Origin of the sequence: Streptomyces sp. NPDC057002, assembly GCF_042673825.1 — a bacterium.
Classification (GTDB): Bacteria; Actinomycetota; Actinomycetes; order Streptomycetales; family Streptomycetaceae; genus Streptomyces.
Window position 1 is genome coordinate 676,233 of record NZ_JBHURZ010000004.1, and the last position, 56,590, is coordinate 732,822.

Genomic DNA, 56,590 nt, shown 5'->3' on the forward strand with positions numbered 1-56,590 from the left:
GCGATCGTGATCACCAGCGCCACGGATCGGCCGTCCGGAGGCAGTATCAGGGCCGCCACGGCGGCGGCGCCGACGAAGAAGACGTTGAAGAGGACGTCGTAGACAGAGAAGATCCGGCCGCGGAAGCCGTCCTCCACGGACGACTGGACGATGGTGTCGGTGGCGATCTTCGCGCCCTGGGTGGTCAGCCCCAGAACGAAGGCCGCGACCAGCAGCGGGGTGGTGGCGAACGGCAGTCCGAGAGCGGGCTCCAGCAAGGCGGCGGCCCCCGCGCACACGACGATCCAGCCGCCCGGCCCCAGCCGCCCCGCGGCCCAGGGTGTCACCACGGCCGCCGCGAAGAATCCCGCGCCGGAGACGCCCAACGCCAGCCCCAGCAGAGCGAGTCCGTCGTCCGTGGTCGAGGTGAGCGCGTACCGGCAGAGCATCAGCAGCATGACCAGCAGGGCGCCGTAGCAGAACCGCATCAGTGCCATCGCCGCCAGCGCCCAGGCGGCCTCCCTGCGCTGCGGCGCGGCCAGGTGACGTACGCCGGCCACCAGGTCGCGGACGGTGCCCGTGAGAGCGGGCCCGAGCTGCTCGCGCCCCAAGGTCCGGTCGGGGCCGAGGAGCTCCCGCGCCATGCTCAGCGAAGCCACAGCCGCGCACAGGTACAGCCCGGCTGCCACGAGCACCACGGCGGCGTCGGAGTCCGCCACCACCAGGCGGACGACGAAGGCCAGGCCGCCGCCCGCGGTCGCCGCCAGGGTTCCGGCGGTCGGGGAGAGGGAGTTGGCGATGACCAAGCGCTCGGCGTCGACCACGCGCGGCAGGGCGGCGGAGAGTCCGGCGAGAACGAAGCGGTTGACCGCGGTGACGCACAGGGCGGAGACGTAGAAGAGCCAGTCGGGAGCCGGGCTGAGCATCAGCAATGCCGTGGCCGAGGCCAGCACGGCGCGCAGCAGGCTGCCGTACAGCAGGACCTGGCGGCGCCGCCAACGGTCCAGCAGGACACCGGCGAAGGGGCCGACGAGGGAATACGGGAGCAGCAGCACCGCCATCGCGGAGGCGACCGCCGCGGCCGAGGTCTGCCGCTCCGGAGAGAAGACGACGTACGCGGCGAGCGCGACCTGGTACACGCCGTCGGCGCCCTGGGAGAGCAGGCGCATGGCGAGCAGACGCCGGAAGCCCTGGAAGCGCAACAGGACGCGCAGGTCACGGACGACGGCCATGGGGCACAGCCTCACATACGGGGAGGGTCCCCGGGTCGTACGACCCGGGGACCCTCACAGCCCTGGCAGGAGCGACTCGTTGCGGCGCGTCAGCGCTCGACCTCACCCTTGATGAACTTCTCGACGTTCACACGGGCCTCGTCGTCGAAGTACTGCACGGGCGGGGACTTCATGAAGTAGCTCGACGCGGAGAGGATCGGGCCGCCGATGCCGCGGTCCTTGGCGATCTTCGCGGCGCGCAGGGCGTCGATGATGACGCCGGCGGAGTTCGGGGAGTCCCAGACCTCCAGCTTGTACTCCAGGTTCAGCGGGACGTCACCGAAGGCGCGGCCCTCGAGGCGGACATAGGCCCACTTGCGGTCGTCCAGCCAGGCGACGTAGTCGGACGGGCCGATGTGGACGTTGCCCTCGCCCAGTTCGCGGTCGCGGATCTGGGAGGTGACGGCCTGCGTCTTGGAGATCTTCTTCGACTCGAGGCGGTCGCGCTCGAGCATGTTCTTGAAGTCCATGTTGCCGCCGACGTTCAGCTGCATCGTGCGGTCCAGGACGACGCCCCGGTCCTCGAACAGCTTCGCCATGACGCGGTGCGTGATGGTGGCGCCGACCTGGGACTTGATGTCGTCGCCGACGATCGGGACGCCCGCCTCGGTGAACTTGTCCGCCCACTCCTTGGTGCCGGCGATGAAGACCGGAAGGGCGTTGACGAAGGCGACCTTGGCGTCGATGGCGCACTGGGCGTAGAACTTCGCCGCGTCCTCGGAGCCGACGGGCAGGTAGCAGACGAGGACGTCGATCTGCTTGTCCTTGAGGATCTGAACGACGTCGACCGGCTCCTCGGCGGACTCCTCGATCGTCTCGCGGTAGTACCGGCCCAGGCCGTCGAGGGTGTGGCCGCGCTGGACCGTCACGCCGGTGCTGGGCACGTCGCAGATCTTGATGGTGTTGTTCTCGGAGGCGCCGATGGCGTCCGCGAGGTCGAGACCGACCTTCTTGGCGTCCACGTCGAACGCGGCGACGAACTCGACGTCGCGGACGTGGTAGTCGCCGAACTGGACGTGCATCAGGCCCGGCACCTTGGACGCCGGGTCGGCGTCCTTGTAGTACTCGACTCCCTGCACCAGCGATGCGGCGCAGTTGCCCACGCCGACGATGGCTACGCGAACCGAACCCATTCCGGTTGCTCCCTGTGTGTATGAGTGAGGCCCTTGAGGGGGCTCTCACGTGGCGGTGTCGTCGGGCGTATCCGGACGGGGGTCGTCCCCCGGCCGGGGCAGGCCGCCCGACGCTCCAGATGTGGTGTCACGCGAAGCGGGCTCCCCGGAGGAGGAACCGTTGAGGTCCCGCCCCGCCCGCTCGCTCTCGATGAGCTCGTTCAGCCAGCGCACCTCGCGCTCCACGGACTCCATCCCGTGGCGCTGAAGCTCGAGCGTGTAGTCGTCGAGTCGTTCCCGGGTCCGGGCCAGGGAGACGCGCATCTTCTCCAGGCGCTCCTCCAGCCGGCTGCGGCGGCCTTCCAGCACGCGCATGCGCACATCGCGTGAGGTTTGCCCGAAGAAAGCGAAACGGGCGGCGAAGTGCTCGTCCTCGTACGCGTCGGGCCCGGTCTGCGAGAGCAACTGTTCGAAGTGCTCCTTGCCCTCCGCCGTCAACCGGTAGACGATCTTGGCGCGCCGTCCCGTGAGAGGGGCGGCGAGGGCGTCCTCGGTGGTGTTCCCCGGCTCCTCGATCAACCAGCCGTTGGCGACCAGCGTCTTGAGGCAGGGGTAAAGCGTCCCGTAGCTGAACGCACGGAACACACCCAGTGATGTGTTGAGTCGTTTGCGCAGCTCATAGCCGTGCATCGGAGATTCGCGGAGCAGGCCGAGTACGGCGAACTCGAGGATCCCGGAACGCCGGCTCATCGTCGCCTCCTCTCTCCCGCGGTACCCATGTCTCGGTCCGATGTGTCGGGCTGATGTATCGACTCGATACATCACGACGATAGAACGGCCTTGCGGATGCGACAAGAGGGGGTGTGGTGAACGGGGTCACATCACCGATTCGTCAGACGCGAGTTGCCTGATTTGAGGTGAACTTCGGTCCTCGGCAGGTTTTGGCGGTGCGTAGTCTGTGCGCCATGCACATCACCGGGAACCGTGGGACGCGTGAGCGCGTCCTCGTCTTCGGTGTAGTACGGGTGCATGCGGGACCGATGAATGCGGAGCCGACCGCATCCGTACTTCGGGGGGACCGGAAACAAGCTGCCGTTTCCAGGCGCGCAGGGGTGCGCCTGCCCGAGGAGTAGTCGTTCGATGAGCGAGCACCGTCGCAAACCGCCGCAGCCGCAGGGAGGCGGACGTGCCGCGACCCGACGCGGCCAGTCCGGCTCGTCCTCCGGCCGCCGCGCGGCACCGCGAGGCGCCACCGGGTCTCCGTCCGACTCCTATGGGTCGGACTCCTACGACTCGGGGGGTGAGGAGCGCCAGTACGGCGGCCGTGCAGAGGCCCGGCGTGCGGCGCAGAGAAGTGGAGGCGGCCGCCGCAGAGCGGCCGAACCGACACGTGGCGGCCGGCGCGCGGCTCCCGGAGGGCCGAGCGGGCCCGGACGGGGCAAAGAGCGCCCGGTCATGTACGACAAGAAGCGTCTGATCGACTATCCGCGGGCCGGCAAGTACGGCTGGCGCCGCTGGATGCCGTCCTGGAGGCTCGTCTCCGGCCTGTGTATCGGCTTCATCGGGAGCCTGGTGGCCGTGGCGGGCATCGGGTACGCCATGGTGGGCGTCCCTAATGAGGAGAACGCGGCCGCCCGGTCGCAGAACAACGTCTACTACTGGGCCAACGGCCAGCAGATGATCGCGACCGGCAGTGGCCAGAACCGGCAGAACGTCACGATCGACAAGATCCCGAAGGCCATGCAGCAGGCGGTGATCTCGGCCGAGAACAAGAGCTTCTACCAGGACTCGGGCGTCGACCCCATGGGCATCGCACGGGCTCTGGCGAACATGGCCCGGGGCGGCGACACGCAGGGTGGTTCGACGATCACCCAGCAGTTCGTCAAGAACACCTACCTGAGCCAGGACCAGACGGTCACCCGTAAGTTCAAGGAGATGTTCATCTCGATCAAGGTGGGCACCAAGCTCTCCAAGGACGAGATCCTCCAGGGGTACCTCAACACCTCGTACTACGGCCGCGGCGCCTACGGCATCCAGGCCGCCGCCCAGACGTACTACGGCGAGGACGCGGTCGACCTCAAGCCGAGCGAGTGCGCCTTCCTCGCCGCCCTGCTCAAGGGGCCGACGTACTACGACCCCGCGGGTAACGAGAGCCTCGACCCTTCGGCGAGCAAGGATGCCAACCTCAAGCGCTCCAAGGACCGCTGGGGCTGGATCCTCCAGCAGATGCACAACGACAGGAAGCTCTCGGACGCCGATTACCAGACGGCGATCAGCAAGTACCCCATGCCCGATGACCGCAAGGCGGCCAAGGGTATGAGCGGCCAGATCGGCTACCTGGCGGACACGGCCAAGAAGTACGTCCTGAACCACTCCAACATCACGGAGAAGCAGTTCGATCAGGGCGGGTACCAGATCAAGACGACCTTCGAGAAGTCCAAGGTCGAAGCGCTGACCAAGGCTGTCAAGAAGGTCGAGAAGGAGAAGCTCGACCCGGACAAGCGCGAGCTGGACAAGCACGTTCAGTTCGGTGCGGCGTCGGTGAAGCCCAAGGACGGCGCGATCGTCGCGCTCTACGGTGGCGCGGGGTACGAGAACGGCCACTTCAACAACAACGCGGACACCTCGGGTGTCCCCGTCGGTTCGACGTGGAAGCCGTTCGTGCTCGCCGCCGCCATGGAGCACGGCACCTACCGGAGCGACGGCCCTCTCTCGCCGCTCAGCAAGTACAACGGCAACGACCATCTCAAGATCAGGAACAACGACGGCTCCTATGTCATGAAGAAGGACAACACGCCCTTCTTCCAGGAGAACGAGAGCGATCGCCCGTGGGGTTACATCTCCCTGCGCAAGGCGATGGAGCAGTCCGTCAACACCCCGTTCGTGCAGCTCGGCATGGACGTGGGGATGAAGAACGTGGCCGACCTGGCCGAGAAGGCCGGAATCCTGGACAGCAGCTTTGCCGGTCTCAACGCGTCGTTCGCGCTCGGTACGTCGACTCCCAGCGCGATCCGCATGGCCGACTCCTATGCGACGTTCGCCGCCGCCGGGAAGCAGGCCGCTCCGTACTCGGTGACGAGCGTCAAGTTCAACGGGCAGGAGACTCCGGGCTTCGAGAAGCCGAGGATCACGCAGGCGATGCCCGAGAACGTGGCGAACAACGTCACGAACGTTCTGGAGAACGTCATCCAGAACGGTACGGGTAAGAACGCGCTGTCCCTGGGCCGTACGGCGGCCGGCAAGACCGGTACGACGGACGAGAACAAGTCGGCCTGGTTCGTCGGCTACACACAGCAGCTCTCGACCTCGGTCGCGATGTTCCGTGAGGACCCCAAGAGCGCCAAGCTGCTCTCCATGAACGGCACGGCGGGCGAGGTGTCCATCCACGGTGGTGACGTCCCCACGCTGGTGTGGACCGAGTACATGAAGGCCGCGCTGAGGGGCCAGACCGACCTCGGATTCCCGGAGCCCGAGAAGATCGGCGACATCCAGGATGCGGTGGGCGCCCCGACGCCGACGCCGACTCCCAGTGTGGAGCCCAGCGAGACCGCGACCGAGTCCCCGAGCTCCTCGCCCAGCGAGACGCCGTCGCTGCCGTCGCCCTCTCCCACCGACACCTGCGGCTTCTTCGGCTGCGATGAGGAAGACGGTGGCACGGAGAACGGCGGCACGGGCGGAGAGCCGAGTACCTCGCCCTCGCCAACGGATACGAGCGAGAACGGCGGCAACACCAGAGGAAACGGCAACGGAGGCATCTTCGGAGGCCCTGAGGGATAGCCGACCGAACGCCCGGCTTGGGTGTTTCACGTGAAACGCGAAGCTGTTTCACGTGAAACATGGGCCGCCGTACCCACTCGGGTACGGCGGCCCTCGGCGTATTGATAGACACGTACGGCAGGATGTGCGGCATGCCCAGTGCAGAATCGACGCAATCGAGCGTCCACGAGCCGGACCCGGTGCGGCCGACCAAGGAGGACGAGGTCGCCGCGGCCGGCAGCGAGCTGATCGGCGGCCCGCTGGGGCGGCGTGCCCTGATCGGGGCGTCCCGGTGGACTCCCGTGCGGGTGATCGCGCTGGTGGCGATCGGCATGTTCGCTCTCGGCCTGGTCCAGAAGGCGCCCTGCTTCAACGGAGCCTGGTTCTTCGGTGCCAGCTCCCAGTACACGCACGCGTGCTACTCGGACATCCCGCACCTCTACCAGGGGCGCGGCTTCGCCGACGGACTCGTGCCGTACTTCGACCGGCTCCCCGGCGACATGCAGTACCTGGAGTACCCGGTGCTGACCGGCGTCTTCATGGAGGTCGCCTCCTGGCTCACGCCCGGCAGCGGCACCATCCAGTACCAGGAGCAGTGGTACTGGATGGTCAACGCCGGGATGCTCATGGTGTGCGCGTCGGTGATCGCCGTCTGCGTGACCCGTACCCATGCCCGGCGACCCTGGGACGGTCTGCTGGTGGCCCTGGCGCCTGCCTTCGCGCTGACGGCGACCATCAACTGGGATCTGCTGGCGGTCGCTCTGACGGCCGCGGCGATGCTGATGTGGTCACGCGGCCGCCCCCTCGCTTTCGGCGTCCTGCTGGGGCTCGCCACGGCTGCCAAGCTCTATCCCTTCCTGATCCTCGGGCCGCTGATGGTGCTGTGCTGGCGCGCGGGCAGGTGGCGTGCGTTCGGGACGGCTCTGGGCGGTGCGATCGTCGCCTGGGTCGTCGTGAACGGGCCGGTGATGCTCTTCGCGTTCGAGGGCTGGTCGAAGTTCTACACGTTCAGCCAGGAGCGGGGCGTCGACTTCGGCTCCTTCTGGCTGATCATGGCTCAGAACTCGGACGACCCGCTCAGCGTCGACACCGTCAACACGCTCGCCACGCTGCTGATGCTGGTGTGCTGCGCGGGTGTCGCGGCGCTCGCCCTGACCGCCCCGCGCCGCCCGCGGTTCGCCCAGCTCGCTTTCCTGATCGTCGCGGCGTTCATCCTCACCAACAAGGTCTACTCGCCGCAGTACGTCCTGTGGCTGGTTCCCCTGGCGGCGCTCGCCCGGCCGAAGTGGCGGGACTTCCTGATCTGGCAGGCCTGCGAGGTGGCGTACTTCCTGGGGATCTGGCTGTACCTCGCGTATACGACCAGCGGAGAGGCACACAAGGGCCTGCCGACCGACGGCTACCACTGGGCCATCGGTCTGCACTTGCTGGGGACCCTGTACCTGTGCGCCATGATCGTGCGCGACATCCTCATGCCCGATCGGGATCCGGTGCGCCGGTCCGGCGACGACGATCCCTCGGGCGGAGTGCTCGACGGCGCTGAGGACGTCTTCGTCCTCAGCCCGGCATCCCGTCTCTCGCGGCACACGACCGCTCGGTTCGACGGGGCGCAGGTCCAGTGGGGCAAGCGGGACGCGACCGGCGGTTCGCTCTGAGCGAACGACTCCAAGGGCCGTACAGCGAAGGGCCGTACACGGGAAACCGTGTACGGCCTTCTTGCTGAGCTGTGCGACCTCAGCGCACCGCGTCGGTCAGCGGTCCATGATCCGGTCGAACTGCGTGGTGGTGTGCCGCAGATGGGCCACCAGCTCCTCGCCGACCGTCGGCTCCGGCGCGTCCGAGGGCACGAACAGGATCGAGACCTGCATGTGCGGCGGCTCGGCGAACCAGCGCTGCTTGCCGCCCCAGACGAACGGCGAAAGGTTCCGGTTGACCGTCGCGAGGCCGGCGCGGGCGACGCCCTTGGCGCGCGGCATGACGCCGTGCAGCGCCTTGGGGGCCTCCAGGCCCACCCCGTGCGACGTACCGCCCGCCACGACCACCAGGAAGCCGTCGGAGGCCGCCTTCTGCTGCCGGTAGCCGAAGCGCTCACCCTTGGCGACACGGGTGACGTCCAGGACCGCGCCGCGGTACTCGGTGGCCTCGTGGTCCCCCAGCCACAGTCGCGTGCCGATGCGGGCACGGAACCGGGTCTGCGGGAACTGCTGCTGGAGACGGGCGAGTTCATCCGCCTTGAGGTGGCTGACGAACATGGTGTGCAGGGGCAGCCGGGCCGCACGCAGCCGGTCCATCCAGCCGATGACCTCCTCGACAGCGTCCGAGCCGTCGGTGCGGTCCAGGGGCAGGTGGATGGCGAAGCCCTCCAGGCGGACGTTCTCGATGGCGGCGTGGAGCTGGGCGAGGTCCTGCTCGCTGATGCCGTGCCGCTTCATCGAGGACATCACCTCGATCACCACGCGGGCACCGACCAGGCCGTAGACGCCGTCTATCGACGAGACCGAGCGGATGACCCGGTCCGGCAGCGGCACCGGCTCCTCGCCGCGCCGGTACGGGGTCAGCACCAGCAGGTCGCCGCCGAAGAAGTCCTTGATGCGCGCGGCCTCGTACGTCGTGCCGACGGCGAGGATGTCCGAGCCCAGCCGGGTGGCCTCCTCCGCCAGCCGCTCGTGCCCGAAGCCGTAGCCGTTGCCCTTGCAGACCGGGACGAGCCCAGGGAACTGATCCTGCACGTGCTTGTGGTGCGCACGCCAGCGCGCGGTGTCGACGTAGAGCGTGAGCGCCATGGCCGGACCTGGAACCTTTCTCCGTGGTTGACGTGTGTCAGTTGCGGTGTGTCGGTCAGCGGCGCGACATGTAGATGTCGAGCGCCTTGTGCAGCAGCTTGTTCAGCGGGAAGTCCCACTCGCCGAGGTATTCGGCCGCCTGGCCGCCCGTACCCACCTTGAACTGGATCAGGCCGAAGAGGTGGTCGGTCTCGTCCAGCGAGTCGGAGATGCCGCGCAGGTCGTAGACGGTGGCGCCGAGCGCGTAGGCGTCGCGCAGCATCCTCCACTGCATCGCGTTCGAGGGCCGGACCTCACGGCCGATGTTGTCGGAGGCGCCGTAGGAGTACCAGACGTGCCCGCCGACGATCAGCATCGTGGCCGCTGACAGGTTCACGCCGTTGTGCCGGGCGAAGTACAGCCGCATGCGGTTGGGGTCCTCGGTGTTGAGGGCCGTCCACATGCGCTGGAAGTACGACAGCGGGCGCGGCCGGAAGTGGTCGCGCACGGCCGTGATCTCGTACAGCCGCTGCCACTCCTCGAGGTCCTGGTAGCCGCCCTGGACGACCTCGACGCCGGCCTTCTCGGCCTTCTTGATGTTGCGGCGCCACAGCTGGTTGAAGTTCTTGTGGACCTCTTCAAGGGAGCGGTTGGCCAGCGGCACCTGGTAGACGTACCGGGGCTGGACGTCGCCGAAGCCCGCGCCGCCGTCCTCGCCCTGCTGCCAGCCCATGCGGCGCAGCTTGTCCGCGACCTCGAAGGCGCGCGGCTCGATGTGGTCGGCCTCGATGTCGCGCAGGCGCTTCACATCCGGGTTCTGGATGCCCTGCTTGATGGAAGCGGCCTCCCAGCGCCGGATGATCACCGGCGGGCCCATCTTCACGGAGAAGGCGCCCTGCTGCTTCAGGTGAGCCAGCATCGGCTCGATCCATTCCTGCAGATTCGGCGAGAACCAGTTGATGACCGGGCCCTCGGGCAGGTAGGCGAGGTAGCGCTTGATCTTGGGGAGCTGCCGGTAGAGGACCAGGCCGGCACCGACGAGCTCGCCGGTCCTGTCGTCGAACCACCCGAGGTGCTCGGAGCGCCACTCCGCCTTGACGTCAGCCCAGGCCGGGACCTGCATGTGGCTCGCCGAGGGCAGGCTCTGGATGTAGGCCAGATGCTGCTCGCGGCTGATGGTCCTCAGGGTCAGGCTCATTTCGGGGCGCTCCTCGGGCTGGTGTGTCCCCATGGGTTCAGGGGCTCCGGCTCTCGCGCGAAGCCTACTGCGCCTTGGGAGCGCGCCGGTTGGGCGTACGGAACCTTCGCCCCGGCCCGTGGGCGGCCGGGGCGTCACACGATGTTCAGTTGGGGTGTGCCTGGCGTCAGTCGATGAGCCCGCCGAACAACCCGCCGTGCGCCATGCCCAGGAAGAACCCGACAGCCGAGGCTCCCAGGCCCAGGATCAGGCCGAAGCGCTCACGGGTCGTCTCCGAGATCCACTGGCCGTACGCACCGACGAGAATGCCCACCAGGCCGGTCCAGGAGCTGAGCAGGTGCAGGTCATCGTCGACGAGTGCCGTGACGAACGACGTGATGCCCAGCACCAGGGTCACCGCGAGCAGGGTGTCCTGGAGGGGGTGGGGCTTGCCGTCCGTGGCGAAGAGGCCGCCGGCGGTGTTGGGTCGCAATGCCTGTGCCATAGGGCACCTCCTGCGAAAGTCGGCGCATCGTAGCGCCATACACACCCGATGTGTACAGATTGGCTGCCCTCGCGGCCGGATTTCAACCGCAAGCCGCTGTGCGGGTACTCTGTACCGTCCGCACCGGTGTCTGCCCACATCACGGCAGGGGGTTCTCGACAGAACCCCGACTGTCAGTGGTGGCCGATACCGTCGGATACGCATCACAACCCTCCTGCCACGGATCGACCGTGGCCGCTGAGTCCAAAGGAGGTGGGTTCCACATGCGTCACTACGAGGTGATGGTCATCCTCGACCCCGAGGTCGAGGAGCGCGCTGTCTCTCCGTTGATCGAGAACTTCCTCTCTGTCGTCCGTGACGGCGGCGGAAAGGTCGAGAAGGTCGACACCTGGGGCCGTCGTCGTCTCGCGTACGAGATCAAGAAGAAGCCCGAGGGCATCTACTCGGTCATCGACCTGCAGGCCGAGCCTGCGGTCGTCAAGGAGCTCGACCGCCAGATGAACCTGAACGAGTCGGTCCTCCGGACCAAGGTCCTCCGCCCCGAGACCCACTGAGCTCTCCCGCTCAGCTGATCCCGGGATTCGAGTAGCAGCACAAGCAGCCAGCAGCAAACCCGCCGAGAGGTTCCCCATGGCAGGCGAGACCGTCATCACGGTGGTCGGCAATCTTGTCGACGACCCCGAGCTGCGCTTCACCCCCTCCGGTGCGGCCGTCGCGAAGTTCCGTGTCGCGTCCACTCCCCGCACCTTCGACCGCCAGACGAACGAGTGGAAGGACGGCGAGAGCCTCTTCCTGACCTGCTCGGTCTGGCGTCAGGCGGCGGAGAACGTCGCCGAGTCGCTCCAGCGAGGCATGCGCGTCGTCGTGCAGGGCCGGCTGAAGCAGCGGTCCTACGAGGACCGCGAGGGCGTCAAGCGCACGGTCTACGAGCTGGACGTCGAGGAAGTCGGCGCCAGCCTGCGCAACGCCACGGCCAAGGTCACCAAGACCACCGGCCGCGGGGGCCAGGGCGGCTACGGCGGCGGCAGCGGTGGCGGTGGCGGCCAGGGTGGCGGCGGCTGGGGCGGCGGCCCCGGTGGCGGCCAGCAGGGCGGCGGCGCTCCCGCTGACGACCCGTGGGCGACCGGCGCTCCCGCCGGTGGCAACCAGGGCGGTGGCGGCGGCTGGGGTGGAAACTCCGGCGGCGGCGGTGGCGGTGGCGGCGGCTACTCGGACGAGCCCCCCTTCTAGGGCGGGTTCGCACCCAAACTTCTTGATCACACAGGAGAATCACCATGGCGAAGCCGCCTGTGCGCAAGCCGAAGAAGAAGGTCTGCGCATTCTGCAAGGACAAGGTCACGTACGTGGACTACAAGGACACGAACATGCTGCGGAAGTTCATTTCCGACCGCGGCAAGATCCGTGCCCGCCGCGTGACCGGCAACTGCACGCAGCACCAGCGTGACGTCGCCACGGCCGTGAAGAACAGCCGTGAGATGGCGCTGCTGCCCTACACCTCCACCGCGCGATAAGGGAAGGGTGACCGACACATGAAGATCATCCTCACCCACGAGGTCTCCGGCCTCGGCGCCGCGGGCGACGTCGTCGACGTCAAGGACGGTTACGCTCGCAACTACCTGATCCCGCGGAAGTTCGCTATCCGCTGGACCAAGGGCGGCGAGAAGGACGTCGAGCAGATCCGTCGTGCTCGCAAGATCCACGAGATCCAGACCATCGAGCAGGCCAACCAGGTGAAGGCCCAGCTCGAGGGCGTCAAGGTCCGCCTGGCCGTCCGTGCCGGCGACGCCGGTCGCCTCTTCGGTTCCGTCACCCCGGCCGACATCGCTTCGGCGATCAAGGCTGCCGGTGGCCCCGAGGTCGACAAGCGCCGCATCGAGATCGGTTCGCCGATCAAGTCGCTGGGCGCTCACCAGTCGTCCGTGCGTCTGCACCCCGAGGTTGACGCCAAGGTCAGCATCGAGGTCGTCGCGGCCTGAGTGCCGCGCTCGCTGATGCAGTGAGCGATGGGGCCGCACCCTTCGGGGTGCGGCCCCATTGTCGATCCCGGACACGTCTCGTCGTATCAAGATGCGACGCGTGGTGCCTGGATACGCCGTACCTGGTTTCACGTGAAACACCGTGTTTCACGTGAAACAGTCCGTCGGCCGCGCCCGGGTGTCAGCGGGTCGCACCGGTTACGATCCAGCGGCCTGAGCGGCTCCGGAGCCACAGGGTCAGCATCCGCATGGTCATCATCAGCGTCATGGTGGCCCACAGGGCGGTGAGTCCACCGCCCAGTACCGGAACCAGTAGGGCGGCCGGGGTGAAGACCGCCAGGGTGAGCACCATCGCCCAAGCGAGGTAAGGGCCGTCGCCGGCGCCCATCAGGACTCCGTCCAGGACGAAGACGATGCCAGAGATCGGCTGTGAGAGGGCGACGATGATCAGGGCGGGCAGGGCCGCGTCCTTGACTGCCGAGTCACTGGTGAACAGGGGGAGGAACACCGGTCGGGTGAGGACGACCAGGACACCGAGGACGACCCCGACGGCGATACCCCACTCCACCATGCGACGACATGCGGCGCGGGCGCCCTGTGTGTCACCGGCTCCGAGATAGCGCCCGATGATGGCCTGCCCCGCTATGGCGATGGCGTCGAGAGCGAAGGCGAGCAGGCTCCACAGGGACAGGATGATCTGGTGGGCGGCGATGTCGGCATCCCCGAGTCGGGCGGCGACCGCCGTGGCGATCATCAGGATCGCCCGCAGCGAGAGGGTCCGCACCAGCAGGGGCACACCGGCCTGGGCGGAGGCCCTGATCCCGGCGGCATCCGGGCGCAGGGAGGCGCCATGCTTCCGCGCTCCACGCAGAACCACCGCGAGGTAGACCGCGGCCATGCCGCACTGGGCGATGACGGTGCCCCAGGCGGAGCCGGCGATCCCCAGCCCTGCCCCGTAGACGAGCCCCGCGTTGAGAGCGCCGTTGGCCACGAATCCGATGACGGCGACATAGAGCGGGGTCTTGGTGTCCTGTAGGCCGCGCAGGAGACCAGTAGCCGCGAGGACGACGAGCATGGCCGGTATGCCGAGCACGGAGATGCGCAGATACGTGATCGCGTAGGGGGCTGCCGCGTCCGAGGTGCCGAAGAGGTCCACGAGGTGGGGTGCCGTAGGCAGGGCGACGGCGATGACACCGGCGCCGAGGATCAGCGCCAGCCAGATGCCGTCCATGCCCTGTCTGATGGCGGCCGGGAGATCACCCGCGCCGACGCGGCGGGCGACCGCCGCTGTCGTGGCGTAGGCGAGGAAGACGAAGACGCTGACGGAGGTCATCAGCAGGGCCGAGGCGACGCCGAGACCGGCGAGTTGCGCCGTGCCCAGATGGCCGACGATGGCGGTGTCGGTCATGAGGAAGAGGGGCTCGGCGACGAGCGCGCCGAAGGCCGGCACGGCGAGTGCGACGATCTCTCGGTCGTGCTGTCTCCGGCCGGATCGAGGGCGCGCGGGGGCCTGTGTCATGTGCACCAATCTAATCGTCCACAGGTAAGAGATGCAAAGCTTTTGTGACCCTTACCATTCGACCAGAGGCGCGCACCGCCGTGCACCATTCGAAGCGATCTTGCGCCGGTTGGGGAAGTTTTTCTTCTGCACAGCCAGTGGACGGCAAAGCCGCAGGTCAGGGCAGTTTCTCTGTGATGGGTCGGTGCTTGTTCACAGGCCTGTCCACCGGGTCGTGCACAGGTTTCGCCGAGTTCTCCACAGCATCTGGGCCGTCGTCCACATGGCCTGTGGATAACCAGATTGGCTGACGGTGCCGACGGGCCTACGGTAGTCCGGCGCCCGCTCCGTCCGTCGGTTGGGAAAACGTCACAAAACCGACGTCCAGTAACCGGAGTTGGGCCTCTCATTTGTCAGTGCCGTGCCGTAGAAAAGAGGGGCACGGCGAGGTCTGCTGCGGCGGACGGGAGGAGGTGGCTCGGTGAGCATTTCCGAGCCCTTGGACGACCCGTGGGCCGACAGCGGGCCCAGTGATCGTCTGCCCTCCGCCCGTCGACGTGGTGACGGTGCCCGGGGCCGCGACGAGCAGCACGAGCGCGGCAGAGACAACGGGGAGTGGGAGGGCGGCGGAAGCACATCGTTCGAGCGGGTACCGCCGCAGGACATCGAGGCCGAGCAGTCCGTCCTGGGCGGCATGCTCCTGTCCAAGGACGCCATCGCCGACGTCGTGGAGATCCTCAAGGGTCACGACTTCTACAAGCCGGCCCACGAGACGATCTACCAGGCCGTCCTCGACGTCTATGCCAAGGGCGAGCCGGCCGACCCCATCACCATCGCCGCCGAGCTCACCAAGCGCGGTGAGATCAACAAGGTCGGCGGGGCCTCGTATCTGCACACCCTCGTCCAGACGGTGCCCACGGCCGCGAACGCCGCCTACTACGCGGAGATCGTCCATGAGCGTGCCGTCCTGCGGCGCCTGGTCGAGGCCGGTACGCGCATCACCCAGATGGGATACGCGGCCGACGACGACGTGGACGAGATCGTCAACCGCGCCCAGGCAGAGGTCTACGCGGTCACCGAGCAGCGCACCAGCGAGGACTATCTGCCGCTCGGCGACATCATGGAGGGCGCGCTCGACGAGATCGAGGCGATCGGCTCGCGCAGCGGTGAGATGACCGGCGTGCCCACGGGGTTCACGGACTTCGACTCGCTCACCAACGGTCTGCACCCGGGCCAGATGATCGTCATCGCCGCGCGTCCCGCCATGGGTAAGTCCACGCTCGCGCTGGACTTCGCGCGAGCCTGCTCGATCAAGAACAACCTGCCGAGCGTGATCTTCTCGCTCGAAATGGGGCGCAACGAGATCGCGATGCGTCTGCTGTCCGCCGAAGCCCGGGTCGCCCTGCACCACATGCGGTCCGGCACGATGACGGACGAGGACTGGACGCGTCTGGCCCGCCGGATGCCGGACGTCTCCGCGGCGCCGCTCTACATCGACGACTCCCCGAACCTGTCGATGATGGAGATCCGCGCCAAGTGCCGCCGCCTCAAGCAGCGCAACGACCTCAGACTGGTCGTCATCGACTATCTCCAGCTGATGCAGTCCGGTGGGTCCAAGCGGGCCGAGAGCCGTCAGCAGGAGGTCTCGGACATGTCCCGTAACCTCAAGCTGCTGGCCAAGGAGCTGGAGCTCCCGGTCATCGCGCTCTCCCAGCTGAACCGTGGTCCCGAGCAGCGCACGGACAAGAAGCCGATGGTCTCCGACCTGCGTGAGTCCGGCTCCATCGAGCAGGACGCCGACATGGTCATCCTGCTGCACCGCGAGGACGCCTACGAGAAGGAGTCGCCGCGCGCGGGCGAGGCCGACCTGATCGTGGCCAAGCACCGAAACGGCCCGACGGCGACGATCACGGTCGCCTTCCAGGGCCACTACTCACGGTTCGTCGACATGGCGCAGACCTGACCTGACCGTGGTCCCGGGCTCGCGACGCGAGCCCGGAATGTGCTCGACGCGGTGAGGCCGGGGCGGGTGGACTGGGACCCATGACGACATCTCAGGAAGACCTGCTTCCCGGCACGCGTCGCGCACTGCTGCACCGGATCGCCGTCGCCCAGGCCGAAGGACGGGCACCGTCACTCGTCGCGACGGTCGTGCGGGGCGGGAAACCGGTGTGGACAGGCGCGCGGACCTCGGTGGAGGGGCATGCGCCGGACGAGAACGTGCAGTACCGGATCGGCTCGATCACCAAGACCTTCACGGCGGTTCTCGTCCTGCGGCTGCGCGACGAGGGCGCGCTGGATCTCGGGGATCCGCTGGAGAAGCATCTGCCGGGCACCGGTGTGGGGGAGGCGACCGTCGCCGAACTGCTCGCGCACGCCGGAGGGCTGGCGGCCGAGACGCCGGGGCCGTGGTGGGAGCGGAGCCCCGGGTCGCTGCGGCCCGATCTCGCCGATGTGCTGGGCGAGCGGCCCTTGCTGTCTTCGCCCGGCCGCCGGTTCCACTACTCGAACCCGGGCTACGCGCTGCTCGGCGCGCTCATCGAGAAGCTGCGCGGCGCCTCCTGGGAGGAAGTCCTTCGGCGCGAAGTGCTCGAACCGCTGGAGCTGCACCGCACGAGCGTGCGACCTCAGGCGCCGCATGCGGGTGGCTGGGCGGTGCATCCCTGGGCCGACGTGATGCTCCCGGAGCCCACCGAGGATCTGGGGCGTATGGCCCCGGCAGGGCAACTGTGGTCGACCACGGGTGACTTGGCGCGCTTCGCGGCCTTCCTGGTCAACGGCGACGAGCGGGTTCTGAGCGCCGAGTCGCTGCGGGAGATGAGGACACCGGCAGCGCCCCACGACGCGGCGGACGTGGCGAGCGGCTACGCCTACTGCCTGGGGATGGAGATCCGGCGGCGGAACGGGCGGTCCCTCGTCGGACACACCGGTTCGCTGCCCGGCTTCCTCGCGTGCCTCATGATCGGTGTCGAGGAGGACGTGGCGGCTGTCGTCCTGGCCAACTGCACTTCGGGTCCGTTGCTGTTCTCCGTCGCCGCCGACCTGGTTCGCATCGTCGCAGAGGCGGAACCATGCATCCCCTCCGCGTGGAGGCCCTCGAGCGAGGTTGACCCGTCGATCCTGGAGCTGACGGGCCAGTGGTATTGGGGGACACACGCTTTCGCGCTGCGGCTGACGGCCGACGGGCTCCTATCGCTGGGTCCGCTGTCCGGCGGTGGCCGCCGTTCGCGGTTCCGCCCGAACGGGGACGGCACATGGACGGGGCTGGAGGGCTATTACGCCGGCGAGCTCCTGAAGGCCGTACAGCGGCCGGACGGATCCCTGAGCCATCTGGACCTCGGCTCGTTCGTGTTCACGCGTCAGCCGTACGACGAGGGGGCTCCTGTGCCGGGTGGAGTCGATCCGGAGGGGTGGCGCGGGATCGGCTAGGCGGCGACGACAAGGGGCGCTCTGTTTCACGTGAAACAGAGCGCCCCTTGCATGCCGGTCACAGCGGGAGCTTGAAGCCCGTGTGGGAGGCCGTGAAGCCGAGCCGCTCGTAGAAGCGGTGGGCGTCGGTGCGCGATGTGTCGGAGGTCAGCTGGACCAACTGGCAGCCCAAGTTGCGGGATTCGCTGATCGCCCACTCGATGAGCTGCGTTCCCAGGCCGCTGCCGCGCTCATCGGCGTGGATGCGTACGCCTTCGATGATCGACCTGGTCGCACCACGTCGGGACAGCCCGGGAACGATCGTGAGCTGGAGTGTGCCGACGACCCGGCCCTCCCGGACCGCCACGACCAGACGCTGGTTGGGGTCGGCGCTGAGCCGCTCCAGCGCGGTCAGATACGGGGCGAGGTCGTCCGGTGACTCGCGCTGTGCGCCCAGGGGGTCGTCCGCGAGCATTCCGACGATCGCCGGGACGTCGTCGGCGACGGCGGCACGTATCTCAAGATCTCCCATGGACGCACCTTACGCAGAGACAGCAGGCGCGGAAGCGTCTTATGCGGGCACCGGGGCCTTCAGTGTCTCGACCACCCGGACCAGTGGGGCCAGCTCGGGGTTCTTCGCCGCCTCGTCCAGAGCCTCACGCAGGGCGGCGTCATTGGTCGGCCGCGCCGCTTCCAGCAGAGCGAGGCCGGCCTCGGTGACGTTCGTGTAGATGCCCCGGCGGTCGGTGGGGCACAGATAGCGCTCCAGGAGCCCGCGGTCCTCGAGGCGGGTGACCAGACGGGTGGTGGCGCTCTGGCTGAGCACGACCGCGTCGGCGACCTGCTTCATCTGCAGATGGCCTCCGTCCCCGTCGTGCTGCCGGCTGAGCACGTCCAGCAGGGAGTACTCCCGCGCGCTCAGGTCGTGCTTGGCCTGCAGGGCGCGCTCGATGTGGCCCTCGATCCTCCCGTGCAGCAGGGAAAGGGCGCACCAGCCCTGGGCGAGTGCGGTGAGCGCGGGGTCCGTCGCTGTCATTGGCGTTTCCTCCGTCCCGGAGCGGCTGACACCCAGGATAGAGCAGCATCGCAATTGACGGCGCTTGCCTATAGCCCGCGCGTGCAATTATTGTGGACGCACGCAAAGCGCTCCTGCAATCTTCTGGGAAGGTAACCCCTCCATGCCTCTCGCGCTTCTGGCCCTCGCGATCGGGGCCTTCGGGATCGGTACGACGGAATTCGTGATCATGGGCTTGCTGCCCCAGGTCGCGGGCGACTACGGGGTCTCCATCCCCACCGCCGGGTACCTGGTGACCGGCTACGCGCTCGGTGTGATGTTCGGCGCCCCGCTGATGACCGTTCTCGGCACCAAGGTCTCCCGCAAGCGGATGCTGATGGTGCTGATGGGCCTGTTCATCGTCGGCAACCTGCTCTCGGCTCTCGCCCCTGCCTTCTCCGTCATGCTGATCGGCCGGATCGTCTCCTCGCTGGCCCATGGCGCCTTCTTCGGTATCGGCTCGGTCGTCGCGGCCGAACTGGTGGCCCCGGACAAGAAGGCCGGAGCCATTTCGATGATGTTCACCGGGCTGACCGTCGCCAACGTCGTCGGCGTCCCGCTGGGCACGCTCGTCGGACAGTCCGTCGGCTGGCGCGTGACCTTCGCCATCGTCGCCGCCCTCGGCGTCATCGGCCTGGCCGGCATCGCCCGGCTCGTCCCCGACATGCCCAAGGCGGAGGGCGTGCACCTGCGGCACGAGCTGGCCGCCTTCAAGAACGTGCAGGTGCTGCTCGCGATGGCGATGACCGTCCTCGGCTTCGGCGGTGTCTTCGCGGCCATCACCTACATCGCGCCGATGATGACCCACGTCGCCGGCTTCGCCGACGGCTCCGTCACCTGGCTGCTGGTCCTGTTCGGCCTCGGCATGGTCGGCGGCAACCTCGTCGGCGGCAAGTTCGCCGACCGCGCCCTGATGCCCATGCTGTACATCTCCCTGAGCGCGCTGGCCGTCGTCCTGGCGCTGTTCACCCTCACCGCGCACGACAAGCTGCTGTCGGCCGTCACGATCGCTCTGATCGGCGCCCTGGGCTTCGCCACCGTCCCGCCGCTCCAGAAGCGGGTCCTCGACCAGGCGCACGGCGCCCCGACCCTGGCCTCCGCCGTGAACATCGGCGCCTTCAACCTCGGCAACGCCCTCTCCGCGTGGCTCGGCGGCCTGGTGATCGGTGCGGGCTTCGGCTACACCGCCCCCAACTGGGTCGGTGCCGCCCTGGCCGCGGGCGCCCTGCTCCTGGCCTTCCTCTCGGCCGCTCTGGAGCGCCGTGCCGGTGCCCCGAGCACCGTCGTCACCGGAGCCGCGCCGGCCGAGCAGCGGACCGCCGTCCACCACTGAGCGACCGGGCCGGCCCAGACCGGACCGGAACCAACCAGCAAGTCCCCCTAGGAGAACCCCCTCATGAGCACCACCACAGCCGTCGCCCCCCTGACCACCCAGGACGCCGACGTCCTCGTCACCGCCGCCCGTCGTGCCGCCGAGGCCACAGGCGTGACCGTCAGCGTCACCGTCCTGGACGCGGGCGGCCATCTGCTCGCCTTCCGGCGCGACGACCGTGCTGTGCTGATCTCCGGCGAGACCAGCACCCGCAAGGCCTACACGGCCCTCCAGCTGAACGCGCCCACCGCCGACCTCGTCGACGCCGTGCAGCCCGGAGGCCCCTTCCACACGCTGCCGACCGCGCTCGACCGGCCGCTGCTGTTCATCGCGGGCGGCGTTCCGGTGCACCGCGACGGTCGCCTGATCGGCGCGATCGGCGTCGGCGGTGGCGCCCCGGAGCAGGACCACTCCTGCGCCACGACCGCCGTGGAGGCCCTCGCCTGATCTGGCCCCGCAACGCGACTACGCCGGTTTCCCCGATCCCCGGGGAGCCGGCGTAGTCGCAGGCGCCCTTCAGCCCGCCGCGACCGTGACCGGCGCGAACCGGCGGGTCCAGTCTCCGGGCAGTTCGGTGATCCCGTACGCCATCACCGAGTTGAAGGCGATGGACGCCAGGCCGCGCTCCTTCACCCACGCGAGGAGCTCTTCGTGCCGCACGTCGATATCGGTGCGCAGCGGGCGGTCGGTGTGAGCCGCGAGGGAGGCGATGAGCGCCTGGGCGACCGCCGTGTCGCGTGCGATGAGAGGACCGACGACGTGGGTGTCCATGTTGGGCCAGGCGGCCGCGTATCCGATGATCCGCCCGTCCTCCTCGGCCACGCGCAACTGGTCGGCGAAGGCGGGCAGTCGCGTGATGATGTGCGTGCGGTCGGTCCCGAATGCCTGCTCGTCGAGCCGGAGAATGGCGGCGAGGTCCTCGGCCGTCGCGGCGCGGGTGGCCACCTTCGGCTCCGGTCCGCCGGGAGTGAAGAGCCCGCTGACCATCTCCGCCCGCCCGGTGACCTTGAAGCCGAGTTCCTCGTAGAGAGGGCGGCCGTTCGGTGTCGCGTGCAGGGTGAGGGGCGTGGGGCCCATCGCTGAGACGACATGGCGCATGAGGCGGCGTCCCACGCCCTGTCCCGCATGCCGTTCGGCGACCAGGACCATGCCGATCGCCGCGAGAGCGGGGTGCTCGTGCGGTCCGTACTCGGTGACGACACAGGCGCTCACGAGGCCGCCGTCGGGGTCATCGATGCCATAGCCCTTGCCGGCTGTGAGGAGAAAGCCCCACTTGTGCTCCTCCCGTGGCCACCCCCGGTCCTGAGACAAGTCGGCGCAGGCGGCGAGATCGCGGAGCGTCAGACGACGGATGGGCAGAGAGGCAAGGGAAGGAGTCGGCACGCAGGTCAGGCTGTCCGACAGGGGCCCCTGACGTCCACCTCTTTCCCGTTACCCATACGAGCTTTTGGCCAGTTGTAGCCCTCTGCACAGAGAGCTGTCAGACGCCGGACGTTTCACGTGAAACACCGGCGCGATGTCCAGTAGTTGGCAGTACCGATGATTCGCGCGGTGCCCTCATTCGTGACGAGGGAAGGGGGGACTTGTGTGCACGGCGGTGGCCGGTAGGGTCGACTCCGGTTCGCATTCAGGGCGGGTGACCCGTTCCGTGCGGGCCGCGTGCAGGGCAATGCAGCCTAATGGGACGGAGAGATCGAAGACCCGCGTTTTCGGGTACGCGACTGAACCATCCAGACGAGTGGGAAGCTCGGGTGAGAGCACTGCGGGCAATGTCACACTCTTGCCTACTTGTCCGTACGGAGCCGAAATACGGGTTGAATGTGGCCGCATTGGCCACGACATGGATGGGAACGCAGTCCGTCCACGGGGGAAAGCAGGCACCTTCCGACTAGGGAAGTGCGCAGACCGACCGAAAGATGCTCGAGGCGAGGCACACCATGGACGCTCCGACCACCACGTCGGCCGACAACGGCACTTCCGGCGGCGGAGGCGGCTGGTTCACGCCCCGCAAGAAGCCGGCGACGCCGCCGGACAGCGAGCCCGGTACGCCTGAGGGGCGTCGCCCGGCCGCGGTACGCCCCGTGGGCAGGCCGGCCGCCGCTCCGGAGACTCCGGCCGACGGCACGGCGGTGCCGCCCGCTTCGACGACCGGCGGCGCGGGCACCGGTGGGCCGGAACAGGGACGTGAGCCCTCGGGAGGGATACCCACGCCCGCCCCCCTGGCCGCCCAGCACGCCTCGTCTCCCGCGCCCGCAAGCGTCGCCGCGGCCTCGTCAGCAGGCCCCGTGCCTACGGCGCTCACACCGGCGCCCTTCGCCTCCACCGCTCCCTCCGCACCCGGCCCCGACGAGTCGCGGGTCCCCTCCCAGCGGCACGCCCCCGTGTCGACCCCGGGTCAAGCCGCCGCCCCGGCCAGGGAAGCGTCTCCGGACGCCATCCTCATCCGACGTGCCATGGCCGAGGTCGCACCCGTGGCCGAGAAGGTCACGTCGTACTTCTACGCCCTGCTCTTCGTCCGCTACCCGGACCTGCGGCCGCTGTTCCCGGCCGCGATGGACACCCAGCGGGACCGGCTGCTCAAGGCGCTGCTGACGGCCGCCGAGCACATCGACAACACCGAGGTCCTCGTCGACTACCTGCAGAATCTCGGCCGCGGCCACCGGAAGTACGGAACGCGGCCCGAGCACTACCCGGCCGTCGGCGAATGCCTGATCGGCGCGCTGAGCAAGTACGCCGCCGAGGTCTGGAACGAGGAGATGGAGGCGGCCTGGGTCCGGGCGTACACCACCATCTCGCAAGTGATGATCGACGCGGCGGCCAGGGACGAACTGCGTGCCCCGGCCTGGTGGTACGCCGAGGTCGTCACGCACGACCTCAGAACTCCGGACGTCGCGGTCATCACCGTCCGCCCCGACCAGCCGTACCCCTTCCTCGCCGGGCAGTACACGAGCGTCGAGACGCCCTGGTGGCCCCGGATCTGGCGGCACTACTCCTTCGCCTCGGCGCCCCGCTCCGACGGCCTGCTGTCGTTCCACGTGAAGGCCGTTCCGGCGGGGTGGGTCTCCAACGCCCTGGTGCACCGTGCCCGCCCCGGCGACATCATCCGGCTCGGCCCGCCCGCAGGCGCCATGACCGTGGACCACACCACCGAGAGCGGCCTGCTCTGCGTGGGCGGCGGTACCGGCATAGCGCCCATCAAGGCACTGGTCGAAGACGTGGCAGAGCACGGGGACCGCCGGTCGGTCGAGGTCTTCTACGGGGCTCGCACGGATCACGACCTGTACGACATCGACACCATGCTCCGCCTCCAGCAGAGCCATCCCTGGCTCGCGGTCCGCGCGATCATCGACCAGCAGGCGCACCAGCAACTGCCGGACGCGATACGCGCCTATGGGCCATGGGACGAGTTCGAGGCCTACCTCTCAGGCCCGCCCGGGATGATCCGCAGCGGTGTGGACGCCCTGAGGGACGTCGGCATCCCGTCGGACCGCATACGGCACGACTCCGTGGAGGAGCTGGTCGCGGCCGGGTCCTGAACCGCTGCCGGTGTCAGCCCAGGTCGGGGGCGTGCATGGCACGTACGCCCTCGATGTTGCCGTCCAGGTAGTGCCGCAGCGACAGCGGCACCAGGTGGACGGAGGCGATCCCGACACGGGTGAAGGGCACGCGCACGATCTCGTACTCGCCGACGGGCTCGTCCACCTCGGGGCCGTGCCGGAGAGAGGGGTCCATGGACTCCAGGTGGCAGACGAAGAAGTGCTGCACCTTCACACCGGTCGCGCCGCCGTCCTCCCCGATGTGCTCCATGGTGTCCACGAAGCAGGGCACCACATCGGTGATCTTGGCGCCGAGCTCCTCGTACACCTCTCGGTGCAAGGCGTCGACGACGGTCGAGTCGTCGGGCTCGACCCCACCGCCGGGAGTGAGCCAGTAGGGATCCACGCCCGGCTTGGTGCGCTTGATCAGGATCAGGTCGTCACCGTCCAGCAGAACGGCACGGGCGGTGCGCTTGACCACAGGTCGGACGGTCATGAGTGAAATGTGGCCCGGCTGGTTCCACGTGAAACATCGCGAAACGTCACCGGCCGAGCCCTCAGAGTGAGGCACTGTCCCGGGGGCCTCAGCACCAGTCCGTCGAGGCGCGCTGCAACCACTCATGGGCACGCGCTATATGGGGCATCGCGAGCGTCCCGGTGCGGACCACCAGGAAGTAGGTCCGCAGCGGCGGCACCGCCGGCTCGTGCAGGGCGACGACGTCACCCCGCTCAAGCGCGGCCGCACACAGATAGCGCGGGAGCACCGCCAGGCCCGCCCCAGCGACCGCACAGGCCAGGACCGCGCGCAGGTCGGGAACGATGACCGTGCCCGGGGCGGCGGGGCGCGAGTCGAAGACGGAGGCCCAGTAGCGGGAGACGAAGGGCAGGGACTCGTGCACCTCCACGACGGGCACCTGCTCCAGGGACGGTTCCGGCTTACGGTCCGGCTCCCCGGCGCCGATCTGTTCGGCCCAGCGCGGGGCGGCGACCAGGACGTGCTCTTCGTCGCAGAGCGCAGTCGCCGTGAGCAGGGCGCCCCGTGGCTGGGCCGTACTGATGGCCAGATCGTGATGCCCGGCGGACAGTCCTTCCAGCGTTTCCTCGGCGTTCCCGAAGGAGGCGCGCAGGGCGAAGCCCTGACCGTCCTCGCCGATCAGCTCCGTGAGCGCGGGCAGGGCTCGTTCGGCGGTGAACTCCGGAGGTCCGGCGAGATGCAGCGTCCGTAAGGAGGAGTCGTCGTCGAGGCCGGTCTCCGTTATCTCCACGAGGGCGTCGAGATGCGGCGCGGCCTTGTGGGCGAGTTCGTCGCCGATGCTCGTCGGGGTCACACCACGGGCCTGCCGCAGGAACAGGGGGCGGCCCAGCTGCCGCTCCAGCGTCCGTATCTGCGAGGTGACGGCGGGCTGGGAGAGGCCGAGCAGGGCGGCGGCGCGGGTGAAGGAGCCGGCCCGGTGCACGGTCACGAAGGTCCGCAGCAAGGCCAGATCCACCGCACGCTCTCCCCTCTTCGGCCCCGCTCCCGGCCCTGCGGCCGCGCTCAACTATAAATAAGTCGATAGGTCTCTGTCGCTACTGTGATTGGACACTGACAGAGAGTCAACTAGCCTTGGTCGCGCGGTTCTTGCGCGCGGAACCGGAGGACGGTCCGAGCCACGAGGGGGGAGGCTCGGACCGTCCGTGGGGGATGTTCAGGCCGCCGACGTGTCCAGTGCCCGCAGTACGTCCGCCACCAGGTCCTCCGCGTCCTCGGCGCCGACCGACAGGCGGATGAAGCCCTCGGGGACCGCGTCGCCGCCCCAGCGACCGCGGCGTTCGGCCGTGGACCGTACTCCGCCGAAGCTCGTCGCGTCGTCCACGAGCCGCAGCGCGTCGAGGAATCGGTCGGCCTGCGTACGCGTGGGCAGGGTGAACGACACCACGCACCCATAGCGCCGCATCTGCTGAGCGGCGATCTTGTGCGCGGGGTCGTCGGGGAGTCCGGGATAGCGCAGTCCGGTCACCTCGGGACGCTCGCGCAGCGCTTCGGCGACCGCCAGGGCGGTCGTGCTCTGCCGGTCGACCCGCAGCTGCAGCGTCGCGATCGAACGGTGCGCGAGCCAGGCTTCCATGGGCCCGGGAATCGCTCCGACGACCTTGCGCCAGAGGCGTACGGCGGCCATGGCCTCGGCGTCACGGCCGACGACGTAGCCCAGGAGGATGTCGCCGTGCCCCGTGAGCTGCTTGGTGCCGCTGGCCACCGCGAAGTCGGCGCCGAGTTCCAGGGGGCGCTGGCCGAGCGGTGTCGCGAGGGTGTTGTCGACGGCCACCAGGGCACCGCGCGCGTGTGCCGCGTCGGCGAGCCGCCTGATGTCGCAGACGTCCAGCCCGGGGTTCGACGGCGTCTCGATCCACAGCAGCTTCGCGCCGTCCAGGACATCGAGCTGGGCGTCGCCGCGGGTCGGCGCGGTGCGCACCTCGATGCCGTAGGTCTCCAGCTGGGCGCGGACCAGAGGCAGTGCCTGGTAGCCGTCGTCGGGCAGGACGCACACATCGCCGGTGCGCAGCTGGGAGAAGAGCACCGCCGACGTCGCGGCCATGCCCGAGGCGAAGACGAGCGTCTCGGCATCGTCCCGGCCGGGCGCCTCCAGCTCGCCGACGGCGTGCTCCAGCAGGGTCCAGGTCGGGTTCTCGTCACGGCCGTAGGTGTACGGGCCGGTCGGGTCGCCCGGCAGATGGAAGTGGGCGGCGAACACCGGCCCGGGCAGCGTGGGCTCGTACTTGACCGGCTCGGGGAGCCCGGCCCGCACCGCCCGCGTGCCGTCGCCGGCATCAGCGGCGGTCGGGGCCGCATGGCTCGACGACCGGGCCCCCTCGCCCGTCGATCCGCCCTGGTCACCCGTCGCGGACTCACTCATGCCACTCGTCCCTCCACGTCCTCACGCACTGCGGCCAGCAGACCGGTGCTCGCCGCCTCCACCATCTCAAGGCACTCCTCGAAACCGTCCGTGCCCCCGTAGTAGGGGTCCGGTACGTCGAGGTCGTCGCCGGCGGCGGGGTCGTAGGAACGGAGCAGCCGCACCTTCCGCGCGTCCTCCTCCGTGGGCGCGAGGCGGCGCAGGGCGCCGAGGTGGCCGGAGTCGAGGGCGACGACCAGGTCGAGGCGGGAGAACCACGACGGCTGGAACTGCCGGGCCGTGTGGCCGGTGGCGTAGCCGTTCTCGGCCAGGACGGCCGCCGTGCGCGGGTCGGCGCCGTCGCCCTCGTGCCAGCCGCCCGTGCCGGCGCTGTCGACCTCGACCAGGCCGTCGAGTCCGGCCTCCGCCACGCGGGTCCGGAAGACGACCTCGGCCATCGGGGAACGGCAGATGTTGCCCGTGCAGACGAAGCAGACTCGATACGTCATAGGCGTTCAGTCCCCGTCGGGCAGGACGACGTTCAGCGCCCAGGAGACGACAGAGATGATCAGGCCGCCCAGGACGGCCGTCCAGAAGCCGTCCACCTGGAAGCTCAGGTCGAACTGGTCGGCCAGCCACGAGGTGAGCAGCAGCATCAGCGCGTTGACGATCAGGGTGAACAGGCCGAGCGTCAATATCAGCAGCGGGAGGCTGAGCAGCTTGACGAGCGGCTTGACCAGGAAGTTCACCAGGCCGAAGATCAGCGCGACGATGATCAGGGTGCCGATCTTCATGCCCGTGTTGTCACCGGTCAGGGTGATCTTGTCGAGCAGCCATACGGCGACCGCCAGGGCACCGGCGTTGGCGATCGTCTTGACTACGAAATTCTTCATGTGTCTGATCGTGGCAGACCTGATCGGGCACGGGCACTAGAGGCAGGGGCGGACTAGGCGATGAAGGCATTCCGGCTGGACGAACTGGAGGCGGAGCGCGCCGCCAACGAGGGCGCCTACCTGCAGTTTCTGCGGGCGCAGAACATGTCGGTCGGTCTGTACGCCCTCGACGCGGGCGAGCAGGATCCACAGAAGCCGCACAATCAGGACGAGGTCTACTTCGTTGTGAGCGGCCGTGCCGCGATCACCGTCGGCCTGGAGACGACCCAGGTGGCGCGCGGCAGCGTGGTCTATGTGCCGGCGGGCGTCGCCCACAAGTTCCACCACATCACCGAGGACCTCAGGGTGCTGGTGGTGTTCTCTCCGCCCGAGAGCTGACGGACCGCCTCGGGGTTCCCTAGGGGTTCGGTCAGGGGAGGACAAGGGGTGCGATGCCCCCGCCCGACCCCCTTCCGGACCTAGCATCGAGTGCAGAACGTCAGAAGACCGACAGGACCCGGCACTCGAACGGGTGGAGAGGTAAGGACGAGGGCGATGCGAGAGATCTTCACGGGACTGCCGTGGTGGGTGAAGTGGATCGCGGTGCCGGTCATCGCCCTGGTCGTGTTCGGGGGGCTGATCGCCAGCGTGGTCGGCTTCGTCATCGGACTGCTCTTCAAGGTGCTGGTCTTCGTGGCGCTGGTCGGCGGACTGATCTACGTCGTACGGAAGTTCACGTCGAGCTCCTCGTCGCGCAGCGACTGGTGAGACCGGTGGGAAACCGGTGGGGGTAGCGGGGAACGCTTGGAATCACCCGTTCCCTCGGGCGGGGGAAGTTTCCCGGCCGGGCCGTCTGCGTGCGGTGGCAGACGAATAGAGTCCGGCTCGACGCGGGGACATCCCCGCGAGCGGCACACACCCCCGCCCGTGTCCCTCCGCACGGGTCGGCCCCTCGCGCTTCGGGAGTGACCCTTGGCCCCGGCTGACACCGCACCGGCCCACCTGCGCAGCGTCCCCGCGCAACCGCGCTCGGCGGCACCCTCCGCACCACCGCCTCCCACCACATCACCGCCACCCGCCGAACCCCCGCCTCCGGCGACCCTCATCGGATCCGTGCAGCGCGCCATGCGCCTGCTGGAAACCGTCGCCGGACATGACTACGGCGCTCCCGCCAAGCAACTGGCCCGCGAGACGGGGCTCGCGCTGCCCACGACGTACCACCTGCTGCGCACTCTCGTGCACGAGGGCTATCTGCGCCGGGACAAGGGCCTGTTCTTCCTCGGTGAGGCCGCCGAGCGGCTGAGCAGCAGCGGGGCGCGGCAGAAACGTCGCAGCACGGTGGTCGACACGCTCGCGCAGTGGCGAGACCTGCTCGGCGTCCCCGTCTACTACGCGGCGTACCGAGAGGGCGAGATCGAAGTCATGTGCGTTTCCGAGACCCCGGGCATCCCGGCGGTCGAGGAGTGGGCCGACTTCCGGGAGACCGGGCACGCGCACGCGATCGGGCAGTGCCTGCTGTCCCAGCTGGACGGGGAGGCCCGCCGCGACCACCTCGACCGCTATCCGGTGCAGCCCCTCACGCCCTACACGGTGCGGGACAACCACAGCCTGCTCCGGCGCCTGGAGCGGATGCGGCGGATGGAACCGGTGACCGAGCGTCAGGAGTACGCCCTGGGCGCGGTCTGCGCGGCGATTCCGCTCACCCTCGGCACCACGGCCGCGACGATGGCCATCTCGCTGCCCGCCCACCAGGAGGACCGGCTGCTGCCCGCGGCCCGGCAGTTGCAGAGCGAGATCGGGCGGCGACTCGGGTCGCTGGCGCTCTCTATCAGTATGTGAAAACTCACTCCTTGTGATCTGCTGTGTACGTTCAGCAAGATTCCATCAAGTGTCAGAGGTTCGTTCCCGGCCAGTCACGGCGAATGACGGGGTTAGCGATGCGCGAGTCCGTACAAGCAGAGGTCATGATGAGCTTTCTCGTGTCCGAGGAGCTCTCCTTCCGCATTCCGGTGGAGCTGCGCTATGAGACCAGTGATCCCTATGCCGTCCGGCTGACGTTCCACCTGCCCGGTGACGCACCGGTGACGTGGGCTTTCGGCCGGGAGCTGCTGATCGACGGCGTCGGCCAGCCGTGCGGCGAGGGCGATGTGCGGGTCACTCCCGTCGAACCGGACACGCTGGGCGAGGTGCTGATCCGGCTTCAGGTCGGCAGCGACCAGGCGTTGTTCCGGTCCTCCACGGCACCGCTCGTCGCCTTCCTCGACCGCACCGACAAGCTGGTGCCGCTGGGCCAGGAAGGCTCGCTCGCCGACTTCGACGCCCACCTCGACGAGGCGCTGGACCGCATCCTGGCGGAACAGGGCGCCGGGTGAGACACCCGTCGGGCGGCACGGTGGAGTAACGCTTCACCGGATGCCGCCGACCCTGCGGGAACGCTTCGGCGGTGTGGCGCTGGGACGTCTGGCTCAGAGACGTCAGCGCTTGCGCCGCCGGCCCCTCCCCCCGCGTGCCGGAGCCGCAGAGGCCTCCACGGCGCGCTCCTCCTTGGGGCGGTCGGCCGAGACCACGAGCGCGGCCAGAACGGTGGTGACCGGCACCGAGGCGACAAGGCCGATCGAACCGACCAGCGTGCGCACGATCTCCTCCGCGACCAGCTCGCTGTTGGCGACCGTCCCCACTCCGCTCTGCGCGATGGAGAACAGCAGCAGCAGCGGCAGGGCGGCACCCGCGTAGGCGAGGACGAGCGTGTTGACGACCGAGGCGATGTGGTCACGGCCGATCCGGATGCCCGCGCGGTACAGCCCGCGCCAGCCCATCGACGGATTGGCCTCGTGCAGCTCCCAGACCGCCGAGGTCTGTGTGACCGTCACGTCGTCGAGCACACCGAGCGAACCGATGATGACGCCGGCGAGCAGCAGACCGCTCATGTCGATCGTCGGATAGAGGCCGTGGATCAGACCGGTGTTGTCGTCGGTGTTGCCGGTGAGCGCGGCCCAGTCGATGAACACCGAGCCGAGGACGCCGATCAGCAGCAGGGAGATGAGGGTGCCGAGCACCGCCACGGAGGTCCGTGCGGACAGTCCGTGACACATGTACAGGGCGATGAGCATGATGGCGCTCGAGCCCACCACCGCCACGACCAGCGGGTTCGAGCCCTGCAGGATCGCGGGCAGGATGAAGAAGTTCAGCACCATGAAGCTGATGGCCAGTGCGATGAGGGCCATGACCCCCCGCAGCCGCCCGACGACCACGACGGCGAGCGCGAAGATGCCGGCCAGCAGGCCCATGGGCAGACGGCGGTTGATGTCGGTGACCGAGTACTGCAGGTCCTTCGGCGCGGAGGGCTCGTAGGCGACCACGACCTTCTGGCCCTCGTGCAGCTGGCGGGACTGGTCCGGCTGGATGATCTCGGTGAAGGTGCGGCCCTTGTCCTTGCCGCTGTCGACCCGGATCGTCGCGCGCTTGCAGGTGCCCTTCTCCTGCTGCACCGCGGAGGAGCCCTCGGCGGTGGAGGTGTCGCCGGTCGGCGGGACCCCGGAGGCGCCGGCCTCCTTGCAGCTGATCTCCACGACCTTGGTGACCGAGGCCTGTTCGGTCTGCCGGTCGAACCCGACACCGGTGCGCTCGTGCGACGGGGCGCCGCCCGGCCACAGCACAACGAGACCGACCAGCACGGCCGCGCCGAACGGGATCAGGATCGCCGCGATGATCTTGCGCAGATGCATGGAGACGGGTGTGGCCGGACCGTGGCTGTGCGAGTGCCCGTGTCCGCCACCTGGAGCGGAATCGGGTCCGGGTCCGTGTCCGTGGCCGTCGCCTCCTCCGGTCCCGGAACCCTGTCCGTGTCCGTGGCCGTCGCCTCCTCCGGTCCCGGAACCCTCTCCGTGTCCGTGTCCGTCTCCGGAACCCGGACCCTGCCCGTCGCCGGGGCCGACTCCATGCCCACCGTCTGAGCCGCCGCCCTGGCCGTTGCCCGGCCCGTATCCCCCGGCATAGCCGGAACCACGCTCAGCACCAGCTCCGGCCCCAGGACCGAAACCCGTCCCGGGCCCATACCCGGACCCGGGGACGAAATCGTGGCCGTCTCCCCGGCCGTTGCCGTTTCCGGCGCCGGATCCGCGAGGCGGCTCGGGCGGTGGGTAAGGGGGACGCTGCGTCGTGGTCACCGACCGATCATCGCAAGAACGAGGGGGGCCCTCTGTTCACCGCGCCAGAATTGCCGCTAGCGTGGGGGCACCTTTTGTACACGCGGGAGCTCGGAGCACCGGGCTGAGAGGGCGCTGACCTCCGTCCCAGCGATGTTTCACATGAAACATCACCGAAGTCGAGTGATGTTTCACACGGAACGTCGGCAGACGGAAACCGCTGCGTCGACCGCCGAACCTGTTACCGGGTAATGCCGGCGTAGGGAGTAGGTCTCATGACCGACAAGGACGCACGCACGCCTGCCTCCGTTCAGGACGCACAGTCCGAGGAGGCCGGGAAGTCCATCGGCTGGCACAAGGCGTACGTCGAGGGCACCCGCCCCGACCTGCGCGTGCCGGTTCGGCAGGTGCATCTCACCAACGGGCAGGCTGTCACGCTGTACGACACCTCGGGCCCGTACACCGATCCACACGTCGACACCGACGTCCGCAGGGGCCTGCCGCCGCTGCGGGAGAACTGGATCATCTCCCGCGGCGACACCGAGGAGTACGCGGGCCGCCCCGTCCGTCCCGAGGACGACGGCATCAAGCACACCTCGCCCCGCGGCGGCCTCCGCAACCTCGACGCCGTCTTCCCCGGCCGCCCGCGTCAGCCGCGTCGCAGCCGGGACGGCGAGGCGGTCACGCAGCTCGCGTACGCCCGTCGCGGCGAGATCACGCCCGAGATGGAGTACGTGGCCATCCGGGAGAACGTCTCGCCCGAGGTGGTCCGCGACGAGATCGCCGCGGGCCGGGCCGTGTTGCCGGCCAACGTCAACCACCCGGAGATCGAGCCGATGATCATCGGCAAGAGGTTCCTGGTGAAGGTCAACGCCAACATCGGCAACTCGGCGGTGACGTCCTCCATCGAGGAGGAGGTCGAGAAGATGACCTGGGCGACCCGCTGGGGCGCCGACACGGTCATGGACCTCTCCACCGGCCGCAACATCCACACCACGCGTGAGTGGGTACTGCGCAACTCCCCCGTCCCCATCGGCACCGTGCCGCTCTACCAGGCCCTGGAGAAGGTCGACGGCCGGGCCGAGGATCTGACCTGGGAGGTCTACAAGGACACGGTCATCGAACAGGCCGAGCAGGGCGTGGACTACATGACGGTCCACGCGGGCGTGCGCCTGGCCTATGTGCCGCTGACGGCCAACCGCAAGACGGGCATCGTCTCCCGCGGCGGCTCGATCATGGCCGCCTGGTGCCTCGCGCACCACCGGGAGTCGTTCCTGTACGAGCACTTCGAGGAACTCTGCGAGATCCTCGCCGCGTACGACGTCACGTACTCGCTCGGCGACGGACTGCGGCCCGGCTCCATCGCGGACGCCAACGACGAGGCACAGTTCGCTGAACTGCGAACGCTCGGGGAACTCAACCGGATCGCCAAGCGTTTCAACGTACAGACCATGATCGAAGGCCCGGGCCATGTCCCGATGCACAAGATCAAGGAGAACATCGACCTTCAGCAGGAGATCTGCGATGAAGCTCCGTTCTATACGCTCGGCCCGCTGACCACGGATGTCGCGCCGGCGTACGACCACATCACCTCCGGCATCGGTGCCGCGATGATCGCCTGGTGGGGCACGGCCATGCTGTGCTACGTCACACCCAAGGAGCACTTGGGCCTGCCGAACCGTGACGACGTCAAGACCGGCGTCATCACCTACAAGATCGCCGCCCACGCGGCCGACGTCGCCAAGGGACACCCGGGTGCCCAGGATTGGGACGACGCGCTGTCCGACGCCCGCTTCGAGTTCCGGTGGGAGGACCAGTTCAACCTGGCCCTCGACCCGGACACGGCACGGGAGTTCCACGACGAGACCCTGCCGGCGGAGCCCGCCAAGACGGCTCACTTCTGCTCGATGTGCGGTCCCAAGTTCTGCAGCATGAAGATTAGCCAAAGCATCACAGAGCGGTTCGGTGGTGCGGCGGCTGAGGGAGCCTCGTCTGAGGAGATCGCTGAGGGAATGCTCCAGAAGTCGAAGGAGTTCGCGGCTAGCGGCAACCGGGTATATCTGCCGGTCGTTGACTGATCAGCCCATGGCGTTGGGCGGTGGAGATAGTGATCTCTGCCGCCCACCAGGAGCATCCGAGTACTAGTGCTCTACACCCCGCTCCGCGGCTCTCGTGCACTACCCCCTGCGCCAGGTCACAGAAGTTTGTCAGCGTCCGAGCACCCAGGAAAGGTGCACTGTGTAACGCTAGGCATCTGATCGCACCTCACCAATGGGGGTCATGTGTCGGAGATTGCCAAGCGCGGGGTTGCTGCTGCACTTACGGTTGTGGCGGCTTCTGCAACAGGGTTGGTCACCAACGTGATCACGGACCAGGCAGCGTGGGGTTGGTGGGTCACACTCATCGTCCTCGTACTACTCGGCTCAGCACTGCAGTACTACCTCAGTCGTACTCCCGGCTCCGGGCAGCCTTCCGTGGCAGCGACAGGTGCCGGCTCAGTTGTTGTGGCTGGCTCGTCCCGCGCGACGATCAGGACGAGGGTAAGCGATGTGGCGGCAACGTCTGCCAGCCATCCGCAGTCTCACGGCGTCACAGCGGCAGGGGCTGGCTCAGTGGCTATCAGCGGGGACGCGGAAGGCTCCATTGAGACCGATTACAGCGGTGAGTCGAGTGGGGCATCTTGATGCGACGCAGTGTCGATTCTAGTGGTGATGCTTCAGTCGCTATTGGCGGCGATAACAGCGGTCCGGTCCTAACTAACCCGACGTTCATAAACTTGTCAATGGGAGGCGGGGGGCGGGGAACGGCCACCACCCAATCGCATCTTCTCCCGCCAGAAGTGCCAGACTTTACTGGGCGTGAGGAGGAGATTCATTGCATCGAAAACCAGGCTCCTGGAACAGTGACCCTGATCACCGGAAAGCCTGGCGTTGGAAAAACTAGCCTGGCGGTCCATGTTGCATATAAGACAACTGGGACGTACGCGGATGGAAATCTCTACGCAGATCTGCGGGGTGCTGACGAAAAACCAGCAGCACCTGAAGAAGTCATGGCAAGATTCATCCACGCACTTGGAATCCCAGAGGATGAGATTCCCACAGATCCGCATGCCCGTTTAGATAAGTATCGAAGCGTAACGGCAAATCGATGCCTTATTGTTGTTCTCGATAATGCAGCAGATGAATCTCAAGTACGCCCTCTCTGCCCTCCCGGCGGATCCGCCCATGTTCTGGTAACTAGTCGAAGTCGACTGCGTGGCCTTGAAGGAGCCACACGTATCGACTTGGAAACTTTCCCCTCAGAGACTGCGCAGCACTTTCTCCAGCGGATAATTGGGCAGGGTGCAAAAGATTCTAATCCCGAGGCTATACGTGCCGTCGTTGATGCTTGTGGGAGTCTGCCTCTGGCGCTAAGAATCGCGGCAAATAGGCTAACGTCCACGCCCGGCATGAAAGTGTTGGACCTCGCCGCCGAGCTGAGCGATCAACGAAACATTTTGGGAAGTCTTGAAGCAGGAGACCTAGCCGTACGCGCAGCGTTCAATCTCTCTTATCGCAGACTCGGGAAGAGAACCAAGAACGCGTTCAAGCGACTATCGCTAGCGCCTGGAGAGGACTTCGGGCCGGGGGTTTGCTCAGCACTCATTGATTGCAGCGAGCCAGAAGCCCGGAGGACGCTAGAGAAATTGAGCGAGGTGAACCTAATTGAATCTTCCTCCACTTATGGCAGATTCAGGTTCCATGACCTGCTCAAGGTTTATTCGCGTGAGAAGAACCTCAAGGACTCTGAAGCGAAGAGGGCGGCTTCACTCCATCGAATGCTGGAGTGGTTTCGTAACTCTTCCTTGAGGGTCAACTTTGCTTTCATTGGTAAATTCGGCGAACTGGAGGCGCCAACGAAGTACTACGCGAATATTGAAACCGTTGGTTCTGCTATCACTTGGGCTCGCGCTGAACTCCTAAACGCTACTGCGGCAATCAGTCTATCCCTGGAGCATGAGGGGCCAATCAAGGCAGAAATCCTGGCAATGCCTCTCTGTGCCATCTGTGAATATCTCGGCGAATGGCAGGTAGTAGAGGAGGTCGTTAGCCTCGGGCTCAAGGCGACAGATGTGACTGAGTCGTATGACGTAGAACTTTCCCTGCTGAACGCCAGAGTAAATTTGGCGCGCCATCGACGTGAATTTTTCTACGGTCTTGAGGTTGCAGAGATGGCTTACGCGCGTGCAGTCAAATCAGGAAATGACTTCTCGATATCTATAGCCTCCAATCTGCTGGGATGCCTCAAGATGGAGTGTGGTGACCTTGAGGGGGCGAAACCTCTAATTGAAAAGGGTATCGAAATTTCGAGACGGCTGGGGGTGAAGAATCAACTGGGTCAAGGCCTGTACAACCTCGGCACGGTGCATAGATCTCTGGGTAACTCCCGTGAGGCGATTAACTGCTTCAAACAGGATCTGCAAGTGTGCATAGAGCTTGGAGATGAGCTGGGCACGGCAGAGACACTGAACACAATAGCCTTGGTACTCGTGGAGTTTGGAGAGTTTGAAGAGGCGGAGCAGTTTCACAGGAGATCTCTTGATAAATTCGAAAGGATAGGTAATCTCGACAAGGTAAGTATGGTTCTGAATGACCTGGGTATTGCGCTAAGGTGGCAAGGTCGGGATGATGAAGCGCTTGAGTTGCACTTGCGGGATATCGCGCTATCAAGAAGCCTCGGAGACATCTCAGGGGCGGCTCTGGCTCAGTCTAATGCGGCAGAGGTTCTTCATGCTCTTGGGCGGCCAGAGGACGCAGAGAGGTTATATCTAGAAGCTGTCTCTGTATTTACGCATCTAGGGGATTCTGAGCGGCTTGCGCGAACAACGATGTCGCAGGTCCCATTGCTCTTTTCGGTCGGCAAGGTGGAGGAGGCTGCCAATTATTCCGAGGCGGCTATTCGGTACCTTCTGGATCACGGTGAAGTGCGTGATGCCGCTGCTGCACATCAGATGATTGCGGAGCAATATCTGAAAGTAGATATGAACGATAGGGCACTCTTTCATGCAACGGAAGCTATTCGGATCGGCGAGTCATTCAGTGCCCCTCATTTTAGGGCGATTAGCTATGCGAGCGCGGTAAGGGCTAATCTAGCTATGGGGAATAGCAGTGAAGCCGAGAAATTCTTCACTGAGCTGCGCTCGGTCAATTTGGCTAGTGGCAGCGCGGTGGGTGAATTGCTTGAAGAGCTGCACCGAGAGCTGAAGGAGGGCCCCGTGTAGGCGCTTCTCGTGCTGAAGCCGTGTCCTTGGGTACGGTCAACGTGTGTCTGGCGTACGTGGGTTGGTCACCCAAAGGCGTGCGCCAGTTGATCGCGCGCGACTAGGGGAGCTGGTACGGGCATGGCGCTTGACGCTGCTCGATCGCAAGAGGGGTTCACATCCACGAGGGCCGCGCAGGTGATGAGTGCGGCATGCCAGGCGGCCGGGTTGGACGACAGAGGGGCAGAGCTGATCCGGCTGGGAGAGAACGCGCTCTTCCGCCTGGACGCAGAGCCAGTGATCGTGCGAGTGGCGCGGGGAGAACCGTGGCTGCCTAAGGCACGCGTTGAGGTTGCGGTGTCACAGTGGTTGGCCGAGGAAGGGTTTCCTGCCGCGCGCCTGGTCGACGGGCTGGAGCAGCCGTTTCTGATCGATGGCCACCCGGTGACCTTCTGGCGGCTCATCGTCGAGGGCAGCCGTAAAGCCACGTATGGGGAACTTGGCGGCATCCTGGGGGACCTGCACTCCATGACGTTGCCCGTGGGCTTGGAGCTGCCCTCGTTCAACCCCTTCGACAAGCAGGAACTGCGGATCAGCCAGGCAGCGATCCCGGAAGATGACAGGGTCTTCCTTCGTAAGCGGTGGAGTGAGCTGCGCGACCAGTTCGAGGGCTTGCGGTTCGAGACGCCCAAGGGGCCGGTCCACGGTGACGCTCACGTCCAGAACCTCATGGTGAACGATCGGGGAGAAGTCATCCTGATCGACTTCGAGGCTTTCTGCTTCGATCACCCTGAGTGGGATCTAATGGTTACGGCCACGGAGCACCACAGCCTGCGGTGGCAGACCGACGAGCAGTACGCCGACTTCGTGAGGGCGTACGGGCGGGACCTGCACGACTGGCAGGGCTACGAGACGCTCCGGCGGCTCCAAGAATTCGGCATGACCACGTGGCTGATGCAGAACGTGCAGGAGGACGAGGGAACGGCGGCCGAGTACCGCCGGCGCATCGCAGCCTTGCGGAACGATGATGCGCCGCGCGACTGGCGTCCCTGTTAGCTGTTACTCGTCCTCGTCCAGACGGGCGAGTGCTTCGTTCACCTGCTCATTGAAGGCCACGACGGCGGGGTTGGCCGTGTACGCACTGACCTCCGCCTGAAAGTCGGACACGTACCGCTGGAAACGGGAGGACTGGAGGGAGTCACCGCCGTCCACGGCAAGGCTGGCTGTGGTGACGGCGGCTTCCAGCTCTCCGTTCAGGAGCTGGCTCTGTGCGAGCACCATGCGACAGAAACCGAGGGTGCGGGCGTACTGCGGATCGGTGCTGTCCACAGCGCGCTGTGCGTGCTCGACCGCCTCGCGGCGCATCCTCAGATCGCGGAAGCAGTGGCAGAACTCGCCCAAGAGTTCCGCGTCGTCGAAGTAGCTCAACCATGGCGGATCATCGCCACTGCCAGCGCGCTCGAAGTGGCGCTCAGATTGGTTCATGGCGAGTGACGCCCCGGTGCGATCACCCGCGTTGGAGAGCGCTCGGGCTTCCATGGCCCAGTAATTCGCCATGGCACGCGGGGTTGCTCGGCCCTTGGCGCCCTCGACTGCGGCGCGGGCTAGCTGGATGGCCTGGGTGTGGTTGCCGAGATAGTTCGCCTGGTGGCTGAGGTTGCCGAGGATGCGGGCGCCGAACATGCGGTCGTCGATGACCTGGGACAGTCGCAGTGTCGACGTGAGATAGCGGTGGGCGAGTGGGTGGTTTCCGGAGTCGTATGCGGTCCACGCGAGCAACTGGGAGACCTCGGCGGCGGCGCCGAACAAGGCCGTGCCTACCTTCTCGCTGTAACTGGCGCTGAGCAGAGGCAAGACCTCATGGCGGAAGTAGTGACGCAGTGCCTTGTGGCCGTGGCCTCCGCCGTACTTGAAGTCGAGTTGCATGAAGGTGGCGGCGGCGTCCCTGATCGCCCGGACGTCGCGCATGCCGACTCGCTGCTGAGCGGGCTTGTCGGTCTGGATGCCGTCCGGGCGCGCGATCATCCAGGACAGGACTGCGGAGCTGAGATCTGAGTCCGAGACGATCAGTTGCTCGGATGTGACGGTGTCGGCCCGTTCCTGGGCGAGTCCATCCAGCATCGACAGCACGTCGGGGACCGTACTGGGATAACCGAGCGGTTCTGGCGTGGCCGGCCGTGTGTGATCGAAGAAGCCAAGATCACCGGGAGCGATGCGGCGGCCGAGTTTGGTGCTCAGCACGTCGGCCATAAGTGCCGCTGTCTGAGGCTGGATGCCCGCGCCGTCCCGCCATCGCTGTACTGATACGTGCGTTGTTCCAAGACTGATGCCGCGCTGAGCGGCGGCGTCCTTCATGCGCTTCGCCAGGCCCTTGTTCGAGACCTTCGCCTCGTCCATGACGGCGACTAACTGCGCGTTCGGCTCTCGGCTCATGCTCCCCTGCCAACCCGAGAATGACGGCGAGTGTTCATCGTGTCACAGCAGTATCAGCCTTGGGGGTTCATTGATGAACCCCCTTTGCCTTTGCCGGTGTTCACGTGAACCCCCTGGTGAACGCTCCCGGTCACGCCCTTCTCGCCGTGTACTGGCTTGTGTGAAGCAAGCGGTGCCGTGAGAGCCGCGGGGCCTCGGAAGGGGAAGCGATGGATGCGGGGAAGACTGAACGGTTGGCGGGTGAGCTTGACGCGTACGCGCACTGGTTCGTGCGACCGGAGCCGTCCTTCGACGGGCACTTCCTGACGTTGACGCTCTTCGCCGAGTTCGGTGACACAGCGCGCGTCGCTCGCGACATGACGGCTGTGTTCCTCCGGGGCGCTGGTGCCGATGCCACCGTGGGCGACGCCCAGTTGGTGGTCTCCGAACTGGTCGGGAACGTGGTGAACCATGCCGTGCCGGACCGGCACCTGTCCTCCCCCGGTGCCTGCCGACGCATCGACGTGATCTTCAAGATGTTCCCGAAGTGGCTCTTCATCGGTGTCGCTGATGAGGACTCGACCCCTCCGCTGCTTCCAACGGGGGAGGTGTTCTCTCCGGGGCTGCTCGGAGACCTGTCTGAGGCGGTGCTGCCCGACACCGGTCGGGGACTTCTCATCCTTCAGCGTCTGACGGCGGCGGTCTGGTGGACGCCGGAAGAGCGCGGCGGAAAGACGGTCTGGTGTCGCTTCGATCTGAACGACGAGGTGGAGCCGGTACCGCACTGATGATCTCCGGGCTGCCGTCCTCGTGTCGCTCCTTCGCGATCAGGAGCGAGCGGCGGCCCGGTAACCGGCCGAAGTCTGACCCCTTCGGCCAGGGCGCGGCTCCTCCGGGCTTCTGGGAGCTCCCCTCCATACCGGAGGGCCGCGCCTGACAACCACAAACCGAGACCGGGCCACCCCATCAGCCCTGGAAAGCGAAGGGTGGCCCGGCTGGGAACGCGGCGGTTCCCGGTGCCTGATGGTACCGGGGCCGTCGTGCTGCTTTTGCGCCCCGGCCCAAGGAAGTTGACGATCCGTTACTAGATCAGGGCAGAGGTGGCAACGTGACTGGCTCAGGTGAGGACTGGCTGAGCGACGGTCTGAACGTGACGGGCGCGGACTCCGGTCTCTGGGTGTCCGGCGTCGACTACATCGCGGGATGGCGTGAGGCACGAGTGGCAGCCGATCGCCTGAACCGGGCGCTCCTGAGCGTGGGTTTCGAGCTGTCCGCCGTACGGGCCGTCGCCTCGACGAGCGAGGACGGACGCGGTGTGGTGCGGCTGGCGGGCTGGCCGGACACCGTGGATCGCCTCGCTCAGCTCCTGGAGGCGCGCTCGGATGACGACGGCGGTGCAGCATGAGGCGCCTTTTCGCTGGTGAGTGGGGCGCGTGGGCAAGTCGCCGGCCGGAGAGACTTTGGGCTGGAGCTGCCATGGGGCGAGTGAACAGGGGGCCTTACGCTGGCCCGGCGAATCGGGCAGGCAGTTGCCCTGCCCGTTGTAGTGCCCGACTGGCCCCCTGTTCTTCGAGGCTCGCCCCATGGTGGCTGCCTAAAGTCTCGGAGGCCGTCGACCCCCAGCCCACCACGCCCCTGCCCGCGACAGTGGGTCGACGCCATGGCTCCTTGGGCGTACTGCGGGCGGGGGCGCCCGGCGACCGGCCGGGACCGGCGTCCACGCCGCACGCCCGGCCGGGGCGGCCGGGCGGCCCGGCGCGCCGCAGGCGCGCCCTTGAGGAAGTAAAGGCTGTTTCGACCGATGCCGTTTGCCGCTCAGGCGCGGGCGCGTCGCGCGGACTGCTTGTCCGCGGTGATCCGGTAGGCGAGTTCGGCACGGTCCGCGCCGATGCGGAGCTCTTCGAGGGCCAGCGGGCGATCGTCGGCGCCGTGCGCGACGCGGGCAACGTGCAGGATCGGGGTCGCGTCGGGGAGCTGGAGCGTGGTCCGCTCGTCGGGCAGCGGCATTCGGGCGCGGACCGTCTCCGACCACCACAGCTTGTGTCCGTCCTGGGTGAGCACTCGGTAGATCGCTGCCGGGGGCTGGCACGGCTCCTCAGCGAGCACAGGAACCGCCTCGGCCACTTCGAACGGAATCAGCGTGCGGTGCATGGCGCGGGCACCCGTGGCCGTGTCGATCAAGAGCCGGTCGCAGCCGAACACGGCTTCCTCCTCAGCGAGTCCGAGCAGCCGGCCTGTGGCCTTCGTGGTCCGGGTGCGGTAGGTGCTCGGCTCCTCGGCCTCCTGCCAGGCGTCGCCGTTGGGCATGACGAACTTGCTGTCGGTGGTGCGGTTGATGCGGCGTTCGAGGGTGAGCGTGGGCTGACCGCTGGAGCGCACGAAGCTTCCCTTGCCGTGGCGCACGTCGATCAAACCTTCCGCCCGCAGTGCGGCGATGGCGTTGCGAACCGTAGGGCGGGAGACGCTGTAGCGGGCCATGAGCTGGGCTTCCGACGGAAGCAGGGAGTCGGGGGCGAACTCACCCGACAGGATCGCTGCGCGGATGGCGGCGGCGACTTGCTGGTAGAGGGCTCCGGGGCGCTGGATCTCCGTCATCTCGGCAATCTCCGGGTGAGGTCGTAGGTACGTCGCACGCGCGACATCACTCGTCAGCATAAGTAGTTGCACCCTCGCCGTACAGCACTCCATAGTCATAACTCGTAAGGACAAGTGACGTCAGTATCTCACTGGCGTTCCGACTGGCCAGGGAGGCCAAATCCAATGCAGTCCATTCCCGTGGACACGGCGCGACTCGGCGTACTGCGGTGTGCCAACGCGCCCGAAGTGAAGTTCAGCAACTCCGAGACACAGGAGGTGAAGAAGGACCGGGACGGCAACCCCGTCTACAGCGTGGCCGTCACCGTGAGGCCGGACGGACGTCGTATCTCCGTGATCGAGATCGCCGTGAGCGGTGAGCCCAAGGGGCTGGAAGCGGGCCAGGTCGTCAAGGTCACCGGGCTGACGGCGTTCGTCTGGCCGATGGGCGACCGCAGCGGCGTCAGCTTCCGCGCCGACGCAATCACGCCTGCGCACGGACCGGTGGGGCAGGGCAAGGGCGGTGACGCGTGATGGGGCCGACCCTGCTTGCCCTCGGCCTGGCGGTACTGGCCTGGCTGCTGGTCTTCGGTGACCTGGTTCGGCGCCACCGTCCGGCCTGGCACTGGTACGTGATCGGCTACCCCGTGACCGCGGGCCGGGTGGTGTTCACCTGGCGCAGGGTGGCCCTGCTCAACGACCTGTCCGTCTCGCGCCTCCCGGCGCGCACGCTCATCGGGCACCTGCTCGTCAAGGGGGATCCGGTCCGGCCGACGGCTCCACGGATCTCGTTCCCCCGCGCTACCCGCATGGGCTTGACCGTGAGTGTGCGGCTGCACGCGGGTCAGACTCCGGCGACCTACCTGAAGGCGGCAGACGCGTTCGTCCATGCCTGGAAGGTCCACGCGGTGCGTGTGACCTCGCCGGAACGCGGGCTCGTCCTGCTGACGGCGATGGCCAGTGATCCGCTACAGCGGCCCGGATTAGCCACCGCCCCCGCCGAACTGCTCTCCGCGCTCATAGGCGCACTGGAGAGCGGCGGCGCCTGGGTCATGAACCTTCGGCTCGTGCCGCACTGGCTCATCGCCGGGGCCACCCGGTCCGGCAAGTCCACCCTGCTGGCCCGGCTGATCACCCAGCTCGCGCCGCAGCCCGTCGCCCTGGTCGGCATCGGCTGCAAGGGCGGCATGGAACTCGGCCTGTTCGCCGGGCGGCTGAGTGCATTGGCGACCAGCCGACGTGAAGCGGTCGCGGTCCTCAGCGCGCTCGCCCTCGATATGCAGGAACGAATGAGCGTGTGCCGGTCGGCCGGCGTGCGCTCCATATGGGAGCTGCCCGACAAGCTCCGGCCGGTGCCGGTCGTCGTGATCGTTGACGAGATCGCATAGCTGTACTTGTCCGACGGCCGCCGTGAGAGCAAAGCGGAAACCGAGCAGTGCTCCACGCTGCTGCTGCGCCTGGCCCAGCTCGGAGCAGCACTCGGCGTCCACCTGGTGGTGGCCGGACAGCGGGTCGGCTCCGACCTGGGGCCCGGCGTCACCGCCCTGCGGGCTCAGCTCGGCGGCCGGATCTGCCACCGGGTGAACGATCCCGGCACGGCAGAGATGACCCTGGGCGACCTGAACAAGGACGCCGTGGCCGTCGCGCAAGCCATCACGGCAGAGGAACGGGGCGTGGCCGTGTGCACCGGCCAGGACGGCATCTGGAGCCGCGCCCGTTCCCACCTCACGCCCACGGAAGAGGCCGTCTCGACGGCTCGGAAGCACGCAGCACTCACCCCGGACCTGCCCGCCCTCAACCGTGCCCTTGCGGCGCCTGAAGGAGACGACAAGTGATCAGCGAAGGTACGGCGTTCACGTTCGCGGTGGTCTTCGGGATCATCACCGTCCTCCTCGTCCGCTCCCGTGACGTGCGCGCCTGGGAAGCGGTCTGCGTCGGCCTCTTCGGCCTCTACCTCGGCCAGACCCCGGTGATCTACACCGTCCACGGCCTCGTCACGTGGCTGATCAACGGCTTCTCCAACACCTGACCAGAGAAGGGAACGCAACGGCATGCCCATGCCTCGCGTGAGGTGCCCCCACTGCAAGGGCGACGGAGCCCGCAGGACCTGGACTGGACGGCAGAGGCGCTGCCGCGTCTGTCGGGGCACCGGAACCATCCGCTGAACGTCACCCCGCCCGACCCCACAAGGAAGGTGATCCCCATGACCGACAACGCGCCGCCACCCACCCACCGTGCCGCTTCGGCGGCCCACCCCGGAAGGTCCCCACCATCACACCGGAGCTCACCCCGGCTGACAGGCGTGCCGTCCTCAACCGCGCGGCGCGCCTGCGTCAGCTGTCCGAAGCAGACCGTGACGCAATCGAACTAGCCCAGGACCCGAGGTTTCCCCGCCTGTTGGAGCAGATCACTGCGACCGGCGGCTGCTCCCACCCGGTCCACCTCTCCGGCTCCACCACCACCCTGGACGGCACAACCGGCGAAATCCTCCGTCACTACGACACCGGCACCGAACCCGGTGAACGCCTTCTCGTGCGCTGCCGCAACCGCCGAGCAACGGTCTGCCCCGCATGCTCACGCCTCCACGCGGGCGACACCTTCCACCTCGTCCGCGCGGGCCTCCTCGGCGGGAAGAACGTCCCTGCCGCAGTCCGCCACCGGCCCCGGCTCTTCGTCACCCTGACTGCCCCGTCCTTCGGTCACGTGCACCGCGCCGGGGAGCTGTGCCGCCCCCGCCGTGACCGTGGGACGTGCGAACACGACCGTCCTCGGAGCTGCGGCGCTGTCCACGGTCCCGATGACCCCTCCGTCGGCAAGCCCCTGTGCGCTGACTGCTACGACTACACCGGCCACGTGCTGTGGCACGCGCATGCGTCGAAGCTGTGGGATCGGTTCGTCATCGACGTCCGACGGCGGCTCGCCTCCTCGGTCGGCCTCGTACAGTCCCACTTTCGGGACCATGCCCGGCTGTCCTTCGCACGCGTCGCCGAGTACCAGAAGCGGGCGGCCGTCCACGTGCACGCAGTCGTCCGCCTCGACGGCCCGAACGGACCGGCGGACGAACCTCCGCCCTGGGCCGCGCACCGGCTCATCGCCGCCGTGCGGTCCTCCGCTTCCCGTGTCCTGGTCCGTACGCCGTACAGCCCCGCGGTGGGTGAGCTGGTTCTGCGTTGGGGCGCCCAGGTCGACGTGCGCCCGCTGCACGCCGAGGGTGACGGGCCTGACGATGATGCCGTCGCCGCCTACGTGGCCAAGTACGTCACCAAGGGAGCGAGCGAGACAGGTGCCGGCATCGACCACAGGGTCACCACCTGGGGTGACATCGAGGCTGCGTCTGTGCACGCACACGTCCGCACGCTCATGCGGGTCTGCTGGCGCCTGGGCGGCCTGCCCGTGTACGAACCCCTGAACCTGCGCACGTGGGCTCACACGCTGGGCTACCGGGGCCACATCCTCACCAAGTCCCGCGCTTACTCCACCACCTTCGCGGCACTGCGGGCCGAACGTGCCCAGCACGTAGGCGGTGCCGACGTCCCCGGGACGGTCACGGACAGGCACTGGCGCTACGTCGGCTCCGGCCATACCCCGGGCGCTGCGCTCATCGCCGCCGGGATCGCGGATGACATCGCTGAGAACCGCGCCGTCGCGCAGGAAGCTCTTCGAGCTGGCGGTGAAGCCAACTGAGTACTTTTTCGGCCAAGGCCAGCGCTGAGTGCGAGGAAGCAGCAGTACGAGCGTGGATCGAGCGGCAGCTACGCGACTCTCCCCCACTCTCCGATGACCAGTTGAGGAGCGTGGGGGAGATCCTTGGACTTCAGCTCATTCGGAAGTCCGCCAGACAGGCTTGAGTAGCTCAGGATCGAATGTCTTGTTGCCCTTGCCACCCGGCACTGCGATCACGGCGCTCAGAACCTTCTTGATCGCCTCGCGCTTCTGCGTGAGCGTCTTCGACCCCCACGAGTTCCTGATGTCTTCCTTGGCCTCCTCGGCCTCCGCCTTCAGAGCTTCGTGCGCCCGCTGATCCGCACGAAGCTCCTTGATCCGCCGTTCGAGGACCGGGAGATTGCGGAAGAACGTCTCATCATCGATGTCCGTGTCCTCGTCGTCGTGCCAACGCCGCTCCAGCTCGTTGCGGCTCCTGACGGCTCGCTCCAGGGCATCGGCCTTGTCCCAGTCCGGTACATCCTGGGCCTTGCTCGCAGCGTCGCGCTCCAGCTTGGCGATGACCAGTTCCTCGATGGCCTTGTCCGTCTTGTCGCCCCGCTTGTAGGTCTTGTTACAGCCGCCGTCCACGGTCTTCTTGCACATGTAGGCGTGCCGGTACTTGAGCCAGTCGTTCGCCTTGATTCCGATCATCTTGTTGTTGCAGACCGTGCCGTCCTCCAGCACGTGGCCACATCGCAGGATGCCGGTCAGCAGGTACTTGTGGACCAGGCCACCGCGCGGCATCCCGGTTCCGCGGCCACGCTCCCTGATCTTGGCCGTGACCGCGAACCACTCCTTCGGAGTGATGATCGGCTCCCACTCGCCCACGATGGGCTGATCGTCGCCGTCACGTACAAGCTCGCTCTTGATCTCGCGATATCCACACAGCCGCGCGTTCACCAGGACCTGCTTGACGGTCTGGTACTGGAAGGCGTTCCCGCGACTCGTGATGAAGCCGGCCTCCTTCCACCGGCGCGTGATCTCGGAAATGGAGGCACCCGCGATCACGTCCTTCACCGCCTGACGGATGGCTTCTGCCTCGTCCGGGCGCAAGGAGACCTTGTCGTCCTCCCATCCGAAGGGGCGCCATGCCGCTACCGACTGCCCACGGATCGCCCGGCTGCGGTGGCTGTTTCTGCTCCGACGCTCCTTCTTCCTCGTCTCGCTGAGGGACATGGCGACCCCCAGAAGCCCCTTGATCTCGAACCCTTCGGCGTAGAGGTCCTGGATGCCGTTCGAGTCGTGGTAGACCCGTCCTTCCTGCGTGGTGAACGCCTTCAGGTACCGCTCCCAGTCGCTCGGGCGCCGGTACAGCCGGTCGTCGTTGACTGCCATGACGCCGTGGATCGGGTACCCGTCCGGCGTCGTCCCGGCAGCAAGATCGGCGAGCAGCTGCTCGAAGTCATCGCGAACGATGTTCTCCTTGCTCGCGCTCTTGTCGTTGTCCGTGTAGCGGTAGACGACGAGCCATCCGAATCTGCGGGCGGTCTCGCTCATGTCCCGGTGCTGGTCCTCGATGCCGTGGGCGTCCTTCACCCGGCCGTCGAACGAGATCCGTGCGTAGCAGACAACGCACTTCAGCTCCGGGTCGGAAGCCAGCATGGCGCGCACTTCCTCGGCGGACGGCAGTCCCTCGGGCGTACCTCGCAGCTTGCTGACCAACTCCTCGCGCTTGCCCACGTGTTCCCCTTCGGTCCATGTCTCGGCTGCTGGAACGACCGTAGCGCATGTGGAGGTTTTAGTAATGCTCTGCAGCATGAAGATCTCGCAGGACATCCGCCGTGAACACGGCGGCACACGGACCGAGATCGAGGAGGGCATGGCCCAGAAGTCGAAGGAGTTCGCGGCGAGCGGGAACCGGGTGTACCTGCCGATCGCGGACTGATCCGGCCGCGCACAGGCCGCGAGGCGGGCCGCACACGGGCCGCGAGGGCCGAGGGCTGGGGACACATCGTCCCTGGCCCCTGGCCCTTGGTCCCTTGGCGGGCCCGGCTACTCCGGCTGGTGTTCCGGTCCTCCGTAGTCCGGGCTCGTGTAGTCCGGGCTGCTGTAGCTCGGCCGCGAGCCGCGGTCGCCGTCGCCCGGGCTGGTGAAACCCGGACGGTCGTAGCCGAGGTGCGGCATGCGGCTGATCGGCGTGGACGAGGACGTGTGGTGCAGCGCGGCGGCCGCGTCCGGGCTGACGAGCGCCTCGCGCAGGAACGGCAGGATGCCCCGCTCCAGCAGGGCCTCGTGCCAGGCGTCCCTGGCGAGGGCCACCTCCCCTCGCAGTTCGCCGTACGGACCGCCTTCGGCCGTCGGCTTGTTGCGCAGGGCGGTGAGCAGCAGCCCCACCGCGGCGACGAGGATCGCGACCGCGGTCACGGCGCCGAACACCCAGCCCGTGGTGAGCATGGTCCGGGCGAACGCCTGCTCGGGGTCGAGCATCTGCAGGATGTAACCGACGAGCAGGAAGATCGCGGCGGCGGTTCCGGCCAGGACGGGTGCGAGGACGGCGACGATGGCGACGGCGCCCGCGCCGGCGGTCTCGGCGACCTCTCCCATGGCGGCGGCCAGCCCCGCCGGGCCCGTGCCCGGCTCGGAGGATCCGGACTCGCGTGCGGCCGGCGTGCTGGACGACGCCGGCTGGCGCAGTTCCTCACGGACCTTGACGTAGTGCTGGTATTCGGTCGACGCGGCTGCCGTGATGAGTGCGGTGGCGTTCAGCGCCATGGTGCGCAGTTGTTCCGAGTTCAGCCGCTGTCCGACAGCGGTCAGTTCCGGACGGTGTGGTGCGGAGCGCAGCACCTCATCGAGGATCCGCTCGTATTCCTGGCGGTCCTCGCTCAGCAGGTGCTGCGGAACGCTGTTCATGTGCATCCCCCGATGCTCCGTAGGGCTTGGGGCTCGGCATGCTGACGAGCCGTCGGGCAGAAACGGAGGGGAGCCTGCTACGGATAAGCCGATGGTAGAGCCGTGGAGGTAGGCGGTGACAGGGGGTTTACCGAAATTGGCCCTTCACCCGTCCGGTCCTGTGACGGGAAACGCCTGCCCGGTGAACGTTCACGTAGCCAGGGGCAGTTGCTGGACCAGCAGCTTTCCGGCCATGGTCACGCCGCCGTCCATCGCGATGGCGAGTCCGTCTGCGTAGACGTGCGGTCCCTCGATCACGGGGTCGCCGCTGTCCTCGTCCTCCTCGGAGCCGACCTCGCCCAGCAGATACGGAATGGGGCTGTGCCCGTGAACGATGCGGGTGCCCCCGTACGTATCGAGCAGGGAGCGCACGGCGTCCGCGCCGCCCTCGTCGCGGAAGGAGAACCGCTTGGTGAACTTGCGGAACAGGTCCCAGACCTCGTCCGCGTCGTTGCGGGTGATCGTCTCGCGGACGGTGTCGTTGACCTCTTCGATCGAGCGGCCGTAGTCGAGATAGGCGGTGGTGTCGGAGTGGACGAGCAGATGGCCGTCGACCTCCTCGACGGCGTCGAGACGGGCCATCCACTGCAGGTGGTGGTCCTGGAGGCGGTCCATGTCGGTCTTCTGGCCGCCGTTGAGCAGCCAGGCCGCCTGGAAGGTGGCGGTGCCCGCGCCGGAGTTGACGGGGGTGTCGCCGAACCGCTTGGCGCCGAGCAACAGCAGCTCGTGGTTGCCCATGAGCGCCTTGCAGTAGCCGCCGGCCGCCGCGGCCTCGGCGGACAGCCGCATCACCAGGTCGATGACGCCGATGCCGTCCGGGCCGCGGTCGGTGAAGTCGCCGAGGAACCACAGCCGGGCGGTGCCCGCGCACCAGTTGCCTTCGGCGTCGAGGAGGCCCTTCTCCTGCAGAGCGGCCACCAGCTGGTCGAGATAGCCGTGGACGTCGCCCACGACGTACAGCGGACCCTGTCCGGTATTCGGAGGCGGGGCCGCGGCGGCTTCGGGGTCGACGGTCACCTGGACAGTGTCACCCCGGTTGACCACGGGAAGGTCGCGCTGGGTCGGCGTGTATCCCTCGGGATAGGTCTCCTCGGGCGGCGGAGCGACCTCGCCGGGGCTCGTGCTCTGGCCGTACGGACCGGTCTCGTGGACGTACGCGGGCACCCGGAAGTCGCGCAACGTCGCCGTGCGCTCCACCTCGGGTCCCTGACCGGCCCCCTGAGTCATCGACCCCTCCACCATCAAGCCGCATCTGCACCGCATCGGACTGCCTGGTCGTAGCGGCCCGCCGGTGTCGTGGGCCCATCATAGGAATGCGGATCGCGCCATGTGATGACCCAGGGGTGGTGAATCAGAGCAAGAGTCCAGTTCACCGCGGCTTTCGCCCCGATTGGGCCGGGCTTTGACCACCGTGTGACCGTCCTCGCTTTCCTTCTCTTCGCGAGAACGATCCCTTCTTTCCGGGGGACCGGCCCTGTTTCTCCCCAGGCACGGGGCTTTCCCCTCGACCCCTCGACCCGGGTCCGAGGTACCGGACCCGGGGTTCCCCGGCACCGGGGAACTACGCCCCCTCGGGGGACCGCGGCGGGCTGACCGTCGTACGCGGCGGGCGTCGCTGGGACGACGTGCGCACGATCAGCTCCGTCGGTATCACCTGCTCCACCGGGCGGTCGGATTCCACTCCCTCGATGGCGTCGATGAGGAGTTGCACCACCGCCGTGCCGATGCGGCGCGGCTTCAGGGAGAGCGTGGTGATGGGGGGCTCGGTGTTGGCGTACACGGTGGACTCGCTGCAGCAGACCAGCAGCAGGTCGTCCGGTACGCGCATGCCGTAGCGGCGGGCGGCGGCGAGCAGATCGGTGCCGTTCGGGTCGAACAGCCCGTAGACCGCGTCGGGCCGGTCCGGGCGGGCGAGGAGCCGGTCGGCGGCGACGGCCCCCGCGCACGGGTCGTGCGCCGGATAGGCCTCGTACACCGGATCCTGGCCGACGCGCTCGCACCAGCGCAGGTACGCGGTGGTCGACAGGTGGGTGTACGTGTCCGTCGTCGTGCCGGTCAGCAGGCCGATGCGGCGGGCGCCGGCGGCGGCCAGGTGGTCGAGGATGCCGAGGACGGCGGCCTCGTGGTCGTTGTCGACCCAGGCCGTGACCGGCAGGGAGCCGGCCGGGCGGCCGTCGGAGACGACCGGCAGGCCCTGCCGGACGAGTTCGCTGACGACCGGGTCCTGGTCGGAGGGGTCGATGACGACCGTGCCGTCAAGGGCGACGTTCGACCACACGTCGTGGCGGGAGGTGGCGGGCAGGATGACGAGGGCGTAGCCGCGGGCGAGCGCGGCGGAGGTGGCGGCCCGCGCCATCTCGGCGAAGTACGCGAACTCCGTGAAGGTGAAAGGTTCATCCCCGTACGTCGTCACGGTCAGGCCGATGAGTCCCGATTTGCCGGTGCGGAGTGTCCGGGCCGCGGCCGAGGGCCGGTAACCCAGCCGGTCGGCCACCTCGCGGACATGGCGCCGGGTGGCGTCCGGGAGCCGGCCCTTGCCGTTGAGGGCGTCGGAGACGGTCGTGATGGAGACTCCGGCGGCGGCGGCCACGTCTCTGATACCCGCCCGGCCCGGCCGACTGCCTCGACGTGAGGTTTCCGCGCGGCTCACCTGGTGCTTCCCTGCTGCTGTCATGGCGAGCCGATAGTAGGGCTCATGCGGTGGGGTAGTGCGGACGCATATGCAGACGTTGACAGGCACGTTTCTGCATGATCATTTAACCTCAATTGCTTGGGAAACCAAGGGAGTTAAGCGCTCTCATGCCAGTACGTGACTTGTCGGCCCGCGCGAGCCTGCCAAGGGGACGAGGTTGCGAAGAGGTCTCAACTCACCTGCACGGGGGATGCGCGCCACGGCGTGCACCACCGGCGCGTAGATATATGTGCAGCGCGCCCCCAGATTCGTACGCCTTCGTGCGGCGATGCCCCTGATGCCGGTGGGACATGCGAGGCCGGCGTTCACCGCTCCGTCGTGGGTGTACGCAGCGGCGCCGAATCCTCATAAGGTGAGGAGTATTGGATGTCGGCGGCGGTCATGGGCCGCCGGTCTTCGCGAGGAGGACTGCGGTGAGCGAGACGAGCCCCAAGCTGCGCGGCGAGCTGGAGGGAATCCCCACCTACAAGCCGGGCAAGCCCGCCGCGGCAGGCGGGCCGGTGGCCTACAAGCTGTCCTCCAACGAGAACCCCTATCCGCCGCTGCCGGGTGTGATGGAGACCGTGACGGCGGCGGCCGGCAACTTCAACCGCTACCCGGACATGGCCTGTACGGCGCTGATGAACGAGCTGTCCGAGCGGTTCGGCGTGCCCCTCTCCCACCTGGCCACCGGCACCGGGTCGGTCGGTGTCGCCCAGCAGCTGATCCAGGCCACCTCCGGCCCCGGCGACGAGGTGATCTACGCCTGGCGGTCCTTCGAGGCGTACCCGATCATCACGCAGATCAGCGGCGCCCGGTCCGTCCAGGTGCCGCTGACCTCCGGTGACGTGCACGATCTCGACGCGATGGCCGACGCGATCACCGACCGGACCCGGCTGATCTTCGTCTGCAACCCCAACAACCCGACCGGCACGGTCGTGAAGCGGGCGGAGCTGGAGCGCTTCCTCGACCGGGTGCCGGGGGACGTACTGGTGGTGCTCGACGAGGCCTACCGCGAGTTCATCCGCGACCCCGAGGTGCCGGACGGTGTCGAGCTCTACCGCGACCGGCCCAATGTCTGCGTCCTGCGGACCTTCTCCAAGGCGTACGGCCTGGCCGGACTGCGCGTCGGGTTCGCCATCGCCCACGAGCCGGTGGCGGCGGCGCTGCGCAAGACGGCGGTGCCGTTCGGGGTGAGCCAGCTCGCGCAGGAGGCGGCGATCGCCTCGATGCGTGCCGAGGACGAACTGTTCGGCCGGGTCGGCTCGCTGGTGTGTGAGCGCGCGCGCGTGGTCGACGGGCTGCGCGCCCAGGGCTGGACGGTGCCCGAGACCCAGGCCAATTTCGTGTGGCTGCGGCTGGGGGAGCGCACGGTCGCGTTCGCGCAGGCGTGTGAGCAGGCAGGCGTGGTGATCCGGCCGTTCCCCGGTGAGGGTGTGCGGGTCACGGTCGGGGAGACCGAGGCGAACGACATCTTCCTGAAGGTGGCGGAAGGGTTTCGCAAGGACCTGTAGTGCTCCGTGAGCCAGGCCTAGGTCAGGCGTCTACGAGTTCCACGCGCACGGGGTCGCCGCCCCGCACGGTCGCGAGCAGACCGGGGTCGCCGTCGATGCGGCCCAGGACATTGCACGGGCTTGCGAGGCGGCACTCCTCGCCCTGCGAGATCGGCGTGGGCCCGTAGGGGAGGGCGAGGGCGTCGCCGTCGGTCCAGAAGGCGACCGTGCCCGGCTCTACGACCTGTCGGGCGTCTGTTTCACGTGAAACAGACACTCCGGTGTCGAAGTACACCTCCTCGCCCCAGGTGCGGGCGGTGGAGACCAGAGGCAGCGCCTGGGTGACGGCCTGGGTGGTCGGGGTGTCGTCAAGGGTCGCGGTGAGGTGCCCCGCGGGCCAGGAGATCCGTATCTGTAGCGGTGTCTGCATGCCGCAGATTCAACAATATGTTGAAGTTCGCGCCAAGAGGGCGATCGCGACAGGGGGCCCCTTTGGGGCTCGAAAGTCCGTGCTGCATAATGGCTTGTGAATGTGAACGCTTTCACAAGCGTAGGTAAGGAGCGGCGACGTGGACCTGGCTTTGGCGCCGGAGACCCTGGCGCGATGGCAGTTCGGCATCACCACCGTCTACCACTTTCTGTTCGTCCCCCTGACGATCTCGCTGGCCGCCCTCACGGCCGGACTGCAGACCGCCTGGGTGCGGACGGAGAAGGAGAAGTACCTCCGGGCGACGAAGTTCTGGGGCAAGCTCTTCCTGATCAACATCGCGATGGGCGTGGTCACCGGCATCGTGCAGGAGTTCCAGTTCGGCATGAACTGGTCCGACTACTCGCGCTTCGTCGGTGACGTCTTCGGTGCGCCACTCGCCTTCGAGGCGCTGATCGCCTTCTTCTTCGAGTCCACCTTCATCGGCCTGTGGATCTTCGGCTGGGACAAGCTGCCCAAGAAGATCCACCTGGCCTGCATATGGATGGTCTCGATCGGCACGATCCTGTCGGCCTACTTCATCCTCGCGGCCAACTCCTGGATGCAGCACCCGGTCGGCTACCGGATCAACGAGGCGAAGGGGCGCGCCGAGCTCACCGACTTCTGGCTGGTGCTGACCCAGAACACCGCGCTCGCCCAGGTCTTCCACACGCTCACCGCGGCCTTCCTGACCGGCGGTGCGTTCATGGTCGGCATCGCCGCCTTCCACCTGGTCCGCAAGAAGCACGTCCCCGTGATGAAGACCTCGCTGCGGCTGGGCCTGGTCACCGTCGTCATCGGCGGCATGCTCACCGCGATCAGCGGCGATGTCCTCGGCAAGATCATGTACGAGCAGCAGCCGATGAAGATGGCCGCGGCCGAGGCACTCTGGGACGGCGAGAAGCCCGCACCCTTCTCGATCTTCGCCGTCGGTGACGTCGACAAGGGGCACAACAAGGTCGCCATCGAGATCCCCGGCCTGCTGTCCTTCCTCGCCAAGGACGACTTCACCTCGTACGTCCCCGGCATCAACGACGTCAACAAGGCCGAGCAGGAGAAGTACGGCCCCGGCGACTACCGGCCCAACATTCCCGTCGCCTACTGGGGCTTCCGGTGGATGATCGGCTTCGGTATGACGTCGTTCGCCATCGGCCTGGCCGGACTGTGGCTGACCCGGAAGAAGTTCCTGCTGCCACAGCATCTGAGGGTGGGCGAGGACGAGGTGCCGCATCTCGTGCTCCTGCCGAAGAAGGCGCTCGGCCCGACCCTCACCAAGTGGTACTGGCGCATGGCGATCCTTACCCTGGGCTTCCCGCTGATCGCCAGCTCCTGGGGCTGGATCTTCACCGAGATGGGCCGCCAGCCGTGGGTCGTCTACGGCCTGTTCCAGACGCGTGACGCGGTCTCCCCCGGTGTCTCCCAGGCCGAGGTCATCACCTCGATGGTCGTCTTCACCACGCTGTACGCGATCCTCGCCGTCATCGAGGTCAAGCTGCTGGTCAAGTACGTCAAGGCGGGCCCGCCCGAGCTCACCGAGGCCGACCTCAACCCGCCCACGAAGATCGGCGGCGACTCCAGTGACGCCGACAAGCCGATGGCCTTCTCGTACTAGGCCGAGGGAGCTGCACAGTCATGGAACTGCACGACGTCTGGTTCGTCCTGATCGCCGTCCTGTGGACCGGCTACTTCTTCCTGGAGGGCTTCGACTTCGGGGTCGGTGTGCTCACGAAGCTGCTCGCCCGCAACCGGCCCGAGAAGCGCGTGCTGATCAACACCATCGGACCCGTCTGGGACGGCAACGAGGTCTGGCTGCTCTCGGCGGGCGGTGCCACCTTCGCCGCCTTCCCCGAGTGGTACGCGACGCTCTTCTCCGGCTTCTACCTGCCCCTGCTGCTCATCCTGGTCTGCCTCATCGTCCGGGGTGTGGCCTTCGAGTACCGCGTCAAGCGGCCGGAGGAGAGCTGGCAGCGCAACTGGGAGACGGCGATCTTCTGGACCTCGCTGCTCCCCGCGTTCCTGTGGGGTGTGGCCTTCGGCAATATCGTGCGGGGCGTGAAGATCGACCAGGACTTCAACTACGCCGGCGGAGTCCTGGACCTGCTCAACCCGTACGCGCTGCTGGGCGGTCTGGTCACGCTGGCGATGTTCACCTTCCACGGGACGGTGTTCGTCGGCCTCAAGACCGTCGGGGAGATCCGGGAGCGGGCGCGGAAGCTGGCGCTGCGTGTCGGGCTGCTGACCGCCCTCCTGGCCCTTGCCTTCCTGTTGTGGACGCAGGCCGACCGCGGGGACGGGGCGTCGCTCGTCGCGGTGGTCGTGGCCGTCGCGTCCCTTCTCGTGGCGCTGGTCGCGGCACGGGCCGGTCGTGAGGGCTGGGCGTTCGCCCTGTCGGGGCTCACCATCGTGGCCACGGTGGCGATGCTCTTCCTGACGCTGTTCCCGAACGTCATGCCGTCGACGCTGAACCCGGACTGGAGCCTGACGGTCACCAACGCCTCGTCCAGCCCGTACACGCTGAAGATCATGACTTGGTGTGCCGGGATCGCCACCCCGATCGTCCTGCTCTACCAGGGCTGGACGTACTGGGTGTTCCGCAAGCGGATCGGTACGCAGCACATCGCCGAGACCGCGCACTGAGGTGTGTTTCACGTGAAACCAATCGATCCGCGTCTGCTCCGGTACGCCCGTGCCACCCGGGTCTTCCTGGGGGCGGTTGTCGTCCTCGGCGCCGTCGGGGCGGGGTTGGTCATCGCGCAGGCGATGCTCATCGCCGAGGTGGTGGTCGGCGCTTTCCAGCACCACATGCAGGTGACGGAACTCGGCACTCCCCTGCTGCTGTTGGCCGCCGTCGCGGCCGGCCGGGCGCTGGTCGGGTGGCTCACCGAGCTCGCCGCCCACCGGGCGAGCGCGGCGGTGAAGTCAGAGCTGCGAGGGCGGCTGCTGGAGCGTTCCGCGCAGTTGGGGCCCGGATGGCTGAGCGGGCAGCGGACCGGTTCGCTGGTCGCCCTGGCCACCCGGGGGGTCGACGCCCTCGACGACTACTTCTCGCGGTATCTGCCGCAGCTGGGTCTCGCGGTGGTCGTGCCGGTGGCGGTGCTGGCGCGGATCGTCACCGAGGACTGGGTCTCCGCGGCCATCATCGTGGGCACCCTGCCGCTCATCCCGGTGTTCATGGTCCTGATCGGCTGGGCCACCCAGTCCCGGATGGACCGTCAGTGGCGGCTGCTGTCCCGGCTGTCCGGGCACTTCCTGGACGTCGTCGCCGGGCTGCCGACGCTGAAGGTCTTCGGCCGTGCCAAGGCGCAGGCCGAGTCGATCCGGCGGATCACCGGCGAGTACCGGCAGGCGACCATGCGGACGCTGCGGATCGCCTTCATCTCCTCCTTCGCGCTGGAGCTGCTCGCGACGATCTCGGTGGCGCTGGTCGCCGTGACGATCGGCATGCGGCTGGTGCACGGCGAGATGGACCTGTACATCGGCCTGGTCATCCTGATCCTGGCGCCGGAGGCGTATCTGCCGTTGCGGCAGGTCGGGGCGCAGTATCACGCGGCGGCGGAGGGTCTCGCCGCGGCCGAGGAGATCTTCGAGGTCCTGGAGACGCCGGTGCCGGCGTCCGGGGCCGAGGCCGTGCCCGCGGGTGCGCTGGCGTTCGAGGGCGTGACGGTCCGGTACCCGGGGCGCGCGGCGGACGCCGTGGCGGACGTGTCCTTCGCCGTCGAGCCCGGGGAGACGGTCGCGCTCGTCGGGCCGAGCGGTGCCGGAAAGTCGACGCTGCTCAGTGTGCTGCTGGGCTTTGTGCGGCCGGCCGAGGGGCGCGTGCGGGCCGGGGGAGTCGACCTGGC

At 67.6% G+C, this 56,590-nt stretch carries 51 protein-coding genes, 1 pseudogene and 1 riboswitch (2 of these 53 only partly in view); of the genes and pseudogenes, 29 read left to right on the forward strand and 23 right to left on the reverse strand.

The features are described 5' to 3' along the window. The 3 genes from ACFT32_RS23090 to ACFT32_RS23100 all read right to left on the reverse strand — a co-directional run. Positions 1-1,211, reverse strand: the 5' portion of a protein-coding gene (locus ACFT32_RS23090) for an MFS transporter (RefSeq protein ID WP_382492230.1). The gene continues 52 nt to the left of window position 1, outside the view; only the first 1,211 of its 1,263 coding nucleotides appear in the window; the start codon lies at positions 1,209-1,211; its stop codon lies off the left edge, out of view. Between the two features lie 89 nt (positions 1,212-1,300). Beyond that, positions 1,301-2,383 (reverse strand): inositol-3-phosphate synthase, encoded by a 1,083-nt coding sequence (locus ACFT32_RS23095; protein WP_382492233.1) that lies wholly within the window; start codon positions 2,381-2,383, stop codon positions 1,301-1,303. Between the two features lie 45 nt (positions 2,384-2,428). Next, the gene (locus tag ACFT32_RS23100) at positions 2,429-3,112 is read right to left on the reverse strand and encodes a PadR family transcriptional regulator (protein WP_184593854.1); all 684 of its coding nucleotides are present in this window, start codon (positions 3,110-3,112) and stop codon (positions 2,429-2,431) included. A gap of 768 nt (positions 3,113-3,880) precedes the next feature. Between ACFT32_RS23100 and ACFT32_RS23105 the strand changes: the two genes are divergently transcribed. After that, positions 3,881-6,139 (forward strand): transglycosylase domain-containing protein, encoded by a 2,259-nt coding sequence (locus tag ACFT32_RS23105; protein ID WP_382492750.1) that lies wholly within the window; start codon positions 3,881-3,883, stop codon positions 6,137-6,139. 122 nt (positions 6,140-6,261) lie between these two features. Then, positions 6,262-7,773, forward strand: a complete 1,512-nt coding sequence (locus tag ACFT32_RS23110) for a glycosyltransferase family 87 protein (RefSeq protein ID WP_382492753.1) — start codon at positions 6,262-6,264, stop codon at positions 7,771-7,773. Positions 7,774-7,869: 96 nt separating this feature from the next. Here the strand turns inward: ACFT32_RS23110 and ACFT32_RS23115 are convergent, their stop codons facing one another. The 3 genes from ACFT32_RS23115 to ACFT32_RS23125 all read right to left on the reverse strand — a co-directional run bounded on the left by ACFT32_RS23115 (position 7,870) and on the right by ACFT32_RS23125 (position 10,562). Beyond that, positions 7,870-8,901: an alanine racemase gene (locus ACFT32_RS23115; RefSeq protein WP_382492237.1), complete on the reverse strand. Its 1,032-nt coding sequence runs from the start codon at positions 8,899-8,901 to the stop codon at positions 7,870-7,872. Positions 8,902-8,956: 55 nt separating this feature from the next. Beyond that, positions 8,957-10,078: a peptidoglycan bridge formation glycyltransferase FemX gene (gene femX / locus ACFT32_RS23120; RefSeq protein WP_215120323.1), complete on the reverse strand. Its 1,122-nt coding sequence runs from the start codon at positions 10,076-10,078 to the stop codon at positions 8,957-8,959. A 166-nt stretch (positions 10,079-10,244) separates the two neighbouring features. Then, positions 10,245-10,562, reverse strand: coding sequence for a hypothetical protein (locus ACFT32_RS23125; protein WP_382492239.1), 318 nt, complete (start codon positions 10,560-10,562; stop codon positions 10,245-10,247). A 263-nt stretch (positions 10,563-10,825) separates the two neighbouring features. Between ACFT32_RS23125 and rpsF the strand changes: the two genes are divergently transcribed. From rpsF to rplI, 4 genes are all read left to right on the forward strand, one after another. Beyond that, on the forward strand, positions 10,826-11,116 hold the full coding sequence (rpsF, locus tag ACFT32_RS23130) for a 30S ribosomal protein S6 (protein WP_030847098.1): 291 nt from the start codon (positions 10,826-10,828) through the stop codon (positions 11,114-11,116). 76 nt (positions 11,117-11,192) lie between these two features. After that, positions 11,193-11,792, forward strand: a complete 600-nt coding sequence (locus ACFT32_RS23135) for a single-stranded DNA-binding protein (RefSeq protein ID WP_382492243.1) — start codon at positions 11,193-11,195, stop codon at positions 11,790-11,792. Positions 11,793-11,836: 44 nt separating this feature from the next. Beyond that, complete coding sequence (gene rpsR / locus ACFT32_RS23140; protein WP_003949403.1) at positions 11,837-12,073, forward strand: 30S ribosomal protein S18; 237 nt, start codon at positions 11,837-11,839, stop codon at positions 12,071-12,073. 18 nt (positions 12,074-12,091) lie between these two features. Next, positions 12,092-12,538 (forward strand): 50S ribosomal protein L9, encoded by a 447-nt coding sequence (gene rplI / locus ACFT32_RS23145; protein WP_215120326.1) that lies wholly within the window; start codon positions 12,092-12,094, stop codon positions 12,536-12,538. Between the two features lie 181 nt (positions 12,539-12,719). Here the strand turns inward: rplI and ACFT32_RS23150 are convergent, their stop codons facing one another. Further along, positions 12,720-14,057 (reverse strand): MATE family efflux transporter, encoded by a 1,338-nt coding sequence (locus tag ACFT32_RS23150; RefSeq protein ID WP_382492246.1) that lies wholly within the window; start codon positions 14,055-14,057, stop codon positions 12,720-12,722. A gap of 460 nt (positions 14,058-14,517) precedes the next feature. Here ACFT32_RS23150 and dnaB point away from each other — a divergent pair, with 460 nt between their 5' ends. Together dnaB and ACFT32_RS23160 are read left to right on the forward strand one after the other, a co-directional pair. Then, positions 14,518-15,999, forward strand: a complete 1,482-nt coding sequence (dnaB, locus tag ACFT32_RS23155) for a replicative DNA helicase (RefSeq protein ID WP_382492249.1) — start codon at positions 14,518-14,520, stop codon at positions 15,997-15,999. A gap of 80 nt (positions 16,000-16,079) precedes the next feature. Next, entirely contained in the window at positions 16,080-17,465 is a 1,386-nt protein-coding gene (locus ACFT32_RS23160; protein WP_382492252.1) for a serine hydrolase domain-containing protein, read from the forward strand. Positions 17,466-17,523: 58 nt separating this feature from the next. Here the strand turns inward: ACFT32_RS23160 and ACFT32_RS23165 are convergent, their stop codons facing one another. Next, positions 17,524-17,976, reverse strand: coding sequence for a GNAT family N-acetyltransferase (locus tag ACFT32_RS23165; RefSeq protein ID WP_382492255.1), 453 nt, complete (start codon positions 17,974-17,976; stop codon positions 17,524-17,526). A gap of 39 nt (positions 17,977-18,015) precedes the next feature. Continuing rightward, complete coding sequence (locus ACFT32_RS23170) at positions 18,016-18,480, reverse strand: MarR family winged helix-turn-helix transcriptional regulator (RefSeq protein WP_382492258.1); 465 nt, start codon at positions 18,478-18,480, stop codon at positions 18,016-18,018. A gap of 142 nt (positions 18,481-18,622) precedes the next feature. On the opposite strand from ACFT32_RS23170, the gene ACFT32_RS23175 reads away from it, so the two are divergent. Further along, positions 18,623-19,831, forward strand: coding sequence for an MFS transporter (locus ACFT32_RS23175; protein ID WP_382492260.1), 1,209 nt, complete (start codon positions 18,623-18,625; stop codon positions 19,829-19,831). 63 nt (positions 19,832-19,894) lie between these two features. Then, positions 19,895-20,317 carry a heme-binding protein gene (locus ACFT32_RS23180; protein WP_382492263.1) on the forward strand — a complete coding sequence of 141 codons (423 nt, stop codon included), beginning with the start codon at positions 19,895-19,897 and terminating at the stop codon, positions 20,315-20,317. A gap of 69 nt (positions 20,318-20,386) precedes the next feature. Here ACFT32_RS23180 and ACFT32_RS23185 read toward each other — a convergent pair whose 3' ends face one another. After that, the gene (locus ACFT32_RS23185) at positions 20,387-21,253 is read right to left on the reverse strand and encodes a GNAT family N-acetyltransferase (RefSeq protein WP_382492266.1); all 867 of its coding nucleotides are present in this window, start codon (positions 21,251-21,253) and stop codon (positions 20,387-20,389) included. A gap of 554 nt (positions 21,254-21,807) precedes the next feature. Between ACFT32_RS23185 and ACFT32_RS23190 the strand changes: the two genes are divergently transcribed. After that, positions 21,808-23,406 carry a globin domain-containing protein gene (locus ACFT32_RS23190; RefSeq protein ID WP_382492269.1) on the forward strand — a complete coding sequence of 533 codons (1,599 nt, stop codon included), beginning with the start codon at positions 21,808-21,810 and terminating at the stop codon, positions 23,404-23,406. A 13-nt stretch (positions 23,407-23,419) separates the two neighbouring features. Here ACFT32_RS23190 and ACFT32_RS23195 read toward each other — a convergent pair whose 3' ends face one another. The 5 genes from ACFT32_RS23195 to ACFT32_RS23215 form a co-directional block, all read right to left on the reverse strand. Next, entirely contained in the window at positions 23,420-23,902 is a 483-nt protein-coding gene (locus ACFT32_RS23195; RefSeq protein ID WP_382492272.1) for an NUDIX domain-containing protein, read from the reverse strand. A gap of 88 nt (positions 23,903-23,990) precedes the next feature. Next, on the reverse strand, positions 23,991-24,896 hold the full coding sequence (locus ACFT32_RS23200; RefSeq protein ID WP_382492275.1) for a LysR family transcriptional regulator: 906 nt from the start codon (positions 24,894-24,896) through the stop codon (positions 23,991-23,993). Between the two features lie 198 nt (positions 24,897-25,094). Then, positions 25,095-26,300, reverse strand: coding sequence for a cystathionine gamma-lyase (locus ACFT32_RS23205; RefSeq protein WP_382492278.1), 1,206 nt, complete (start codon positions 26,298-26,300; stop codon positions 25,095-25,097). Then, positions 26,297-26,788 (reverse strand): low molecular weight protein-tyrosine-phosphatase, encoded by a 492-nt coding sequence (locus ACFT32_RS23210; protein ID WP_382492280.1) that lies wholly within the window; start codon positions 26,786-26,788, stop codon positions 26,297-26,299. The genes ACFT32_RS23205 and ACFT32_RS23210 overlap by 4 nt, the downstream gene beginning before the upstream one ends. Positions 26,789-26,794: 6 nt before the next feature. Next, on the reverse strand, positions 26,795-27,172 hold the full coding sequence (locus ACFT32_RS23215; protein ID WP_382492283.1) for a phage holin family protein: 378 nt from the start codon (positions 27,170-27,172) through the stop codon (positions 26,795-26,797). Positions 27,173-27,232: 60 nt separating this feature from the next. On the opposite strand from ACFT32_RS23215, the gene ACFT32_RS23220 reads away from it, so the two are divergent. From ACFT32_RS23220 to ACFT32_RS23235, 4 genes are all read left to right on the forward strand, one after another. Next, entirely contained in the window at positions 27,233-27,550 is a 318-nt protein-coding gene (locus tag ACFT32_RS23220) for a cupin domain-containing protein (RefSeq protein WP_184593813.1), read from the forward strand. Between the two features lie 156 nt (positions 27,551-27,706). Then, the gene (locus tag ACFT32_RS23225; RefSeq protein ID WP_020271174.1) at positions 27,707-27,919 is read left to right on the forward strand and encodes a DUF5326 family protein; all 213 of its coding nucleotides are present in this window, start codon (positions 27,707-27,709) and stop codon (positions 27,917-27,919) included. Between the two features lie 345 nt (positions 27,920-28,264). Continuing rightward, on the forward strand, positions 28,265-28,990 hold the full coding sequence (locus ACFT32_RS23230) for an IclR family transcriptional regulator (protein ID WP_382492286.1): 726 nt from the start codon (positions 28,265-28,267) through the stop codon (positions 28,988-28,990). 98 nt (positions 28,991-29,088) lie between these two features. Beyond that, on the forward strand, positions 29,089-29,523 hold the full coding sequence (locus ACFT32_RS23235) for an SsgA family sporulation/cell division regulator (RefSeq protein WP_382492289.1): 435 nt from the start codon (positions 29,089-29,091) through the stop codon (positions 29,521-29,523). 102 nt (positions 29,524-29,625) lie between these two features. Here the strand turns inward: ACFT32_RS23235 and ACFT32_RS23240 are convergent, their stop codons facing one another. Beyond that, positions 29,626-31,317, reverse strand: a complete 1,692-nt coding sequence (locus tag ACFT32_RS23240; protein ID WP_382492291.1) for a YibE/F family protein — start codon at positions 31,315-31,317, stop codon at positions 29,626-29,628. Between the two features lie 72 nt (positions 31,318-31,389). Beyond that, positions 31,390-31,579: riboswitch (TPP riboswitch) on the forward strand. Here ACFT32_RS23240 and thiC point away from each other — a divergent pair. The 3 genes from thiC to ACFT32_RS23255 all read left to right on the forward strand — a co-directional run bounded on the left by thiC (position 31,572) and on the right by ACFT32_RS23255 (position 37,591). Beyond that, complete coding sequence (thiC, locus tag ACFT32_RS23245; protein WP_382492294.1) at positions 31,572-33,374, forward strand: phosphomethylpyrimidine synthase ThiC; 1,803 nt, start codon at positions 31,572-31,574, stop codon at positions 33,372-33,374. Its footprint overlaps the riboswitch before it by 8 nt. A 704-nt stretch (positions 33,375-34,078) precedes the next feature. Then, positions 34,079-36,556, forward strand: coding sequence for an ATP-binding protein (locus ACFT32_RS23250; RefSeq protein WP_382492755.1), 2,478 nt, complete (start codon positions 34,079-34,081; stop codon positions 36,554-36,556). 120 nt (positions 36,557-36,676) lie between these two features. After that, on the forward strand, positions 36,677-37,591 hold the full coding sequence (locus ACFT32_RS23255; protein ID WP_382492296.1) for a phosphotransferase enzyme family protein: 915 nt from the start codon (positions 36,677-36,679) through the stop codon (positions 37,589-37,591). A gap of 3 nt (positions 37,592-37,594) precedes the next feature. Here the strand turns inward: ACFT32_RS23255 and ACFT32_RS23260 are convergent, their stop codons facing one another. Then, positions 37,595-38,968: a sporulation protein gene (locus tag ACFT32_RS23260; protein WP_382492299.1), complete on the reverse strand. Its 1,374-nt coding sequence runs from the start codon at positions 38,966-38,968 to the stop codon at positions 37,595-37,597. A gap of 209 nt (positions 38,969-39,177) precedes the next feature. Between ACFT32_RS23260 and ACFT32_RS23265 the strand changes: the two genes are divergently transcribed. Together ACFT32_RS23265 and ACFT32_RS23270 are read left to right on the forward strand one after the other, a co-directional pair. Next, positions 39,178-39,735 carry an ATP-binding protein gene (locus ACFT32_RS23265; protein WP_382492302.1) on the forward strand — a complete coding sequence of 186 codons (558 nt, stop codon included), beginning with the start codon at positions 39,178-39,180 and terminating at the stop codon, positions 39,733-39,735. A 320-nt stretch (positions 39,736-40,055) separates the two neighbouring features. Then, positions 40,056-40,352, forward strand: a complete 297-nt coding sequence (locus tag ACFT32_RS23270) for a hypothetical protein (RefSeq protein ID WP_382492305.1) — start codon at positions 40,056-40,058, stop codon at positions 40,350-40,352. Positions 40,353-40,762: 410 nt separating this feature from the next. Here the strand turns inward: ACFT32_RS23270 and ACFT32_RS23275 are convergent, their stop codons facing one another. Beyond that, entirely contained in the window at positions 40,763-41,542 is a 780-nt protein-coding gene (locus tag ACFT32_RS23275; protein WP_382492308.1) for a GntR family transcriptional regulator, read from the reverse strand. A gap of 165 nt (positions 41,543-41,707) precedes the next feature. Here ACFT32_RS23275 and ACFT32_RS23280 point away from each other — a divergent pair, with 165 nt between their 5' ends. From ACFT32_RS23280 to ACFT32_RS23295, 4 genes and pseudogenes are all read left to right on the forward strand, one after another. After that, positions 41,708-42,055, forward strand: a complete 348-nt coding sequence (locus ACFT32_RS23280) for a hypothetical protein (protein WP_382492309.1) — start codon at positions 41,708-41,710, stop codon at positions 42,053-42,055. Continuing rightward, a pseudogene (locus tag ACFT32_RS23285) lies at positions 42,055-43,356 on the forward strand (FtsK/SpoIIIE domain-containing protein). Before ACFT32_RS23280 ends, ACFT32_RS23285 begins: the two are co-directional and overlap by 1 nt. Beyond that, on the forward strand, positions 43,353-43,550 hold the full coding sequence (locus ACFT32_RS23290) for a hypothetical protein (protein WP_382492312.1): 198 nt from the start codon (positions 43,353-43,355) through the stop codon (positions 43,548-43,550). The pseudogene ACFT32_RS23285 and the gene ACFT32_RS23290 overlap by 4 nt, the downstream one beginning before the upstream one ends. Before the next feature lie 299 nt (positions 43,551-43,849). Continuing rightward, positions 43,850-45,205 (forward strand): replication initiator, encoded by a 1,356-nt coding sequence (locus tag ACFT32_RS23295; protein ID WP_382492757.1) that lies wholly within the window; start codon positions 43,850-43,852, stop codon positions 45,203-45,205. A gap of 135 nt (positions 45,206-45,340) precedes the next feature. Here the strand turns inward: ACFT32_RS23295 and ACFT32_RS23300 are convergent, their stop codons facing one another. Beyond that, positions 45,341-46,906: a recombinase family protein gene (locus ACFT32_RS23300; RefSeq protein ID WP_382492314.1), complete on the reverse strand. Its 1,566-nt coding sequence runs from the start codon at positions 46,904-46,906 to the stop codon at positions 45,341-45,343. A gap of 76 nt (positions 46,907-46,982) precedes the next feature. On the opposite strand from ACFT32_RS23300, the gene ACFT32_RS23305 reads away from it, so the two are divergent. Next, on the forward strand, positions 46,983-47,111 hold the full coding sequence (locus ACFT32_RS23305; RefSeq protein WP_382492791.1) for a hypothetical protein: 129 nt from the start codon (positions 46,983-46,985) through the stop codon (positions 47,109-47,111). A 107-nt stretch (positions 47,112-47,218) separates the two neighbouring features. Here ACFT32_RS23305 and ACFT32_RS23310 read toward each other — a convergent pair whose 3' ends face one another. The 3 genes from ACFT32_RS23310 to ACFT32_RS23320 all read right to left on the reverse strand — a co-directional run bounded on the left by ACFT32_RS23310 (position 47,219) and on the right by ACFT32_RS23320 (position 50,792). Further along, entirely contained in the window at positions 47,219-48,085 is an 867-nt protein-coding gene (locus tag ACFT32_RS23310) for a hypothetical protein (protein ID WP_382492317.1), read from the reverse strand. 183 nt (positions 48,086-48,268) lie between these two features. Next, the gene (locus ACFT32_RS23315; protein ID WP_382492320.1) at positions 48,269-49,360 is read right to left on the reverse strand and encodes a metallophosphoesterase; all 1,092 of its coding nucleotides are present in this window, start codon (positions 49,358-49,360) and stop codon (positions 48,269-48,271) included. A 319-nt stretch (positions 49,361-49,679) separates the two neighbouring features. After that, entirely contained in the window at positions 49,680-50,792 is a 1,113-nt protein-coding gene (locus ACFT32_RS23320; RefSeq protein WP_382492323.1) for a LacI family DNA-binding transcriptional regulator, read from the reverse strand. A 431-nt stretch (positions 50,793-51,223) separates the two neighbouring features. On the opposite strand from ACFT32_RS23320, the gene hisC reads away from it, so the two are divergent. Beyond that, entirely contained in the window at positions 51,224-52,303 is a 1,080-nt protein-coding gene (hisC, locus tag ACFT32_RS23325) for a histidinol-phosphate transaminase (protein ID WP_382492326.1), read from the forward strand. Between the two features lie 22 nt (positions 52,304-52,325). Here hisC and ACFT32_RS23330 read toward each other — a convergent pair whose 3' ends face one another. Continuing rightward, a complete protein-coding gene (locus ACFT32_RS23330) occupies positions 52,326-52,712 on the reverse strand; it encodes a cyclophilin-like fold protein (RefSeq protein ID WP_382492329.1) in 387 nt (128 codons plus the stop codon). Between the two features lie 139 nt (positions 52,713-52,851). On the opposite strand from ACFT32_RS23330, the gene ACFT32_RS23335 reads away from it, so the two are divergent. The 3 genes in view from ACFT32_RS23335 to cydD are tightly spaced (at most 20 nt apart) and all read left to right on the forward strand, a layout consistent with a single transcriptional unit that may run on beyond the window. Beyond that, complete coding sequence (locus ACFT32_RS23335; RefSeq protein ID WP_382492331.1) at positions 52,852-54,360, forward strand: cytochrome ubiquinol oxidase subunit I; 1,509 nt, start codon at positions 52,852-52,854, stop codon at positions 54,358-54,360. Between the two features lie 20 nt (positions 54,361-54,380). Then, on the forward strand, positions 54,381-55,385 hold the full coding sequence (gene cydB, locus ACFT32_RS23340) for a cytochrome d ubiquinol oxidase subunit II (protein ID WP_382492334.1): 1,005 nt from the start codon (positions 54,381-54,383) through the stop codon (positions 55,383-55,385). Positions 55,386-55,397: 12 nt separating this feature from the next. Beyond that, positions 55,398-56,590: the start of a thiol reductant ABC exporter subunit CydD gene (gene cydD / locus ACFT32_RS23345; RefSeq protein WP_382492336.1), read on the forward strand. The gene runs 2,296 nt beyond the window's last position; 1,193 of the gene's 3,489 nt are visible here — the first part of the coding sequence; it begins with the start codon at positions 55,398-55,400; its stop codon lies beyond the right edge, outside the window.

Excerpts from the sequence above, each read along its gene's own strand:
- ACFT32_RS23205 (WP_382492278.1), bottom strand. The coding sequence starts at position 26,300 with ATGAGTGAGTCCGCGACGGGTGACCAGGGCGGATCGACGGGCGAGGGG.
- ACFT32_RS23190 (WP_382492269.1), top strand. The coding sequence starts at position 21,808 with ATGGACGCTCCGACCACCACGTCGGCCGACAACGGCACTTCCGGCGGC.
- ACFT32_RS23315 (WP_382492320.1), bottom strand. The coding sequence starts at position 49,360 with ATGGTGGAGGGGTCGATGACTCAGGGGGCCGGTCAGGGACCCGAGGTG.
- ACFT32_RS23115 (WP_382492237.1), bottom strand. The coding sequence starts at position 8,901 with ATGGCGCTCACGCTCTACGTCGACACCGCGCGCTGGCGTGCGCACCAC.
- ACFT32_RS23255 (WP_382492296.1), top strand. The coding sequence starts at position 36,677 with ATGGCGCTTGACGCTGCTCGATCGCAAGAGGGGTTCACATCCACGAGG.
- ACFT32_RS23110 (WP_382492753.1), top strand. The coding sequence starts at position 6,262 with ATGTGCGGCATGCCCAGTGCAGAATCGACGCAATCGAGCGTCCACGAG.
- ACFT32_RS23320 (WP_382492323.1), bottom strand. The coding sequence starts at position 50,792 with ATGACAGCAGCAGGGAAGCACCAGGTGAGCCGCGCGGAAACCTCACGT.
- ACFT32_RS23150 (WP_382492246.1), bottom strand. The coding sequence starts at position 14,057 with ATGACACAGGCCCCCGCGCGCCCTCGATCCGGCCGGAGACAGCACGAC.
- ACFT32_RS23210 (WP_382492280.1), bottom strand. The coding sequence starts at position 26,788 with ATGACGTATCGAGTCTGCTTCGTCTGCACGGGCAACATCTGCCGTTCC.
- ACFT32_RS23310 (WP_382492317.1), bottom strand. The coding sequence starts at position 48,085 with ATGCACATGAACAGCGTTCCGCAGCACCTGCTGAGCGAGGACCGCCAG.
- ACFT32_RS23220 (WP_184593813.1), top strand. The coding sequence starts at position 27,233 with ATGAAGGCATTCCGGCTGGACGAACTGGAGGCGGAGCGCGCCGCCAAC.
- ACFT32_RS23250 (WP_382492755.1), top strand. The coding sequence starts at position 34,079 with ATGGGAGGCGGGGGGCGGGGAACGGCCACCACCCAATCGCATCTTCTC.
- cydB (WP_382492334.1), top strand. The coding sequence starts at position 54,381 with ATGGAACTGCACGACGTCTGGTTCGTCCTGATCGCCGTCCTGTGGACC.
- rplI (WP_215120326.1), top strand. The coding sequence starts at position 12,092 with ATGAAGATCATCCTCACCCACGAGGTCTCCGGCCTCGGCGCCGCGGGC.
- ACFT32_RS23165 (WP_382492255.1), bottom strand. The coding sequence starts at position 17,976 with ATGGGAGATCTTGAGATACGTGCCGCCGTCGCCGACGACGTCCCGGCG.
- ACFT32_RS23175 (WP_382492260.1), top strand. The coding sequence starts at position 18,623 with ATGCCTCTCGCGCTTCTGGCCCTCGCGATCGGGGCCTTCGGGATCGGT.
- ACFT32_RS23235 (WP_382492289.1), top strand. The coding sequence starts at position 29,089 with ATGCGCGAGTCCGTACAAGCAGAGGTCATGATGAGCTTTCTCGTGTCC.
- ACFT32_RS23100 (WP_184593854.1), bottom strand. The coding sequence starts at position 3,112 with ATGAGCCGGCGTTCCGGGATCCTCGAGTTCGCCGTACTCGGCCTGCTC.
- ACFT32_RS23180 (WP_382492263.1), top strand. The coding sequence starts at position 19,895 with ATGAGCACCACCACAGCCGTCGCCCCCCTGACCACCCAGGACGCCGAC.
- ACFT32_RS23170 (WP_382492258.1), bottom strand. The coding sequence starts at position 18,480 with ATGACAGCGACGGACCCCGCGCTCACCGCACTCGCCCAGGGCTGGTGC.
- ACFT32_RS23095 (WP_382492233.1), bottom strand. The coding sequence starts at position 2,383 with ATGGGTTCGGTTCGCGTAGCCATCGTCGGCGTGGGCAACTGCGCCGCA.
- thiC (WP_382492294.1), top strand. The coding sequence starts at position 31,572 with ATGACCGACAAGGACGCACGCACGCCTGCCTCCGTTCAGGACGCACAG.
- ACFT32_RS23275 (WP_382492308.1), bottom strand. The coding sequence starts at position 41,542 with ATGACGGAGATCCAGCGCCCCGGAGCCCTCTACCAGCAAGTCGCCGCC.
- ACFT32_RS23305 (WP_382492791.1), top strand. The coding sequence starts at position 46,983 with ATGAAGATCTCGCAGGACATCCGCCGTGAACACGGCGGCACACGGACC.
- ACFT32_RS23215 (WP_382492283.1), bottom strand. The coding sequence starts at position 27,172 with ATGAAGAATTTCGTAGTCAAGACGATCGCCAACGCCGGTGCCCTGGCG.
- ACFT32_RS23265 (WP_382492302.1), top strand. The coding sequence starts at position 39,178 with ATGGATGCGGGGAAGACTGAACGGTTGGCGGGTGAGCTTGACGCGTAC.
- ACFT32_RS23225 (WP_020271174.1), top strand. The coding sequence starts at position 27,707 with ATGCGAGAGATCTTCACGGGACTGCCGTGGTGGGTGAAGTGGATCGCG.
- femX (WP_215120323.1), bottom strand. The coding sequence starts at position 10,078 with ATGAGCCTGACCCTGAGGACCATCAGCCGCGAGCAGCATCTGGCCTAC.
- ACFT32_RS23280 (WP_382492309.1), top strand. The coding sequence starts at position 41,708 with ATGCAGTCCATTCCCGTGGACACGGCGCGACTCGGCGTACTGCGGTGT.
- rpsR (WP_003949403.1), top strand. The coding sequence starts at position 11,837 with ATGGCGAAGCCGCCTGTGCGCAAGCCGAAGAAGAAGGTCTGCGCATTC.
- ACFT32_RS23105 (WP_382492750.1), top strand. The coding sequence starts at position 3,881 with ATGCCGTCCTGGAGGCTCGTCTCCGGCCTGTGTATCGGCTTCATCGGG.
- rpsF (WP_030847098.1), top strand. The coding sequence starts at position 10,826 with ATGCGTCACTACGAGGTGATGGTCATCCTCGACCCCGAGGTCGAGGAG.
- ACFT32_RS23160 (WP_382492252.1), top strand. The coding sequence starts at position 16,080 with ATGACGACATCTCAGGAAGACCTGCTTCCCGGCACGCGTCGCGCACTG.
- ACFT32_RS23330 (WP_382492329.1), bottom strand. The coding sequence starts at position 52,712 with ATGCAGACACCGCTACAGATACGGATCTCCTGGCCCGCGGGGCACCTC.
- ACFT32_RS23195 (WP_382492272.1), bottom strand. The coding sequence starts at position 23,902 with ATGACCGTCCGACCTGTGGTCAAGCGCACCGCCCGTGCCGTTCTGCTG.
- ACFT32_RS23260 (WP_382492299.1), bottom strand. The coding sequence starts at position 38,968 with ATGAGCCGAGAGCCGAACGCGCAGTTAGTCGCCGTCATGGACGAGGCG.
- ACFT32_RS23125 (WP_382492239.1), bottom strand. The coding sequence starts at position 10,562 with ATGGCACAGGCATTGCGACCCAACACCGCCGGCGGCCTCTTCGCCACG.
- ACFT32_RS23135 (WP_382492243.1), top strand. The coding sequence starts at position 11,193 with ATGGCAGGCGAGACCGTCATCACGGTGGTCGGCAATCTTGTCGACGAC.